The organism is Chryseobacterium sp. Leaf180, assembly GCF_001424585.1.
Taxonomy (GTDB): Bacteria; Bacteroidota; Bacteroidia; order Flavobacteriales; family Weeksellaceae; genus Chryseobacterium.
This window is the reverse complement of record NZ_LMPJ01000001.1, coordinates 1,497,444-1,537,922: the sequence shown is the minus strand read 5'-3', so window position 1 is coordinate 1,537,922 and position 40,479 is coordinate 1,497,444. Positions and strand designations below refer to the sequence as shown.

General features: G+C 39.0%; 31 protein-coding genes (1 of these 31 cut by a window edge). 10 read left to right on the top strand and 21 right to left on the bottom strand.

The window, feature by feature from the left end; translation table 11 throughout:
* Positions 1-528 precede the first annotated feature (528 nt).
* From ASG01_RS07220 to ruvA, 4 genes are all read right to left on the bottom strand, one after another.
* The gene (locus ASG01_RS07220) at positions 529-936 is read right to left on the bottom strand and encodes a VanZ family protein (RefSeq protein ID WP_117613393.1); all 408 of its coding nucleotides are present in this window, start codon (positions 934-936) and stop codon (positions 529-531) included.
* The gene (gene gcvH, locus ASG01_RS07215) at positions 881-1,258 is read right to left on the bottom strand and encodes a glycine cleavage system protein GcvH (RefSeq protein WP_055862243.1); all 378 of its coding nucleotides are present in this window, start codon (positions 1,256-1,258) and stop codon (positions 881-883) included. Before gcvH ends, ASG01_RS07220 begins: the two co-directional genes overlap by 56 nt.
* Positions 1,259-1,425: 167 nt before the next feature.
* Positions 1,426-8,469, bottom strand: a complete 7,044-nt coding sequence (sprA, locus tag ASG01_RS07210) for a cell surface protein SprA (protein WP_055861958.1) — start codon at positions 8,467-8,469, stop codon at positions 1,426-1,428.
* Positions 8,470-8,475: 6 nt separating this feature from the next.
* Positions 8,476-9,060: a Holliday junction branch migration protein RuvA gene (gene ruvA / locus ASG01_RS07205; RefSeq protein ID WP_055861955.1), complete on the bottom strand. Its 585-nt coding sequence runs from the start codon at positions 9,058-9,060 to the stop codon at positions 8,476-8,478.
* Between the two features lie 464 nt (positions 9,061-9,524).
* Here ruvA and ASG01_RS07200 point away from each other — a divergent pair, with 464 nt between their 5' ends.
* Positions 9,525-10,001, top strand: coding sequence for a DNA-binding protein (locus ASG01_RS07200; RefSeq protein WP_157844179.1), 477 nt, complete (start codon positions 9,525-9,527; stop codon positions 9,999-10,001).
* On the opposite strand, the gene ASG01_RS07195 is transcribed toward ASG01_RS07200, so the two are convergent.
* The 3 genes from ASG01_RS07195 to ASG01_RS07185 all read right to left on the bottom strand — a co-directional run bounded on the left by ASG01_RS07195 (position 9,955) and on the right by ASG01_RS07185 (position 13,460).
* Positions 9,955-12,243 (bottom strand): NADP-dependent malic enzyme, encoded by a 2,289-nt coding sequence (locus ASG01_RS07195; protein WP_055861952.1) that lies wholly within the window; start codon positions 12,241-12,243, stop codon positions 9,955-9,957. The genes ASG01_RS07200 and ASG01_RS07195 overlap by 47 nt on opposite strands.
* 15 nt (positions 12,244-12,258) lie before the next feature.
* Complete coding sequence (locus ASG01_RS07190) at positions 12,259-13,110, bottom strand: BadF/BadG/BcrA/BcrD ATPase family protein (RefSeq protein ID WP_055861949.1); 852 nt, start codon at positions 13,108-13,110, stop codon at positions 12,259-12,261.
* Positions 13,111-13,196: 86 nt separating this feature from the next.
* Positions 13,197-13,460 carry a hypothetical protein gene (locus tag ASG01_RS07185; RefSeq protein ID WP_055861947.1) on the bottom strand — a complete coding sequence of 88 codons (264 nt, stop codon included), beginning with the start codon at positions 13,458-13,460 and terminating at the stop codon, positions 13,197-13,199.
* 227 nt (positions 13,461-13,687) lie between these two features.
* Here ASG01_RS07185 and ASG01_RS07180 point away from each other — a divergent pair, with 227 nt between their 5' ends.
* From ASG01_RS07180 to ASG01_RS07145, 7 genes are all read left to right on the top strand, one after another.
* Positions 13,688-14,146 carry a GtrA family protein gene (locus tag ASG01_RS07180; RefSeq protein WP_055861945.1) on the top strand — a complete coding sequence of 153 codons (459 nt, stop codon included), beginning with the start codon at positions 13,688-13,690 and terminating at the stop codon, positions 14,144-14,146.
* A gap of 3 nt (positions 14,147-14,149) precedes the next feature.
* The gene (locus ASG01_RS07175) at positions 14,150-14,875 is read left to right on the top strand and encodes a lysophospholipid acyltransferase family protein (protein WP_082498302.1); all 726 of its coding nucleotides are present in this window, start codon (positions 14,150-14,152) and stop codon (positions 14,873-14,875) included.
* Between the two features lie 39 nt (positions 14,876-14,914).
* On the top strand, positions 14,915-16,678 hold the full coding sequence (locus ASG01_RS16170) for an MFS transporter (protein ID WP_238584508.1): 1,764 nt from the start codon (positions 14,915-14,917) through the stop codon (positions 16,676-16,678).
* Entirely contained in the window at positions 16,653-17,732 is a 1,080-nt protein-coding gene (locus ASG01_RS07160; RefSeq protein ID WP_238584507.1) for a DUF3810 domain-containing protein, read from the top strand. Before ASG01_RS16170 ends, ASG01_RS07160 begins: the two co-directional genes overlap by 26 nt.
* Before the next feature lie 405 nt (positions 17,733-18,137).
* Positions 18,138-19,406: a DUF2851 family protein gene (locus ASG01_RS07155; RefSeq protein WP_055861941.1), complete on the top strand. Its 1,269-nt coding sequence runs from the start codon at positions 18,138-18,140 to the stop codon at positions 19,404-19,406.
* Positions 19,406-19,627: a PspC family transcriptional regulator gene (locus ASG01_RS07150; RefSeq protein ID WP_055861938.1), complete on the top strand. Its 222-nt coding sequence runs from the start codon at positions 19,406-19,408 to the stop codon at positions 19,625-19,627. The genes ASG01_RS07155 and ASG01_RS07150 overlap by 1 nt, the downstream gene beginning before the upstream one ends.
* Before the next feature lie 5 nt (positions 19,628-19,632).
* Positions 19,633-20,145, top strand: a complete 513-nt coding sequence (locus ASG01_RS07145) for a GNAT family N-acetyltransferase (RefSeq protein WP_055861935.1) — start codon at positions 19,633-19,635, stop codon at positions 20,143-20,145.
* A gap of 17 nt (positions 20,146-20,162) precedes the next feature.
* Here ASG01_RS07145 and ASG01_RS07140 read toward each other — a convergent pair whose 3' ends face one another.
* A complete protein-coding gene (locus ASG01_RS07140; protein WP_055861932.1) occupies positions 20,163-20,897 on the bottom strand; it encodes a hypothetical protein in 735 nt (244 codons plus the stop codon).
* 159 nt (positions 20,898-21,056) lie between these two features.
* Here ASG01_RS07140 and ASG01_RS07135 point away from each other — a divergent pair, with 159 nt between their 5' ends.
* Positions 21,057-24,215 carry a UvrD-helicase domain-containing protein gene (locus tag ASG01_RS07135; protein WP_262483856.1) on the top strand — a complete coding sequence of 1,053 codons (3,159 nt, stop codon included), beginning with the start codon at positions 21,057-21,059 and terminating at the stop codon, positions 24,213-24,215.
* Positions 24,216-24,276: 61 nt separating this feature from the next.
* Here ASG01_RS07135 and ASG01_RS07130 read toward each other — a convergent pair whose 3' ends face one another.
* The 8 genes from ASG01_RS07130 to folE form a co-directional block, all read right to left on the bottom strand.
* A complete protein-coding gene (locus ASG01_RS07130) occupies positions 24,277-24,783 on the bottom strand; it encodes a ferritin (protein WP_055861930.1) in 507 nt (168 codons plus the stop codon).
* A gap of 146 nt (positions 24,784-24,929) precedes the next feature.
* Positions 24,930-25,376 carry a hypothetical protein gene (locus tag ASG01_RS07125; protein ID WP_055861928.1) on the bottom strand — a complete coding sequence of 149 codons (447 nt, stop codon included), beginning with the start codon at positions 25,374-25,376 and terminating at the stop codon, positions 24,930-24,932.
* Between the two features lie 181 nt (positions 25,377-25,557).
* Complete coding sequence (locus ASG01_RS07120; protein WP_055861926.1) at positions 25,558-26,517, bottom strand: hypothetical protein; 960 nt, start codon at positions 26,515-26,517, stop codon at positions 25,558-25,560.
* Positions 26,518-26,656: 139 nt separating this feature from the next.
* The gene (locus ASG01_RS07115) at positions 26,657-29,308 is read right to left on the bottom strand and encodes a 4-alpha-glucanotransferase (RefSeq protein WP_055861924.1); all 2,652 of its coding nucleotides are present in this window, start codon (positions 29,306-29,308) and stop codon (positions 26,657-26,659) included.
* Positions 29,309-29,431: 123 nt separating this feature from the next.
* Entirely contained in the window at positions 29,432-30,595 is a 1,164-nt protein-coding gene (locus ASG01_RS07110) for a T9SS type A sorting domain-containing protein (RefSeq protein WP_055861921.1), read from the bottom strand.
* A gap of 306 nt (positions 30,596-30,901) precedes the next feature.
* Positions 30,902-32,368: a cysteine--tRNA ligase gene (cysS, locus tag ASG01_RS07105; RefSeq protein WP_055861918.1), complete on the bottom strand. Its 1,467-nt coding sequence runs from the start codon at positions 32,366-32,368 to the stop codon at positions 30,902-30,904.
* A 132-nt stretch (positions 32,369-32,500) separates the two neighbouring features.
* Positions 32,501-32,908, bottom strand: coding sequence for a hypothetical protein (locus ASG01_RS07100; RefSeq protein ID WP_131725328.1), 408 nt, complete (start codon positions 32,906-32,908; stop codon positions 32,501-32,503).
* 13 nt (positions 32,909-32,921) lie between these two features.
* Positions 32,922-33,587 (bottom strand): GTP cyclohydrolase I FolE, encoded by a 666-nt coding sequence (gene folE / locus ASG01_RS07095; RefSeq protein WP_055861912.1) that lies wholly within the window; start codon positions 33,585-33,587, stop codon positions 32,922-32,924.
* 99 nt (positions 33,588-33,686) lie between these two features.
* On the opposite strand from folE, the gene ASG01_RS07090 reads away from it, so the two are divergent.
* A complete protein-coding gene (locus tag ASG01_RS07090) occupies positions 33,687-34,841 on the top strand; it encodes a hypothetical protein (protein WP_055861910.1) in 1,155 nt (384 codons plus the stop codon).
* Positions 34,842-34,931: 90 nt separating this feature from the next.
* On the opposite strand, the gene metF is transcribed toward ASG01_RS07090, so the two are convergent.
* From metF to tnpA, 5 genes are all read right to left on the bottom strand, one after another.
* Positions 34,932-35,888: a methylenetetrahydrofolate reductase [NAD(P)H] gene (gene metF, locus ASG01_RS07085; RefSeq protein ID WP_055861907.1), complete on the bottom strand. Its 957-nt coding sequence runs from the start codon at positions 35,886-35,888 to the stop codon at positions 34,932-34,934.
* Between the two features lie 81 nt (positions 35,889-35,969).
* Entirely contained in the window at positions 35,970-38,636 is a 2,667-nt protein-coding gene (gene metH, locus ASG01_RS07080; RefSeq protein WP_055861904.1) for a methionine synthase, read from the bottom strand.
* 239 nt (positions 38,637-38,875) lie between these two features.
* Positions 38,876-39,886 carry a homocysteine S-methyltransferase family protein gene (locus ASG01_RS07075; RefSeq protein WP_055861901.1) on the bottom strand — a complete coding sequence of 337 codons (1,011 nt, stop codon included), beginning with the start codon at positions 39,884-39,886 and terminating at the stop codon, positions 38,876-38,878.
* Between the two features lie 30 nt (positions 39,887-39,916).
* The gene (locus ASG01_RS15885; RefSeq protein WP_131725327.1) at positions 39,917-40,108 is read right to left on the bottom strand and encodes a hypothetical protein; all 192 of its coding nucleotides are present in this window, start codon (positions 40,106-40,108) and stop codon (positions 39,917-39,919) included.
* 44 nt (positions 40,109-40,152) lie between these two features.
* On the bottom strand, positions 40,153-40,479 hold the 3' portion of the coding sequence (gene tnpA / locus ASG01_RS07070; RefSeq protein ID WP_202966978.1) for an IS200/IS605 family transposase. It continues 42 nt past the right edge of the window; the window shows 327 of its 369 coding nt (coding positions 43-369); the start codon falls outside the window, past its right edge; it ends in the stop codon at positions 40,153-40,155.

The window sequence follows — 40,479 nt, the reverse complement described above, 5'->3', positions numbered from 1 at the left end:
CCTAAACTACCAAATGTTTTTCTGAAAAAATTTCCCTTCATCAATGAAAGCAAATCCATACCCAAAACATCCAATCCCTAAATAAATCCCTCCTGCGCTTCCCGGTTTTGCCGGACTGCAAAGATAAAAACTTTAACCAACATAATCCAAGAAAAAATATTTTTATTTTTTCTAAAACTACATCCCTAAAATCTCAACCTCAAAAATGTTTAATTAAGTGCTTTTCCTAAAATCTAATCAGCTCCCCCTATCGGAAACCGCTCCTGCGCTTTTACCTAATCAACAAACTCTCATCCGTTTTTCAGTGCGGCAAAAGTAAGAATCTTTAAGCTGCAATTCCAAATAGAATTAACATTAAATTCAATTTAAATTAATATTTAAACCTAAAACTCTGTAAATGAATTAGAAAAGTTTCAAACTTTTGTTTAACTATATGCCTCGAATTTAAAATTGGATCATTTGAAACAAAAAAAAACACTCACCGAAGCAAGCATTCCTATATTTTAAAAACAAAAGATTTAACTTAAATTACGAAAATCTTTTAGAAACCGCTTTATAAAAGAAATATCCGATCAGGCATCCGATGACATCTGCAACTATGTCGAAAGTTTCTGAAGATCTTCCCATCTTCATTGCATCCTGCAAAATTTCTGTAAGAAAAGCATATATCAACATGATTTGGATAAAATAATAAAATCTTACCCGCGGAAATGCGCTCATAAAGATACAACCTAATGCAGCGAAAATACTCAAGTGCAAAACCTTATCGATTCCGCTGAACATAAACCAGTATTCTTTGTTTTCTACGCCGGGACGCAAGAGCATATATGTAAGAAATGCCCAGTAAATGGGCAAAATCTTTATACTGAGGGAAGATATTTTATCCAATGACTTCCTGATATTCTTCTGCTGTAAGCAACTCAGACTGGTCTGCATCTGCGGCAAGCTCAAGTTTGATGATCCAGCCATTTCCGTAAGGATCTGTGTTTAATAATTCCGGCTGATCTTCCAAAGCAGCATTAAACTCTGTAACGGTACCGGCGATAGGCAAGAAAAGATCTGAAACTGTTTTCACCGCTTCTACACTCCCGAAAACATCACCGCCGCCTAGTTCATCATCCAAAGTATCTACGTCTACATAAACGATGTCTCCCAACTCGCCCTGAGCAAAATCGGTAATTCCGATAGTCGCTACGTTACCTTCGATCTTCACCCACTCGTGGTCTTTTGTATACTTTAATTCTGCCGGTGTATTCATTTTAATTTTATTTTTTCTAAGGACAAATTTATTTAAAATAATATTAATGCTCAAATAAAATACTTTATTTTTCGCAGTGCTAAATTCTAGGAAATTATGGATCATAAAATGATTTCAGGCACAAAAAAACCTTCAGCAAGTGAAGGTTTTGTCTAATATTTTAAAATTTAAAATCCGCCGGAATCACCGAAAGTGAATGTTGCTGAAATTCCTGCTCTGATTGTAGAAAGCGGAAATGCCGTAGAGATTTTATATTTCGAACTCATCTGCTCGTAGAAAACTCTCAAATTTAGATTTTCTGAAAGATTGTAATCTGCAGAAAGTTTCACATTCAATAATCTCTGTCCGCCGGTTACCTGAGAATCATCCAGCAAAATATTCATGATGCTTGTACGGCTGTCGCGCAAAGAAATATCTCCACGTATGTTCAGATCTGTACCTTTTGCACGTGCACCGCGGGTGTTTGCCATTCCGAGTCTGAAATTTCTAACGATATAACCTAGTCTCACGACATATTCTGTATTTGAATCTTCGGTTAAAGTATGGTTTACAAGACCTAAAAGAAGCATTCTGTTTCGGTTGTACTGCAGACCAAACTGCATATTGTTCCGCATTGTCACGTCGATTCCTACAAGTGGTGCAAAAGATTCTACATAGCCGACCTGTGCAAATGTGTACGGATTAATCAAATCACCATTCAGATCGCGACCTCCGCCACCAGAATTCCGGTCATTAAAATAATCGATGCTTGACTGGATGCCGGTTGCTGTATAGGTCGCATTGTAGCTGTGAAGAATATCAAATTTGGTAAACTGTCCGCTGATAATCGGAATATTTCTTAAACCAGAATACGTGATTCTCCAGTTTGGTAAAGGAATTCCCGCTTTTTTAGGATTGCCGATTGGCTCCGGATTTCTTCCTTCAACTGCTCCACGGAAAGCCGGAATTAAATTGTACGCATTCGCAATGCTATAGCCACTTCCCAACTGTTGAGAAAGTATCGCTGCATTTCGGCGAATCGCTGCATAAACGGCCATTCCGTCTTGGAACGCGGTGTTTACTAAAATTACAGAATTTGAATACGTGATAAGATCCGTCGCAAAGGTGAAATTCGGGTTTGCATTGCCGGCACCGTCACGATAATTAAATCCGGTTTGGGTAAAGTTTCGGTTATAATTCTGCAAGACATTTACATCTATTCTAAAATCGTTGATCGGCATAATCTGAAGATTTGCCCGAAGCTCGCGCGTCGTCATCTGAATATAAGGATCGATCATATATTCTGAATCGCTCACCCAGTTATTTTCCAAAACCGTACGGCGGATATCAGCCTGAGATCCGAAAAGGAAACCTGCGGTTGGGCCACCATTTGTCTGTCCGATTCCGTACCAGTTTGGCGCAGAAAGTAATCCCGGAAGTACGGTTCCGCTGTATTCGTTATAAGAGAAATCCAACTGTTTGAATGAAGTAAGCAGGAATGCTACATTCTGCATCATCGTCAGACGGTTTTTAAATTTATATCTTTTGTACGCGTATCTTCTTTTCTCCCAGGCTTGCGTGTACGCAGTGTTCAGAGAATCCATTTCAGTTTTTCTTTTCTGAAGTTTGTCAGACATTTTTTTGAAATATCCAAACTGACCAAAAAACTTAGGAATATCTGCAGTTCCTGTAACCTGAACCACATTTGTATTCTGGCCAATTGAACCAAGATTTTCGCGCAGATTGTTATCAGGATTGACAAAGTTTCTCAAAACTGTACTTCGCGCATTCCAGTTATAGGTAAATCCGTAACCCACTTCAAGATCAATAAAATCAACATACGGAAGATACTGGAACGGCAGTTTGTAATTTAACTGAACTCTGTGATTGTATAAAACCGGCCGGCCGGCACGAAGCACATTCCCGAAAATCGAAGAATTATCCATCGTATTCACATCCACCTCATCATTCAGCGTTCGCATCACCGAGTTGATTTCGAGCTTTAAAGATTTGGTAAAATTAAATCCTAAACCGTACTGCCAGCCAAAATAGAAATTTCTGTTTTTGATCGCAGCAAAATCGTTGTTCTGACTTCCTCTGAGGAGCGACTCGATATTTCTAAATTCAAGTTCGTTGTAATTTCTGTCGAGTTCGGTACGGAAAGACAATCTTGTAGGAATCGGATTGATATTAAATTCTTTTACCCAGCGAAGATATTTGTATGATTTTGCTGTATCGCTCACCATATTATTAAACGGACGGATCACCCAAGGTTTAAATTGATAATTGTAATCAAGATAACCGCGCAGATACTGTCTGTAGTTTCTTTTTGTATAAATATCGCGGTAAAAATCATCGTTGTAAACGGCAGTCAATGCTAAATTTTCTACATCGTAAAATCTCGCTTTCCGGGTTTGATTGACCCGTTCTTTCCGTGCGTTGACAACGCCAAGGCTTCGCTGCTGTGTAAATGTTCTGGCAACCTGTTTTAATTCTTCACGGTTTGCCGCTTTAGAAAATTCAACATCGGTATCAAGCGGGTTGTACTTCGGATCTTCAATAGTCTGCGAGTAAGAATAATTTACCGGAATCTTAATACCTGATTTCTCCGGTAAAAATTTATCCAGATTCACTGCTGTATTTACACTGAAAGCCGACTGCGTCGACTGCAGACGCTCGGCCGGTTTAGAATCAATATTTCCAAAACCTACAGAGGTGTACGATGCACTTGTGTTTACGACTGCAAAATCTCCAAGATTGAAATTTAAAGAAGCATTTCCTGCATATCCGCCATCGTTTTCAATCTCAGAAAGACGGATTTCATTTACCCAGAGAATACGGTCGATTGCCGTACCGGCACGGTCACCACCATTTCTGATTCCGACCATAATTGTGGTTACATTTCCAAGACTCGGGCGGCCTTTTATGTATAATTTTCTGAATGTAGAACCTGCATCAAACTCGGTATCCGGTATTCTCTCGATAATGTTATTCGGATTATTTCTGTCTCTTCGAATCTTTGCGTCAACAAAATCCTGAATATTCATGTTGACTTCATTCTCAAAAGGCCAGATTTCTAATGGCGTAGTTGCTGTTCTCGGGGTAATTTTTAATGAAGATTCATATTCATAATAGTTATCGGTCGCATCACTACCAAAACGGATGAAGAATTTTGTCTTCTCATCAATTCGTCCAACGTTTACATCATTGTTGTTAGGATCCTGAGCATGTACAAACAATCTCAGTTTTTTGTAACGTCTCATATCGAGCTGCACATTTTTGAAAACGCCACGCGCCTGAGTTGCAGGAAGCAGTTTTGCTTTCATATAAAGCGAAGCTTCATTCTGACGCTGTGCACCTGCATTTCCACTTAAAACCTGACGGTCAATTCCAGGAGGCAAAACGTAAGGAGGTTGGTTTAATGCATTTTCTTCAATATTAACACTACCTACTTCAAAATCATCATTCGTAACATTTTGCGACCCTTCCAAAACAGGATCAGCTATTGATCTGGCAATATTTTTAGGATAACGTCTCCAGTCTGAGCGAATCAGATCCATTGTGGCAAACCTCAGCGTAGAAGTATTGTCAAAACCTTTCAGGAGCATTCTTGCAAAACGTACATTATTAAGAACTTCAGGTCTGGCATCACCTGCATTCAAAACATATCCGTTCACCGGAATTCTGAATAAATACCATTTTACCTGAGAAGTCTGTCCGTTCTGGAAAGTCGCCTGTACAGTCTTCACATCGACAATATTGTTGTTGCCTAATGTAAGATCTGACTGAGCAAGATTTACTTCGTATTGGTTGTAATTTTCAACCTGATCTAAGTTGTAGTCTTTGTTGATATCTTCCGCATCCGGAGTTTGTGACGACACCTCAAGCGAGTTGCTCTGTGAATTTCCTTCCGGACCCCTGAAGTATTTGTAACGCTGTACCAGTGAAGAAGCCTGCGCCCCGGTAAATTTTTCAGAAAGATAAAATACAAAATCATCCACTGCAGGATCTGCGCGGTTCAAAACAGGATTCACAAAAGTGTTTCCAAATCTTGCCGCTTCCTGATCTGAAGTAAGACCATCATAACCTGCATCCTGAGCAGTTCTTTCTGCGCCTTCAGATGAAAATGCGTATAAAATTGGTGGCTGCTTAGGCTGGATTCCCCAGGTCGAACTGGTGGTTGTAGAAGGTGCGCCCGGCGTTGGCAATCCGTTTTCGTACTGCATTAAACCGTCTTTCAAAACATCTTCAGAAACGTTTCCGAGCTGAAGTAATAGTTTTGGATTTCCACCGGGTAAACTTAATTGGTTTCCATCGGCGTAAGGATCCATCATCCAAAACTCTACATATTCAATATTTGAATTTACAAAATTTGAAATGCTGATTGGTCTCATGATTCCCGCCCAACGCTGCGAAGTAGATTCCGTATTTGGGTTCACGTTATACGGTCCTTTTTCTGCCGGATAATATGAAATATCAAAGGTATTGGTAAACGTCTGCTCACCCGCCACGAAATCTCTGTTGTTAAAAATTTCAGCAAGCTGCACTCTTCTGGAAGCGTGATTGGAAACCGACTGCGCGGTTATTCCGGCCGGTGCTCTTCCACCAATGCCGTAAAAACGCGGGTCGATGTTGTACCACGAAAGCAAACCACGACCATTGCCGTTCACAAGACTGTTATTGGCTCCAGCGCCCTGAAATACAGGATCGGTCTGATTCTTTTCAGGCTTTGAAGCAAGACTCCAGGCGGTGGGTTCTTTCAGTGAAATTCTGGAAGTCGTCTGCTCAAAATCGTCGATGTATGACTGGTCATTTGTGCCTTTATTGATTCCCGGAATTAGATATGCAGCTTCCATTTTAAAATTAAGATTGGAAGGAGCTTCTGTATTAATCCCCGGAATTTTATCGGTTATTCTTGTTAGGAAAGGCAGCTGATTGTTATACAACATATTTACACCCGCCATTGTGTTATTCACGGCTTCCTGCCCGAAATTTACTTTTTGGGTGAGCGGAGATTCAGAATAATTGACCACCGTTCCACCGAAAATAAAATTCTCACTGACTCTTCTTTCTAAATTTAAACCTAAAAATCTTTTTCGCTGCGTATTAAAAGTCAGCTGATTTTCAAGAGCAATATTAATCGCCTGCCCAGATTGTTTTACCTGCTCGTTGATAATCACAACTGTACCAAGCATATAATCTACGGTATAATCGACACCTTCTGTCAGCTGAACACCGTTTGCAGAAACTTTTACCGAACCCTGCGGCACATTCACTGCACCAAGAGAAATCCCCTGCCCCTGCGAACCTTTGTATCGACCTTCAAGCGTGTACCGCTGAGCAAGATTGCTGTTGGTAGCGACCTGTTTTTGCTGCGTGTAAAGATCATTAAAAACATACTGAGGATCATTTGAACCCAAAACCTGCTGCATATAATTACCGAAAGGCTGCACCTTGGTAAACATTACACGGCCAACGTCTGGTCTGATGGTGATTCCGTTGACAAAATCGAAAATCCCGTCACCTAAAGTTCCGTTGCTCGTCTGCAAATCTCCGTTGATATTGAGTCGGTCCCAATTGAGAAGTTTCAGTAAGTTCCTGTCGGCAACTGTCGTGTTTGGCAAATAATTGACGATACCACCGGTTTGCGGATCGCGGTAATTGATATTTAAAATAAATCCGTCCTGATCGATTTGCCCGGCATCAAGAGAATAAAAATTCTTCATCATCAAATCCCACATTGGCGACGTTACATTCACCGTGGTATTTGATTTTAAAAGTTTTGCCACCAAAACCTGACTTTCTTCGGAGAATTCTCCCACTTTGAAAATCTGGTTGCTGCCGTTAACGGTGTATGAATAAGAAACCGCCAAAAGCTGCTGGTCATTCAGTCTCTGATTTAAAGAAACGTATCCAAGCTGCGGATGAAATGTATATTCGTTGGCGTTAAGACGTCTTGCTTTTTTGTTAAAAATAAATTCTTCACCGTTGGTATAAGGCGTCGCCGATCCCGGGAAAGTCTGACCCAAAAGAACATCACCATAATTTACACCAGGATCACGCGCCGGTCCGATTGTGGTGTTGATTGCCTGATAAAGTCCGTTTTGGGTATTGTCCGGAGAGCCGGAAGCTCCTTCTCCCAAATCTCTGACACCGATAATACTTTTCTGATACGCTAAATTTGAATTACCCTGATCGATCACCCAAACTTCGATTCTGCTGATGTTTATTCTTGAATTGATCTGAGGATAATTTTCGAGTGCTCGGTCATAATTATTCAGGAAATACCGCCCGATAAAATAATGCTGGTTGTCTTCGTAATCAATGGCATTAATTTTGAAAGTATTCAGAACGCCACCACCCTGTACGACAATATTTCGGGCCTCACCCTGTTGCTGAGACAACACGACGGTACCGTATGTTTTGCCTAATTTAAATTCTGTTTTCACCCCGAAAAGAGATTCAGAGCCGCGGATAAGACTCGTTGATAACGGCATATTTACGTTACCGAATTCGACGCGTTTAATAATTTTATCTTCACCGCCGGCATTGGGTCTGTTTACTTCACCTAAACCTTTTGTCTGAAGATCCTGCCAGGTTCCTTTGGCCTGCCAGACGAGATTCATACGGTTTTCAAACGCGAAACCGCTCTGTGTATCGTAGTTGGCTTTCAGCTGAAGGTTTTCACCAACTTTACCAATTAATCCAAGCTGGATTCTCTGATCAATATCAAATGTAAAACTGGTACGGTTTTGCGGTAAAATAAGAGGATTATCTATCTTCTGGTACAGCCCGGCAAAATCAAAAGAAGCATAACCAGACGGAATAATTTCAATCTTATTACTCCCGAAAATACTTTCGAAAAGCCTGTTATTAATGGTCAATGAAGGAATAAGACCTTTTCTTGCCGCCCCCGATTTATCTTTCCGGAACATCAGACTGTAGCGGTCAGATTTATCTTTGTAGTACGCCTTTGCCTGCTCTGCCAGCATAAATTCTTTATAATCTTCAGGAGACATCGCCACACCAGGCCCGGTAATTACATTTCCGACTTTTGGATATACATAGTACATCCCGGTTTTGATGTCGTAATACGCCTCGTAGTATGTGGGATCGCTTACGGCGTAGTCTTTTTTGATCGTATAACCCGGCTCTGTCTGCCCAAAAATCTGCACAGAAAAACATAAAAAAGCCAGGTAAAAATATATTTTGAGATACTTTGTATTTGCCACCAAAGGTTACATATTTTTTAAAATTTGTTTCACCAGTTCCTCCACCGAAACTGCCGGATTCTCCTTCATCACACGGTCTGCGAGCTTCTCGCTCATGCGCCGCGATATTCCTAAAACTTCTAATGCAGATAACGCCTCATCCTTCACTTTATTATCAACCGTCGCAGAATAATTTTCTTCTTCTGTAGCAAACTTGGCCACTTTATCTTTCAGATCGACGATGATTCGCTCCGCCGTTTTGGCACCGAGACCTTTCGCTTTCTGTATCACTGCACTGTTTCTTGAAAGTATCGCTGATGCAATATCTGAAAGGCTGAGTGTTGATAATAAAATAAGCGCCGAGACTGCACCCACCCCATTCACGCTGATGAGAAGATTAAACATTTCCTTTTCAGATTTGGTAATAAAACCAAAAAGAAGGTTGGCATCTTCACGGATGATCTGCTGAGTGTACAGCATCGCATCCTGCCCTGCCACCAGATTTTGGGACGTCATGAGGCTTATTCCTACGTAATAGCCTACCCCGCCCACATTCATCACCGCATAGGTCGGTGTAAGTTCCTGCACTTTTCCCTGTAAAGAAAATATCATCCTTGTTTTTTATAACTGCCAAATATAGCAATTTTAAGTAATTTTTAATTTCTGTTTACGAAACGAATGTTATTTAACTTAATTTCAGACATACGGGATAATGAAAAGGAATTTTTAATGAAATTTTTTGAAATGCGGCAGTAAAGGAAAAGGAATTTTCTGTTACAAGATTTTATATTGAGCTTTTAAAAACAACAGTTGCGCTAATACTTTTTCAAAATCAATACCTGCTTCATTTTTAAGCATCATCATCATCATCAAAAAAACTCATGCGCATGACTTTATAAACTTATGCGCATGAGTTACTCAATTCATGCGCATGAGTTCAAAGGTTTATGCGCATGAATTTTTAGGCACCTCCCATAGAACACGATTTTTATCTATTAAGAAATTTTTAGTATTTGCTTTTTTTAGTACATTCGTGGTACAAAATACACATTGTTTAATTTAAATTTTGAAAAAAGATGCCAATTACATTTAAAATTATCTCCAGAAAAAATTTACAGCAGCCTAATGCCCCTGCAAAATTTTATGCCGATATCGTGGGTGATGGCGAGACTACTCTTGATGATCTTGCCAAATATGCCTCTACAGTCTCTACCGTATCAAAAGGTGATATACTGGCTGTTTTGGAAAGCACGTTTTCTAAAATTGCAGAAGATGTAGCAGACGGGAAGATTGTCTATGTAGGAGAATATTTTACGCTTCAGGCAGGTGGCTCAAGTGAAGGCAGAGCTACCCCGGAAGAAGTAAATGCCTCAAGTATTGAAAGCCTGAAAACGATTTTCCGTCCCGGGAAAATGATTAAAAACGCGCTTAAGATTGCTGAATTCAAAAAGACGGGCGGAAATTCTTCGAATTTCCGCCCGCCTTATGTAATGTTTAAAGTAGTATTTACTTTTTCGCCTCTCTTCGCTGCGCATCCAAAACAGCAACGGTAGCGAGATTCACAATTTCATCTACGCTGGAGCGCATCTGCAGAACGTGTACAGGCTGCTTAAGTCCCATCAGGATCGGACCGATTACCTGCGCGACTTTCATCCCGCGGATAATTTTGTACGACAGATTCGCCGATTCAAGATTCGGGAAAATGAAGGTGTTGGCGGGTGTGGTGCCGAGTTTTGAGAAAGGATAATCGCTTAAATGATCTGCATTCATGGCAAAATCTGGCTGTATTTCTCCATCCACGACCATCTTCGGGAATTTCTCGTGGAGAATACTTACAGCTTTCGCCACCTTTTTTGAAGTTTCGGAGATGGCCGCGAAGTTTTCAAAACCCAGCATGGCGATGCGCGGTTCGATCGCAAAAGATTTTACGGTATGCTCTGCCATTTTAGCAATATTCACGAGATCTTCAGCAGTCGGATTTTGGTTGATCGAAGTATCTGCGAAGAAAATCGGTTTCTTTTCAGACAGAATCATCATCATCGCCGCCACTTTGTCTACGCCTTTATCTTTTTCAATCACTTCCAGAACAGGTCTTAAAGTAGAAACATAATTTTTAGAAAAACCAATAATCAACCCGTCGGTATCGCCGTGTTTCAGCATCAATGGGCCGAAATAATCGCGCTGACGTACAAAACGCTTCGCTTTATATTCGTTCATTCCTTTGCGCTGGCGCAGTTTCCAGAGGGTTTCGCGGTATTTTTTGCGGTTCTCTTTCTGATCGTCGGCACTCGGATCGATGATCGGAACATCTATCTCAATCCCGAATTTCACCATCTGCTCTTTCACGTATTTTTTGTCTCCCAAAAGAATAGGATGTGCAATACCCTCCTCGTAAAGAATCTGTGCTGCTTTCAGAACATTATATTCCTCTGCATTGCCCAAAGTAATTCTCTTAGGATTTGCTTTTGCGCGGTTCTGCATCATACGCACCAGTTTCTCATCTCTTCCCATTCTGTCGAGAAGCTGATTTTCGTATTCGTCGAAATCGGCGATGGTTTTTCTGGCAATTCCACTGTCGATGGCTGCTTTCGCAACGGCGCTCGACACTTTTGTAATTAATCTGTTGTCAAAAGGTTTCGGGATAAAATATTCTCTTCCAAACTGCAGGTTTTTTAGATTGTATGCTAAAATTACCGCTTCCGGTACGGGTTCTTTTGCAAGATTGGCGATAGCATAGACCGCGGCCAGCTTCATCTCTTCGTTAATACCTTTTGCCTGCACATCGAGTGCCCCACGGAAAATATACGGGAAACCCAACACATTGTTTACCTGATTGGGATAATCGCTTCTTCCGGTCGCCATAATAACGTCTTTTCGTGTGCTTAAAGCCAGATCATATGCGATTTCAGGATCCGGATTGGCGAGTGCAAAAACGATGGGATTTTCTGCCATGCTGCTCAACATTTCCGGCGTCATCACATTTCCTTTAGACAAACCAACGAAAACATCGGCGCCTATCAGGGCATCTTCAAGCGTTTCAATATCGGTTTGCGCAATAAATCCTATTTTTTCCGGGGTAAGATTTTCTCTTTTGTGATTGATCACGCCTTTGCTGTCACACATCAAAACATTTTCTCTTTTTAAACCTAAAGAAATGTAAAGATTGGTACATGCCACAGCTGCTGCACCGGCACCATTCACCACCATTTTCACCTCAGCGATTTCTTTATTCGCGATCTGCAGAGAATTGATCAGAGCCGCCGCAGAAATAATCGCGGTACCATGCTGATCGTCGTGCATCAAAGGGATATCGAGTTCTTCCTTTAATTTCTGTTCGATATAAAATGCTTCCGGAGCTTTGATGTCTTCAAGGTTGATTCCGCCAAAAGTCGGGGCGATACCTTTTACAATCTGAATAAACTTATCAGGATCTTTTTCGTCGATTTCAATATCAAAAACATTGATGTCGGCAAATATTTTAAACAAAAGTCCTTTCCCTTCCATTACCGGTTTTGAGGCTTCTGCCCCAATATCTCCCAAACCTAAAACCGCAGTACCGTTTGATATAACGGCGACCAGATTTCCTTTTCCGGTATAATCGTAGACCGTTTCGGGGTTTTTCTCAATTTCCAGACACGGAATCGCAACACCCGGCGAATAGGCCAGCGAAAGATCGCGCTGCGACGAGTGCGGTTTTGAAGGAATGACTTCTATTTTGCCTTTCGGCTCTGCTTTATGATAATCTAACGCGGCCTGATTGAAATTTTTCTCGTCGCGGTATGTTTTGTCTGACATAAAATAATTTTTTATTTAAAGTATATATTTAATGTGGTAATCGACCAGGCTTTCGATTGGTTTTTGAACTACATGGCCCACATTTAAATGAAATTCTGAAGCTACATTTCTCAGGATATCTTCGTAGTAATACGCGATAGAACCGATGAAATTGATCTCTGCATTTTGAGATTCCTGATAAGGTACCACCTGATATTCGAAGAAATTTCTCATCTCATCCGAAACCATCTGTATAAAATAAGGGTGATTTTTCCGCTCTGCAACGAAACGGTTGAAGTCTGCCAAAAAGGCATTTGGCCGGGTTTTATGATACATATTCTGCAGTGCATCATCTACTGTAAGCTGATAATTTTCTTCAAACTCATGATGAAGATCAGAAGGAAGCTTCTGCATAAAATAGCGTCGCACTAGCTGTTTGCCGATGGCACTTCCGCTACCTTCGTCGCCAATAAGAAAACCCAGAGAAGGAAGTTTGATCGTCACCTCTTCGCCGTCAAAATAGCATGAATTGGAACCTGTTCCCAGAATGCAGACCATCGCCGGTTTCCCTCTGTAGGCAGCATACGCCGCAGCCATCAGATCTTCTTTCACCATAATTTTGGCATTGGGGAAGACATGTCTGATTTCTTTTGCGATGCGTTCGCGGTTTTTCTCCACGCCGCAACCGGAGCCATAAAAGTAAATTTTGGTGATCGAATTTTTCAGCAGTACCAGGCTGTGATTTTTTTCGATTTCGGGAACAATAAGATCGATGCTGATAAAGTTTGGATTGAAACCTATGGTTTCAGTTTTCATGAAGATATTCTTAAATTCATCAAGAATTACCCAGTCTGATTTTGTAGAACCGCTATCAACTATCGCAACCATAAATTGTCTATTATAAGCGTAAAATTATAAATTAATCTTTAAACGGCCGGAAAAAATACCCGCCGAAACGCTATACATGACATCCCTCAGTTTTTGATTTCCCCGGTATTCTGGCTGAATTTGCCCAACCAGTCTTCTATTTCTTCTTCCAGAAAATGCGACTGCATGGCCATGGCATCAATAAAATCATCAGGCACAGGATTTCCCGGTGCGGTTTCCAGATTCCAAAGTTCATCAGAGATGATTTCGTATTCAGAATAGACTCTTTTAAAACGTGAGTTTTCCTTTTCCAGTGCTTCGATATTTTTTTGCTGCAGCTGAAATTTTCTGTATCTGTTGTTATTTTTCATACAAATAGATTGATAGGTCTGGTTTTTAATGCTGATCTGAGAGGCACCTGCCTGAGGCTCCCGGAGATGTATGATTCTGATACAATTTTTTGGAAATGAATCTATTATCCCCTGTACACTGTCGAATTGAAAATTAAAATTAGAAATTATTTGCTTTCAAAAAAATATTTTAACATCTTTTTTCAACGTTTAACATATAGTTATAAATTTGCGCTTTATCCACAGACATGAAAACACATCTACTGCGGCACAAGCAGATCCTATTTTTCATCATCGCGGGAGGTCTCAGTGCTGTCGTGGAGATAGGCACCTTCAAAATCTTCAGCAGCATGCTGCCAAAATTCATTGCCAATGAGAAAGATTTTCATGGTTTGCACTATCCTCTGAGTAATATTTTCTCTACCAGCTGCGGCATTATTTTCAATTATTTCCTGAGTATTTATTTCGTTTTCGAGCGCGGCAAACATTCCAAAAAAAGAGAATTCACGTATTTTATGGGCGTTTCTTTTATTTCTACAGTGATAAGCCTGGGAATGTTTCAGATTTTTTACAGCTTTATATTTAAAGATAATATCGATCTGAATTTTTATACCTTGAGCCGCGAAATGATGAGCAAAATCTCAGCAATCGTTCTGGTGTCGGTGCTCAATTATTCTGTGAAGAAAAAAGTAATCTTTAATGGCTAAGCTGTGACGAAAATTTTAAATTACCTCTGGAGAGCCTGGTTTCTGATTCTGGCGTTTATCGTGACGATCTTATTCGGAATTCCGGTGTATATACTTTCATTTAATAAAAAAAATTACCGCCACGCATACCGGTTCATCAGGCTTTGGTGCTACGGAATGTTCTTCGGAATGGGCCTTCGCTACGAACTGAAAAACCTCACCGACAAAAAAATCGACCGCAACAGACAGTACGTTTTTATCAGCAATCACACCTCGATTATGGATATTATGCTGCCGTGCATCCTTTTTCCGCATCATCCGCTTTGCTACGTCGGCAAAAAAGAACTGGTAAAAATCCCGATTTTCGGAACCGTTTACAAAAGAATTTGCGTGATGGTGGACCGCAGCAGTCCACGGAGCCGCGCCGACGTGTACCGACGCTGTGCTGAGAAAATGGAAGAAGGCAACAGCATCGTGATTTTCCCTGAAGGCGGCGTTCCGCACGACACGTCGATTGTTTTGGATCAGTTCAAAGACGGCGCATTTCTCCTTTCATCAAAACATCAGTCGCCGATTGCGGTATTTACTTTTATCGGTTTAAAGGATATGTTTCCTTTTGATAATGCCAAAGGCTATCCCGGAAAAGTAAAGGTTTTTTTCAATGATATTCTCGAACCCGACAGTTGCCCGAAAGACCTGAAAGCTACCGCTTTTAAGACCATACAAAAAACGCTCGCTGAGCACAGTTAATTAAAGAATTACTATATATTTGTTTTATAACCTTATTATATGAATGCACAACCGCAACAGACCAAATGGTCGCAGTTTTTATCTCTGATCGTCGTTTTCTTCTTCTGGGGATTCGTCGCTGCCAGCAATGACATCCTGATTCCCGTTTTCAAAAAATGGTTTGTACTTTCTCAGGTTCAGAGTCAGCTTGTGGCCTGGGCATTTTATGCGGCTTACTTTGTCGGGTCCGTAATATTTTTCTTTATTTCTTTAAAAAGCGACATTCTGCAAAAATTCGGTTACAAAAAAACACTCGCAACAGGTCTGGTAATTTCTGCTTTCGGAGCATTTCTTTTTGTTCCGGCAGCTGCAGCAGCCAACTTTTGGTTTTTCCTTTCGGCTCTGTTTATCGTAGGTTTGGGATTTTCGGTACAGCAAATTGTGGCCAATCCTCTGGCAATTAAAATGGGAAGCCCGGAAACCGGTACACACCGTCTGACGCTTGCGGGAGGAATTAATTCATTAGGAACAACCATCGGTCCTATTCTTTTGGGAATTGTTCTTTTCGGAATGGGAAACAAGGAAGATTCTAAACCCAAAGAAGCTAATTTACCTAAAATTGAGATCGTAAAAAGCGAATATATTGCCCACAGAAATGATCTTTCTAAAAATGTAACTGAGCTTAAAAAAGATTCCAGCGACGATCAGAAAGAGGTTCAAACCGTTTTATCAAAAGTTGAAAAAAACATCGCCAACCTTAATTCTCAGATCGCGATGATCGAAAAAAATCCTTCTGCCAGCGATTCTGAAATTGACGCTTACAATAAAAATTTAGGTGAAATCACAAAGAGTTCAACCAACATTTTATATCCAACCGAGTTTGTAAAAGATCATTTGAAAGAAGTAAAAATGCCGTTTATCGTGCTCGGAATTGCATTTATTCTCGTAGCGGTTTTCATGCTTTTCTCAAAAATTGAAGATCCCGCAAAACAGGAAGAAGCACTTATTGAAGAAGGTTCAGCGAAATTCAGCATCTTCGATTATCCTCAGTTATATTTAGGAATGCTGGCAATTTTCATCTACGTTGGCGTCGAGGTTTCCATCATCAGTAATCTGCCGGCTTTGCTTCACACCAAAGAATTTGGCGGCGTTCTGGAGCATAATATTGCACCTTTCGTGTCGCTGTATTGGGGAAGTCTGATGATCGGACGGTGGAACGGCAGCATCAATGTTTTTAATCTTTCTAAAACGGTGCTTACCATCATGAAAATCGTGGTTCCTTTCGTCGCTTTTGCCGTAATTATCTTTGCTAACGAGCTGAGCGGAAAAGATGTTTCCAGCTTTTATATCTATCCTTTCTGGATTTTAGCTTTTATCGTGATGAGTTTTATTGGCGGAAAAGCAGCTGGAAAAACGCTGATGATTTTCGGAATTTCGGGTTTAATTATGATGATTCTTGGTTTGGTGTATCCTGATAAAGAAATTGCCAAATATTTCTTCATCTCCGGCGGACTTTTCTGTTCGATCATGTGGCCTGCGATTTTCGATCTTGCCATTGCCGGACTTGGGAAAAACACCGGGAAAGCTTCATCGTTCCTTGTGATGATGATTTTGGGCGGCGGATTGATTCCTTTGGCGCAGGGTTGGATCTGCGATTTCGACAAAACCAGCCCAGATGGAATTATGGGAATTACGTGGACCCATTTCTCATATGTAGTACCGATTGTCTGCTTCGCTTATCTTGCATTCTACGGTTTTGCAGCTCCGAAAATTCTGAGAAAACAGGGAATTGTTTTAAATGAAACTTCAAACAGTGCGCATTAATTACCACAAACTATATTTAAAAAAGAGATTTTGGGCAGCTGTTTTGGTTGTCCAATTTCTTTTGTTTTTTATCTTTTCTAAAATTCCTGCAGCAGTTTTATTTTTCGAAAATCTATTTGAAATTCAGAAATACATTCATCAAAAAATATTCTCCTGGCTTCCGTTTTCAGTGGGCGACATTTTTTATATTTTACTCGGGATTGCTTTACTCATTTTAATATTTAAATCTTTCAAGGAAAAATCAAAATCAAAAGCTCGACTGCATATTTTGTTTTTGCTGAACATCATCTACTTCATTTATCAGATTTTTTGGGGAATGCTCTACTTTCAGATTCCGCTTTCCAAAAAAATGCCGGAAGCTGAAGTGACCATAGAAATGAGAAAAACGCTTGCTGCAAAGTATTTAGATAAGTGCAAAATATTAAGAATGCAGGTCTCAGAAGATAAAAATGGAGTTTTCAAAATAGAAAATCTCGAGAAAATAAAACAGGAAATTATCTTGCAGCAGAAGTATCTTCCAAAAAATTTGAACAGTAAAAAACCGACACTGATTAATTCTATCAAACCAAGTCTCTACGGCAAAGTGATGAACTTCAGCGGAATCTTAGGCTATTACAATCCGTTTACAGCAGAGGCGCAGTACAACCGCGAAATTCCGTCTTCTTATCTCCCGTTTACCATCGCCCACGAAAGCGCACATCAGCTTGGCTACGCGCGTGAGCAGGAAGCAAATTTTATTGGTTTTCTTTTGGGAAGCAGCTCAGCTGATTTAGAAATTCAGTACAGTACAGCTTATTTTACACTAAAAAGTTTATTGAGTTCTTTGGTTGAAGACGATCCGAAATTTGTCAGAAAAATGCTTGCAGAATATTCTTCAGGAATGAAACGTGACCGCAAAGCCGAAAAAGATTTCGCAGAAAATCATCGCGGCCTGCTCGACGATTTTTTTGGATTTACCAACAACCTTTTCCTGAAAACCAATCAGCAGGAAGGCGCCGTCACTTATTCCTATTTTGTGAATTTGCTGGTGCAGTACGAAATGTCGAAAAAATAAAAAAGAATCGTATCAGGCGATACGATTCTAAAAACACAAATGATGAAAAAAAATTTATTACCTTGACTTGTTCCCTCATTCAAGGCTTGGTAAAAATACAAACTTTTTTATGCCCTGCAAATTAATCTATTGTCTCTTAATGAATTTTAAGATAATTTTAAGATAACAGCGGCAACTATGAGGTTTTGATCTCCCAAATTTTTAAAGTTTCCATTTGAGAAAAGCTAACAAATATCTATTTAATAGTTTTTATTCAGAATATTATGTAATGTTTAGTGGTAAAACCTCTTTTATGCCTGAAATGAAAGTTTATAATTATTTATGATTGTATAATGAGCAACTAAATTCAAATTATCAAAAAATCATCACAAAATACTAACTTAGTTTAAACACAAATTTTTGGCGATGAAAGAAAATCTGTTACAGTATCTCTGGAATTATAAGCTTTTCTCAAATATTGATTTTAAAGATGCGGAGGGAAATTCCATAGAAATCCTTGATTTTGGAACCTGGAACACCGATTCCGGACCTGATTTTTTGATGGCAAAAATTAAAATCAATAATGTGATTTTTGCAGGAAACATCGAACTTCACGTTCGTTCATCCGACTGGATTTTTCACCAACATTCCGCAGATCCAAACTATGAAAACATCATTCTGCACGCCGTTTACATCAATGATGCAGAAATCGAAGAATTAAATCAAAAGAAAATTCCGACACTCGAACTGCAGTATTATATTGATCAAAGCGTAATTTCAAAGTATGAGAAAATGCTTTCAGAAACGGTTTTTATACCGTGTGAAAAAGTTTTTGATATAGAAAAAATTCCGTTCCATTTTTATGAAGAAACTTTGATTCAAAAACTTGAAAATAAATCTTCTGAACTTGAAATCAGTCTGAAAAATTATAAAAACAATTACGAAGCGCTACTTTTTCACAGCATTTCCTACGCATTTGGTCTAAAAGTAAACGCCGAAATTTTCCGTCAGATTGCACAGAGTATTGATTTTGGAACCGTACAAAAAGTACGGCAAAACAGAATGCAGCTTGAAGCCCTGTTTTTTGGAATTGCAGGCTGGCTCGAAAATCCTGAAGATGCCGAAATGCTTCGCTGGAAAACCGAATTTGAATTTCTGAAAGTAAAATATAAAATTCCAGAAATTTTTATCCGGCCGAAATTTTTAAGGCTTCGTCCGCCGAATTTTCCTACAATTCGACTTTCGCAACTTGCGCATCTGTATCATCAGCACGCCAATCTTTTTTCAAAAGTGATTTCCGCGAAAAAGGCTGAATTTTTTTACACTTTGTTTAATGATATTTCTGCTTCTGAATATTGGGACAGTCATTTTAATTTCGGAAAAGTGTCACCGGTTTTGCAGCCAAAAGTTTTAACAAAAGAATTTCAGGATTTAATAATTATCAATGCGTTTCTGCCGATAAAATATTTGTACGAAAGAAATCAAAATGAAAATACAGCCGATGAAATTCTGCATTTGTACAGCCAGATTTCTCCTGAGAAAAACTCGATAATCGCTTCCTGGAAAAATTTAGGTTTGAAAACAGATAATGCACTTCAAACACAGAGTTTGGTTTATCACTACAGGCATAACTGCTCTGCAAAAAAATGCTTACATTGCAGTATCGGATTTAAAATTTTAAAAGAAAACGGATAATGCTACGGAATTTACGGTACAAAGCGGAGAAAGAATGGTTTGGCGTCCTCACGAGAATGGGCACAAAATTCGGAATTCCCGTGTCGAAACTCCGCGTATTTTTTATCTACTCCACGTATGCAACGGCAGGAATTTTCTTTCTCATTTACCTTACACTGGCATTCAGCCTCTGGGTAAAAGACATTTTTATCACGCGCCGGCCGAGCGTTTTTGATTTATAGAATTTATGGAATGGATACAGATAACTTCACCGGATGATTTTCGGGTGAAGAAGATTTACGACTCTTACAGCACGAGTTTCCCGGAAGACGAAAGACGCGACTGGTACCAGTTTGTAGCGCTTTTTTGCCATCCGAAGGTAAAGATTTTTTCGGTAATTGAGGAAGCTAACGATGTCGGCTATCTTATTTTATGGGAACTAAAAAACCATGTTTTTGTTGAGCATTTTGAGGTTTTTACCGATTTCAGAAATAGAAATCTGGGTTCGCAGATTGTTTCTCATCTTTTGGCCAGTCATCCAAGGATTATTCTGGAAATTGAGCCCAGCGATTTAAACGAAAATTCGAAACGCAGGTTTTCTTTTTATCAGAAAAATAACTTTCACCTCATCGATGAAATGTATGTGCAGCCAAGCTACGGAAAGATGAAAAACCCTGTCAGTCTCTGGCTTCTCTCCAATTATCATCCTGAAAATCTAAATGATGTAAAAGACGAAATTCACGACGTTGTTTATCATTAAAATTTTTACCGAAATAATTATCTCTGACTTTTATACTTTTCAATTTTGGTTAAAATAGCCTGCTGAAACCGCTGCATATCAGGCCCGTCTACGTATGCATATTTCAATATTTTCTGCCGTTCAAAACCCTGCAAAACAAAGAAGATAAAATGCTGAATCTGTGATTTTTCTATTTTTAAATCATAAAAATATTCGTCGCCCAAAGCTTTCTGCAGATAAATACTCAGGTCGACATCATCCCATTGATTTCTGACTTTCCCGATGGGAAAACCAGGCCCGAGCGGTTGTACAAACTCGCCGGCTTTCGCTGCCATCACGCCAGCAGTAGATTTTTTGCTCATATAGCCACCAAGATCCATCATCAGCTGCTCAACTTTCTTTGGTCTGTTCAGCAGTTTTGAATCTGATTTAAAATTTCCGGTAAATGATTTCTTCAGCTCCACTTCTTCGATTAGCTGTGTATTTCTGATAAGAATGATATTTACTGCCGAAGCAATATTCTGCGCGTTCACCGTAAATTCTGCGCGTTCATAACCATTTTTAAAAATTCGGAATTTGTCACCATCTTTTCCTGCAATCATAAAATGACCTTCGCGGTTGGTTTGTACCCACTCGTCGGTGCGAAGGTTGATTACACCTACATCTTCCAGTTCGGCATTCTCTTCAGACCGCACATTTCCGAAAATATATTCCTGCGCATTGAGATGAAAAACGGTAAAAATAAAAAAAATAAAAAGTAGTTTTTTGCCCACAGATTCTGGTTAAGACTCACAAAACTAATTTAATTTTCATGCAAAAATTTCATTTTAACCCGACTTAACGATTTTAATATTTATTTAGGAAAAAGCAGAGTGAAAACTGTTAATTCAAACCGTGATTTAGTTAAAATTCAAGTTTAAAATTATAGTAAATTGCAGTCTAAAATCATTTCAGCAATGCAGAATTCTTACACGGTAATCAATGCTTCAGCGGGCAGCGGCAAAACGTATGCACTTGTACAAAGGCTTTTGATGATCTGTCTGCGTTATCCGAATCAGCAGAATAGCATCCGGAATATTCTTGCGCTAACCTTTACGAATACGGCTGCAAACGAAATGAAAGAAAGAATTCTTTCGTGGCTCGGGAATTTCACCGCGGAAGATTATTCAGAAAACGGAGATCTTAAAAACATTCAGAAAGCGCTTGCTGAGGAAAATATTAAAATCACGATCGACGAACTTCATCACCGTTCAAAAAAGCTGCTCGATTATGTTCTGCACAATTATTCCACCTTAAATATCGGGACGATTGATAAGTTTAATTCACGGTTGGTGCGGAGTTTTTCCTACGAACTGGGTTTGGCGAAGAACTTTAATCTGGAGATTGATCCTGAGCCGTTTCTCATTGAAGCCGTTGATAAAATGCTCGATAAAATCGGGGAAAACGAAGACATTTCGCAGTCTTTTATGGATTATGTGGATTACAGTCTGGAAAATAATGAGCGAATTAATCTCAATAAAAACCTTTACGATTCTGCGAAAGAATTTGTAAAAGACATTCACCATGAGCATCTGAAAAACAACCAGCATTTTGATCATCAGAAATACGATGAGCTGAAAAACAAGCTTCGGAAAGAGATTCAGCAGGCAAAAAAAGAATCGCGGGAGTTGGCAGCAGCTTCTGTGGAGATTTTTAAAGCTAAAAATATTGAAGTCGAAGATTTTTCTCAGGGCAAAAATGGGTTGGGCGGATTTTTTCTGAAAGTAATTGAATTTTACGATAGAAAAAGGGCTTTTCCTTTTCCGGGAAATGAAGAATCTGCGATTATCAACATCCGGAAAGGTGCCGCAACAAAATCTAAACATAAAGAAAATGAGATTCTCGAAATTCTTGAAAATCTCCTGGAAAACCGACTGAAACTGATCCTCTGGCACATTGATATTCAGAAAAAAGAAAAAATTCTTTCAGCACTTTTGCCTTTAAAAGTAAATAAAGATATACAGGACGAGCTGAAAAAAATTGAGGATGAAAACGATTTGGTTTTGCTTTCAAAATTTAATGTTTTGATCAATGAAAATCTTCGCAACGAGCCATCTGCATTCATATATGAAAAGGTAGGATCGCAGTTTCAACATTATTTTTTTGATGAATTTCAAGATACTTCAGTGTTGCAGTGGCAGAATTTTCTTCCGCTGAGAAACCACAGTATTTCGACAGAAAACACTTCTTTTACGCTTGTCGGGGATCCGAAACAAAGTATCTACCGTTTCCGTGGCGGCGAAAGTCAACTGATGCTCGACATTATTAATAAGAAAGAAAATTCGCCAAAAAATGCTGAACTTCTTGTTTTGAAAGACAACTGGCGGAGTGCGCGTAATATCGTTGAATTTAATAATGAACTGTACCATTATCATTCGCTGGAGCTACAGGAAGAGCATCAGAATATTTTTGGAACTGATGCCGAACAGACGGCAAAATCTCCTATTGCTGGCCGCGTGAAAGTAAATTTAATTGAAAACAAAAGCAAGGAAGAATTTTACGAAGATGTTTCGCTGAAGATGCAAAGTGATATTCAGCATTGTCTGGATCATGGTTTTTCGTTCTCCGACATTACGATTCTTTGTCGGGGAAATTTTGATATTTTCAGTTATTCTCAGAAACTTGGGAACCTCAAGGTGCAGTACAAAGGTGACATTACAAATATCAAAACGATCTCTGACAAAGGTCTGACGCTCGAACTTTCGAATACTCTGCAGGCTGTCATCGAGTTTTTGCGATGGGAAACCAACCCTAGAAACAAAAATCATCTCATTATGATGATGTATTTTCTGAATAAACTGGGCAGAATTTCAATGGAAGATTTTACGCTGCACATGAAAGAAATTCTCGCGATTGAAAGTCATGAAGGAACCGTGGTTTTTATCGAAAATAAATATCAGATTAAAATAAAGCAGGATCATTTCCCAAAATTTAATTTGTACAATTTTGTTGAGTTTTATATCAATGAATTTGCTGTTGAAAACCGCGAAACCGATTTCCTCCTGAATTTTCTCGAAATGCTTTTTAATTTTACCCAAAATGCCGGTGCGAGCATCAAAGAATTTTTGAAATATTGGGATGAAGAGGCGTCGACCTATACCATACAGGCTTCTGAAAATATTGATGCGATTCAGATTATGACCATTCATAAAGCAAAAGGGCTTGAGTTTCCCGTAGTTTTTCTTCCTTTTGAAAATAAAAATAATGACAGCCAGTTTAATAACTGGTTTGAAACCGATCATGATGAAACGCTGCGCTCGGTGAACATTAATCAGTTTAATAAAAGTCTGGAAGCGTATGATCCGCAAATAGAAGAATTTAACAGCATTAATTCTTATAAAAATTATGTCGATAGGCTTTGTCTGCAATATGTAGCTACCACTCGGCCAGTGGAACAGCTATATTTTTATCTTCAGAAAGCCAATAAAACTTCGAATAATCTTGAGATTTTAGAATTTATTCAGCAAAAAAACACTGAAAATCTTGATGAATTTGATCTTTACGAAAATCTTGATGATGGCTGGAAAAAGCAGATCAGGAAAAAAGAAACTGAAAGAAAAACGAAGTCGATCGAGACGCTGCATAATGAAGATGAGACAGCAACTACGATAAAAATTGCGACACCTTCACGGAATTATCAGCAAAGAAACGAAAGTGTGCGCCGCGGAATTTTTGTGCATGAATTTCTATCTAAAATCAACACCGAAAAAGACATTCTTAAAGTTATTGAGAAATATGTTCTGGATGGTGAAATTACCACTGAAGAAGCGGAACAGATTGATACAGAACTTAGAAAAATCATTGCCAAGCACTCTGAATTTTTTGCCGAACATTGGGAAGTGATCAATGAAAAAGATATTATGATTTCAGATAACAATGAAACTCAGGTGTATCGACCGGACCGTATTTTAAAAGGGAAAGACGGTTATATTATTGTGGACTTTAAAACCGGACTGCATACCGAGAAAAACGAACAGCAGATTGAAAATTACAGAACGATCTTGGAAAAACTGGGAATGAAGGTATTGAAAACGCAGCTTATCTACGTGTAACTTTTGGGTATTTTATCGGCGGCACCTTCGGTGCCGCCGATAAAATGAATCCCTAAAAAAATTATTTTCCTTCAGCTACAAAAACGCGCTGAGCCAATTCCTGATCAAACAGATATAAAGCAGAAGGATTGTCGCAAACCATCTTTATTTTGGTCACATACTGCGATGCGCTCGCTTCCTCTTCCACCTGCTCGGTAATGAACCACTGCAGAAAAGCAGTCGTGGCGAAGTCACCTTCTTCGTTTGCCGATTTCACGATATTAAAAATACTTTTGGTTACTTTTCTCTCGTGTTCTAAAGCTTTGGTGAAAATATCAACCGGATTTTCGAACAAATGCGGAGGTTTCGGAATATCGCTGATGATAATTTCGCCGCCTACATCATTGAGATAATCAAACATTTTGTCGGCGTGCATCAATTCTTCTTTGCTCTGAACGCGGAAATAATTAGCGATTCCATCCAAATCTTTTGCCGAAAACCATGCAGACATCGACAGATAATACTGTGCAGCATATTGCTCGTGGCCAATCTGTTCGTTGATGAGCTGTGCGATTCTTTCACTTACCATAATAAAAAATTTAAGTTCAAAATTAAGGTTTTGCCGAGAGAATTAAAAACTTAGGGCAGAAAATTAAGATAAATGTAAAAAGAGCAGAATTACTCCTGCTCTCAAACATCAAAAATCAAAACTATAAACTATATATTCGAAACCGGTTACGGCATCTGTTGCTTATCCCGTGGCATCATTTTTTTGCCTTTCATGCCTCTGTCTTTCATCATCGCTCTTCTTTCGTCCATTTTGGCTTTTTTCTGACCTTCCCATTTTGAGTACTGTTCTGGCGTCAGAATACTTTTCATTTCATCATTTCTGCGCTGATTTTTCTCTTTCATTTCAGCCATTTTTGCCTGGCGGTCAGCTTTTTTATCCTGCATATTGCGTTGCATTTCGGCCCTGTTCTTTTCATGTAAAGCTTTTATCTGCGCGACCTGCGATGCATTCAGATTAAGATCTTTCTGCATTTGCGTCAGACGCTCCTGCTCTTTCTGCATCATTTTCTGCTGCATCTCTTCTTTATTCATTCTCGGTCTATCCTGCGTTTGCTGCGCCATAGCGAAAGATCCAAATCCTATGAAAGCTATTGATAATACTAATTTTTTCATTACGTTAAATATATTGTTTGTTATATCTTTTTGATGTCTGATTCTTAGCTTAGTTAAATTTAAAATTCACAAATAATGTTAAATTTTAATTATTATTTTTTACCATTTGAGGTAAATAAAAAAGAGATCAGATAATAAAACATCTGATCTCTCACACCACTCAAATATATATATATGAAAACTAACTTCTCGTAAATCCACTGCGGAATCCTCCGCCGTTTCTTTCGCCACCACCACTGTTTTCTCTTGGAGCAGGCGCTTGTTTAGGTACGGGCGCACTTTCCGTTCGCGGTTCAGATCTGAAACCCCCACTTCTCGTACCGCCCGCTTCCGGTCTCGGTGAAACTTCAGGTCGGATATCATTCTGAGACCGGATGTTATTATTTCTAAATCCACCACTGTTTCCTCTTACTCCAGAATTCGAATCTTCCCTTAAACCGTTTCCATTTCCATTTCTGAATCCGCCATTAGACCTTGGGTTTTGATTTGGTTCTCTGAAACCACCACCATTTTGTGTACTTCCATTTCCGTTTCTAAAACCTTGTCCGCGCACTACATTTAAAGTAGGATTGTCGTTTCTAAAACTTACACGATCCACTCTATACACGTTTACATTTACATTCCGGTATCTCGGCGTCACACGAAAACGCGGACTGTAATACGATCTTCTGTAATTCTGGAAGTACGTAATCGGCGGTCTTCCGTTAAAATAATTGTTTTGATAAACCACAAAAACTCTCGGACCCAAAATCCTTTCCATTGCATAAAAACGGTCATAGTACCAGCGATCCGGGTTGTAACGGTAGAAATTATTCCAGGCAGAAAAACTTGAGTACAGATTATTCAGATATAAAATCTGCTCTACCTGCCAACGCTGCAATCTGTTTTGGCGGAAAAAAGAATTCCAGTTTACATTCACGATGCTGTTGCGGTAGTCATTGTAATAACTCTGGTAATAATCCTGCGGATAATAATCTTGCGGGTAATCGTAATAATAATCATCCGGGAAATAATAATCATCGTCCTGATCTCCGTAATAGACGCTACTGTCACCGCTATTTCCCCAGTTGCCTTGCGGATATTGCTGCGCAAACGACAAAGTCGCTACTGTCAGAGCAAATCCCAAAAATATTTTTTTCATTATAATTTTTCTGTTTAAAAGTTAATAATCAACTTCTTAATTCTGACTTTTTGATGTAAACAAAAAAAAGAAGTTAAACCGCTGGCTTAACTTCTTTTACAAATATTTTTAAAACGTTGATTATCAAATCAAATATTTTTTAAGCGCGTCCGCTGTCCTCAATCCAGTTTGCGATTTTTTCATTAAACGGGGCGTTTTCGATAAGTTCTTCGACATTCAGGTGCATTCTGTATTTCCAGAAATGCGGAAATTTTGAAGGATCATTAATACGTTCAGAATCTATATCCGGATTTGTCAAACTCCTATCGGTGGCAAAAAATTCCTGTATTGGGAAAATCGCCAGCATAGCATTATTATACAGATGCTGTTTCATAATCATCTCTGCAAGCCAGGGCTCTAGTTCTTCAGGTGCTCTTCCATTTTGCATAAGCTGTTGATTATAGTATTTCTGCGAAAGTTCCCGATCTTCCTTCCACCACTGCCGAAGCGTCGAACTGTCGTGCGACGAAGCCGTTACTACATTGAGATAACCCGCCTTTTTAGGATCATAAAAAGGAATATTTTCGGAAGGCATTCGCTGCACTTTTAATGCAATTATCGCCAGATCATCCATCACTTCATGAACGCATTTCGGCACCAGCCCAAGATCTTCACCACAAATTAACATATCGGTGGCGCTCAATATTGGAGGAAGTTTTTCCATCGCACTTTCCTTCCACAGAAAATCCTGTCGGCTGTAGAAATAATCCTGATAAAGATCGTACAGTGCTTTCTTTTCCCAGTCTGAAAGGTGTTGGTAAGATTCTGTTTTGAAGAAATTGAAACGCGGATGATAAACGGTTTCACCGGATTTAATTTCGGTAAGGAAAAGAACATTTGCGCACAGTTCGACCATTTTTTCCTCAAAATTTCCAAAATCATAACCTTCAAAATGATCGGTAATTTTTCTTTGAGAATCAAATTCTTCTTTTAGATAATAAGTTCCATTTTCGTTTGGAACTAAAAATTCTTTGGCGCGATTGGCTTCTTCACCGAAAAATCTCTGCAGAATTTCATCATTAATGAAAGGTAGGCAGTAACGGTCAAAATCAAACGGAATATGTCTCGCTTTAAATTCCTGCTCCACCACCGGAATCGCCGGATAAAAATATCCCAAAATTCCTTGTGTTGCAGAAACCGGCATCCGCCAAATCCTGAAAAACCCTAGAATATGATCAATTCTCAATGCATCAAAATACTGCTCAAGCGCTTTGAATCTGTTTTTCCACCACTGGTAGCCGTCTTTCTTCATCGCATCCCAATTGTACGTCGGGAAACCCCAGTTTTGACCGAGTTCTGTAAACTGATCCGGCGGTGCGCCAGCCTGAAAATCTATGCCGAAAAGCTCAGGCTCTGTCCAGGCTTCGACCGAAAAACGGTAAATTCCGATCGGCAAATCTCCTTTAAGCGAAATTCCCAAACTGTGAGTATAATTTACTGCATCACAAAGCTGATTGTGCAGCTCAAACTGAACCCACGCATGAAGCATTGCTGCGTCGTACTCTTTATTTTCACTATTAAAAAACGGTAAAACTTTTCCGGCAATATATTTTTTATGTGTTTTCCATTTACTGAAATCGGGAGTTTTATATTTGTCCCTCAAAACACAAAAAGCGGTGTATGGCAGAAGCCAACTTTCCTGTTCTTTGATGAATTTTTTAAAATGCCGGTCTCTGTAAATTTTATTTTTTGAAGCGGAAAATATCTGTTTTAAATATTTCCATTTCCCCGACATCACTTTCTCATAATCGATAAACTGATTTTCGTTGAGCTTTATTTTTTCCTTATCATAATCGGCTTTCATTGCATCCGATAAACCAAAACCGAGTTTTTCTAAAGACAGATATTGCGGATGCAGCGCGTAAACAGAAACTGCAGAATACGGATAAGAATCCATCCAAGAATGGTGCGCCGTTGTGTCATTTATCGGCAAAACCTGAATCATCCCAAGCGACGTTCTGTGCGCCCAGTCTGCTAGTTTTTTTAAATCCTGAAATTCACCGACGCCAAAACCGTCTTCCGTACGCAGCGAAAAAACAGGAACTGCAACGCCGGCATCGTGGTACATTTGATACGCTTTAAATTTAAAATAATGATCTGCCTGAATCTGCAGAACTTCGCGGTTCGTATTCGGTAAAGCAATGCGGTGAATTCCTGTTTCAAAATCGGTAACCATATCTGCTTTACGGTCGTAGATCGCGTATTTATAATGAATTTCCTTATTTTCCTGAATATTCACCGAAGTTTCCCAAACGCCGAAATCGGTCTGCTGCATCGGAACCGCTTTTTCAGCATTCCAATCGCCGAGCGAATCTACATTTCCGCAAATTACGATCTGCCAGTCGGGATTGTAAACCGGTGCTTCAATTCTGAAGAGATACGTATGTTTTTTAAGAACAGAAAGTTTTGTAAGATTTTCTCTACTTATTCTCTGCTCAAGAATTTTATTCTGAAGATAATTTTCGGGAAAGTTTTTATTGTTCCACTGATCGAAAATCAAAAACTCTTTATAATTGTGCGGGAACGTAAGATGATGCGGCGAAAATTCGCTGCGGATGCAGTTTTTCTTTGAATCTGAAAGCCTGTAAGTGTAAGAAATGCTTTTGGAAAAATAATCAATTTCGCAAATCCACACGCCGTTTGCCGTGTAAAACATTGGGTGCACCCGCGGAGAATTTCCGGTCTCGGTGACCACCAATTCCAACTGCTCACCCGGATTTGTTTTATATTCTATTTTGAAATATAATCTCATCTTTTTATTTTGCCTAAAAATACGGTTAAAAATTTAAAAATCAGAATTGCGGGCATTCAAATCATCATTAAAAAAAGCCTTAATTCCGGGGAATAAAGGCCTTTTAATAATGATATTCACAGTTTATTTTGTTACTAAAATTTTCTTGGTAAGCAAACTGTTTCCAGATTCATCCGCGATCGTTACAAGATATGCACCTGCTACCACGTTTGAAAGCGTAATCTGCTGACGGAGGCTTCCCTTTTTCACCGGTAAAACCATCGCAGAAACCGATCTTCCTGCGGCATCAAAAACAGAAAGTTTCAGATTTCCGTTAATTTTTTTATCGTTGATATTCACTGTAATTGTGCGGTCATCAACTTTTGTAGGATAGATTTCAATATTCGCAGAAACTGCTGCAACCGCTTTCCTGTCATTCGCAAAATACTTACTTGCGAGATCGTAAATGTGATGATTTTCGTCTCTGTTTAAAGCCGAAGCTTCAAGATCTACCAGATCAAATTCGTACATCGGTGCACCTTTGGCGCTCGCCACAACGATTTTTCCGCGACTGTTTACCGCAGCGCCGTTTACCGAATACGTTTCCGGCAAGCCTTTTATTTTACCGATAAATTTTGCACGCAATAATTTCGGAGAAACTCTAAATACATTTCCGGAACCTGAGAAAACATAAAAATTATTGTCGGCATCAGCAATCATATCACCGCCAAAACCGGTCTCCATTGCGGTAAACGAGTTTTTCCCGTTTGAAGGATCATCCTGAATAATCCCAAGATCGCTTACAGAATATTGTCCGTTCTGCTTTTTGATCTGCAGAAACTGCGTCCCACTGTTGTTTATTACATAGATATTTCCGTCGTGGCCGGCCGTCATTCTCGTGATGTGAGAATTGATATCGCAAGCCGTCACTCTCGCTGCTTCGTTTTCAACTAAAGTGATTTCTTTTGTTTTCTGATTTAAAACATAAATATTTGATGAAAACATTGGCATATAAACCAGATTATCACCGGAAGCATCGTAAGCCAAAGCTGCAAGATTCATAGCCTGAGCGTTTCCGTAAGCGTTTTTATCTTCGGTAACGGGAGATTTTCTCTGCTGAGATTTCACATTTGCCTGAGCATTCACATCGAAAATTGATGTGGCAGAAGATCCGTCGTTATTTAAAGATTTAAAATCATTGAACTCAATTCGTGGAACATTTTTCCCGGAAATTGCAAAGATATCCTGTTGTGCATTGGCGGAAACTGCTGCGAAAAGGAAAAGAAGAGGAAGTAATTGTTTTTTCATAATATTTTTATTTGTAAATGTTTTAGTCTTACTAAGTTAAACATTTATTGATCTTTTTTAATAAAATATTTGTGTTTAAAAGATGAAAGTCAACGTTAAAAAAATTATACGAATAAACTTGAAAAATCATCTGGATAACTTCAACAGTTTATCTAGATAATTTGGAAGATTTATCTAGATAACTTCCGCGTTTTATCTATATAACTTGAAAGATTTATATAGATAAACTGAAAACCTATAGAATAACCTTTTTTTGCCTGATATAAAAATAAAAAAACGCTCACCGGAAAAGTGAGCGTTTGGTTGTTAATTTAAAACATAAGTTGTTCCGTCGCGGGAATCTTTGAGCTCGATTCCCTCCGCCAGAAGTTTGTCCCTAATCTGGTCTGAAAGTTCGAAATTTTTCGATTTTCTTGCCTGATTTCTGAGTTCGATCAAAACTTTTAATGTCTGATCAAGCTTGTCATTATTGCTTTCTTCTACATTTTGCAGCCCGAGAACATCAAAAACCAAAGCATTCAACGTTGATTTTAAATCCTCCAGATCAGCAGTTGAGATCGTTTCTTTGCCATCATTTAAAGCAAAAATATATTTTACGGCTTCAAAAAGGTGCGCGATCAAAACCGGAGAATTGAAGTCGTCGGTAAGTGCTGCATAGGCTTTGTTTTTCCAGTCTTCCAGACTGAAAACAGATTTTTTCTGATCATCCGACTGAATATTCTGCAGAATTTTTACCGCATCCATGAGTCGGTTAAACCCTTTTTCGCTGGCCAGCATCGCATCATTGGAAATATCTAAAACACTTCTGTAATGTGCCTGAAGAAAGGAAAAACGAACAATCGACGGATGAAACGGCTTTTCAAAGAAATCATTTTCTCCTGAAACGAGCTGCATCGGAAGAATATAATTCCCGGTTGATTTACTCATTCGCTGCGCATTCATCGTCAGCATATTCGCGTGCATCCAGTAATTTACCGGCTCAACTTCATTGCAGGCTTTTCCCTGAGCGATTTCGCATTCGTGATGCGGGAATTTAAGATCCATTCCACCACCGTGAATGTCAAATTTATCACCAAGATATTTGGTACTCATTGCAGTACACTCGAGATGCCAACCCGGGAAACCTTCACCCCAAGGCGAGTTCCAGCGCATGATGTGCGCCGGTGAAGCTTTTTTCCAAAGCGCAAAATCCTGCGGATTTTTCTTTTCGCCTTGTCCGTCAAGATCTCTGGTGTTTGCGAAAAGTTCTTCGATATTTCGTTTAGAAAGCTCGCCGTAGTTCAAGCCTCTTTTATTGTATTCTAAAACATCAAAATATACCGAACCATTGCTTTCGTAGGCAAAACCTTTCTCAATTAATTTCTCCGTCAATTCAATTTGCTCAACGATGTGACCGGTTGCTGTAGGTTCAATATTCGGTGGAAGAAGATTAAACATTTCCAGAACTTTATGAAAATCAACAGTATATTTTTGTACGATTTCCATAGGTTCCAGTTTTTCAAGACGGGTCTGCTTTACGAAACGGTCGTTGTTCACGTCTCCATCGTCGGTAAGATGCCCTGCATCGGTAATATTTCTTACATATCTTACTTTATAACCCAAATGCATTAAGCTTCGGTAAATAAAATCAAAAGAAAGAAAAGTCCGTACATTTCCCAAATGCACGTTGCTGTAAACTGTAGGTCCGCAGACATACATCCCGACATTTTTATCGTGAATGGGTGTGAAAACTTCTTTTTCGCCGGAAAGCGAGTTGTATATTTTTAGCTGCATGTATTTTTAATTGAAAGATTTAATGATTTAAAATTTAAAGACCAGGTGCTGATAATCAACAACAGATAATTGTTGCGATAAAAATTTTACTGGACTGTTTTTTAAATTTTATCATTGCCTGAACTTATTATATCATTTAGATTTCCCGTGTAATTTCTTCGCCTCACTTCTCGCACTGTCTAAAAACTTGTGCCCAAACTTCGATTCTATGCCTAGATTCATTTGCAGACGATAACAATTTTTACTTTTTTCAAGTTCATTTGAATCATCAGGAATACAGGATGCAGGATGTTTTGTTTTAAATAAAACTTTTATATTTTTCTGTTTTAAAGTATTCTTAAACGCTTCGTTTCCCGATTTGTCCTGATTTAAATACTGATACTCGTAATAGATATATTTTCCCTGATCAAAATCTGATTTTGCTAATTTATAAGCTTCCTCACAGTCTGGAATATTATCCTTTTTTTCACATGAAGTAAAAAGAAAAAGACTTCCTGTTAAAACAAATTTTAATAATATCATATTCGGAAGTTTCTTCATGTGAAACAAAATATTAATCCAGCTTTGCATGGCTTCCCACATAATGCAGAAACTCCTGTCTGGTGATAGGATTGGTTCTAAAAATCCCGCTTAATTCAGCCGTTATGGTCGAACTTGCGGTGTCTTTTATGCCGCGACAGTTTACGCAAAGATGTTTTGCATCAATAATACAAGCGACATCTTTTGTGCCGAGCGCTTCCTTCAAGGCATCGACAATCTGCATCGTAAGACGTTCCTGAACCTGTGGTCTTTTGGCGTAATGATCTACCAGACGGTTTATTTTTGAAAGTCCGATCACTTCGCCATTCGAGATATAAGCCACATGTGCCCTTCCGATGATCGGTAAAAAATGATGTTCACAGAAAGAATACACCGTAATGTCTTTCTCTACCAGCATCTGGCGGTATTTATATTTATTTGAAAAGGTGGAAATTCCGGGTTTGTTTTCCGGAAGAAGTCCGCCAAAAATTTCATTCACATACATTTTCGCAACACGCTTTGGAGAATCTTTCAGCGAATCGTCGGTCATATCCATTCCCAAAGTATGCATGATTTCACCAAAAAGCTGCGTTATTTTTTCTACTTTTTCTGCGGGTGAAAGTACGAATGCATCTTCGCGAATCGGCGTATGCTCTTTCCCTGTAAAAATATCGTCGTCATTGTCGGTAAAATCTACCATTTTTAAAAATATTTACCACAAAAATACGGATAAATAAATTCTATATTTTATTTTAGCTCAAATTTGAACTACCTTTTCCATCTATTAGTCTGAAAAATTATGATCAACGCAGAAGAAGTATTGAGTGCCTCACAGAAAAAGGAATTTCTGGAGTTTCCGGCCAGACTTTACAGAGAAGATTCTGCATACATTCGGCCTTTAGATAAAGACATTGAATTTGTTTTTGATCCTCAGCAGAATAAGTTTTTTGATAACGGAACCTGCGCACGTTTTTTATTTTTAAATGCAAGCGGCGAAACGGTGGGAAAAGTCGCTGTTTTTAATCACAAAATGTATCTGCAGGATCAGCCTACAGGCGGAATCGGTTTTTTCGACTGCATCAACGATCAGGAAACTGCTGATTTTATTTTTGAGCACTGCAAAAACTGGCTGAAGAATCTGGGAATGGAAGCGATGGACGGACCGATTAATTTTGGTGAAAGAGATAAATTCTGGGGCGTTTTGACTGACGGTTTTACGCCGCCACTGTACGGAATGAATTATAATTTTCCGTATTATAAAGATTTATTTGAAAATTATGGTTTTCAGACGTATTATGATATGTTATGCTTCAGCAGAAAGGCACACGCTCCGACTTCGAGAATTTTCAATATCATGCACGCTAAGCATTCTAAAAATGAACATATCACTGCAAAAGCTGTTAAGAAAAATAAAATAAACGACTTTGCTAAAGATTTTTTTGAGCTTTACAACAAAACCTGGGAAAGCCATGGCGGCGGCAAACAGATGAGCCTGAAAGAAGTGAAAAAGATGTTTAACAACATGAAACCGGTAATAAATGAACACATTGCCTGGTTTGCATACGAAAATAATAAACCGATCGCGATGTGGATTAATATTCCGGATCTTAACCAATGGTTTAAATATTTAAACGGGAAGTTTGGTTTTTTGGACAAACTGAAATTTCTCTATTATAAGGCAACAAAAACCAACACAAAATTTGTCGGATTGATTTTCGGTGTCGCTCCGGAATGGCAAAATAAAGGCGTGGAAGGTTATCTCATCGTAGAATCCGCCAAACATTTTCAGGTAGAAACCGATTTTCTGGATTTTGAAATGCAGTGGATCGGCGACTTTAATCCGAAAATGCTGGGTCTGGCAAAACATCTGGAAACTGAAGTTACAAGAAAACTGGCGACATACCGGTACTTATTTGACCGTGAAAAAGAGTTTTTGCGCCATCCTGCGATTTAAGATTCTGTTAATTGGGGCGGCGGCGTAGCCGCCGCCCCAATAAACAGAATCAATCATTCAAAAAAAATTTCATTAACCTTTCAGCAAAATTTAAAACAGCTCTGCGGCCACTTTTTTAATATTGTCACTCTTTCCCATTGAGTAAAAATGCAGCACCGGAACACCAAAATCCATCAGTTCACGGCACTGACTGATCGCCCATTCTACACCGATTTGTTTTACGGCTTCATTATTTTTTGCGCTTTCTACAGCATTGATTAAATCTTCAGGCAAATCTATTTTAAAAACCTGAGGCAGTAATTTCAAATGTTTCTTAGTCGCGATCGGTTTAATTCCCGGAATTATAGGAACTGTAATGCCCAGTTCTCTTGCTTTGGTAACAAATTCAATAAATTTTTTATTATCAAAAAACATTTGGGTTACGATGTAATCTGCGCCTGCATCTACTTTTTGCTTCAGCCATTTCAGATCATTATTAAGCGATGGGGCTTCCATGTGTTTTTCCGGATAACCGGCAACTCCGATGCAGAATTTATTATGATCATCACAAATTTGCTCATCATGAAGATATTTTCCTCTTCCCAAATTATTGATCTGATTAACCAAATCCATGGCACTTGAATGTCCACCTGGCGTGGGCTCAAAATACTGATGACCTTTCATCGCATCGCCGCGAAGCGCCATTACATTATCGATTCCCAGATACATACAGTCGACCAAAAGATACTCAGTTTCTTCCTTTGTGTATCCTCCGCAAAGTAGATGAGGAACGGTATCAACATTATATTTATGCTGAATGGCCGCACAAATCCCCAAAGTTCCGGGACGCATTCTTGTGATTCGACGCTCCATCAAACCGTTTCCTTTATCGATATAAATATATTCTTCTCTTGAAGTCGTCACATCAATGAATGGAGGTTTAAATTCCATCAAAGGATCGATGTTGGTATATAAATCTTCAATCCCGATTCCTTTTTGAGGCGGAACAACCTCTAAAGAAAACAAGGCTTTGCCGTTGGCGTTTTTTATATGATCTGTGATTTTCATTTAATAAATAGAAGTTTAATTTTTTGAATAATTTTTTATGATTCGGCGGCGGCTTTGCCGCCGCCGAATCATAAACCAAATCTAAATTCCATCTGCCAGATTAGGATTCAGCCATTTTCTCGCTTCCTGCAGGGAAATTCCTTTTCTGACAGCATATTCTTTCAACTGGTCTTCCGAAATTTTTCCTAAACCGAAATACTTGGCGTGCGGACTTCCAAAATAATATCCGGAAACAGCTGCCGTTGGGAACATTGCTAAACTTTCAGTAAGATAAACGCCGATATTTTCTTCGACTTTCAACAAATCCCAAATTGCGTGTTTTTCCAGATGATCCGGACAGGCAGGATAACCCGGCGCAGGACGAATTCCCTTGTATTTTTCAGCAATTAAATCTTCGTTGCTTAAGTTTTCCTGATTGGCGTAGCCCCAATATTCTGTACGCACTTTTTTATGTAAAAATTCAGCGTAAGCTTCTGCAAAACGGTCAGCAATTGCTTTTACCATGATGGCGTTGTAATCGTCGTTGTCTTTTTCATACTGATCCGACAGTTCATCTGTTCCGAAACCTGTACAAACGCAGAAAGCACCCATGTAATCAGTCTTTCCTGAACTTTTTGGAGCAATAAAATCACTTAATGCAATGTAATCTTTGCCTTTCGATTTCTGAACCTGTTGTCGTAAAGTCAAAAATTTAACCTTTTCCTGATCATTTTCATCATAAATCAAAATATCATCAGTTTCGTTCGAATTGGCTTTAAAGATTCCAAAAACTGCTTTGGCAACTAATCGTTTTTCTTCAACAATTTTCTTTAAAATTTTCTGACCGTCTGCAAATAATTCTTTTGCCTGCTCGCCCACCACTTTATCATCAAAAATATTAGGATATTTCCCATGCAGATCCCAGCTTCTGAAGAATGGCGACCAGTCAATGAACGGAATCAATTCTTCAAGATCCTGATTTTCGAAAACCTGAATCCCCAAATTGTTTGGAGTGAAAATTTCTTCGTTTTCCCAATCGATTTTAAATTTGTCTTTTCGGGCATCTTCAATGGAAACATAGTTTTTATCAATCTGCCTGTTCAAAAACTTTTCACGGAAATCTGAATAGTCATTTTTCAAATCATCAACATATTCTTTATTTCGGTCTCCCAGCAATGAACTTACAACGTTAACCGCTCGGGAAGCGTCATTCACGTGAACCACTGCATTTTTATATTTTAAATCAATTTTTACGGCAGTATGTGCTTTAGAAGTCGTCGCACCACCGATCAATAAAGGAAAATTTAAATTCTGTCTTTCCAGTTCTGAGGCGATATACACCATTTCATCTAAACTCGGAGTAATCAATCCACTTAATCCAATCACATCTACGTTATGATCAATAGCTGCCTGAATAATTTTTTCAGCAGGAACCATTACTCCCAAATCGACAATATCGTAATTATTACAGCCCAACACTACACTCACAATATTTTTTCCGATATCGTGAACATCACCTTTTACGGTTGCCATCAAAATTTTTCCGTTAGGTTTCTGAGCTACATCTTTTTCAGCTTCGATAAACGGTTGCAGATATGCAACTGCCCTTTTCATCACACGGGCAGATTTCACCACCTGCGGAAGAAACATTTTTCCTGCACCAAATAAATCACCGACAACGCCCATTCCTGTCATCAGATTGACTTCGATAACGTGAAGCGGTCTTGCCGACTGCAGTCTGGCTTCTTCTACATCTTCCTCAATAAAACGGTCGATTCCTTTCACCAAAGAATGGGTAATTCTTTCCTGCAAAGGATAGGTTCGCCATTCAAGCTCCTCAACTTTTTCTTTTTTAACCGATTTATTCCGTTCAGAATAATCTAAAAGCCTCTCGGTAGCATCCTCTCGTTTGTCAAGAATTACATCTTCTACAAGCTCGAGAAGTTCTTTATTAATCTGATCATAAACCTCAAGCAACGCAGGATTCACAATTCCGATATTCATCCCAGCCTGAATTGCATGATATAGGAACACGGAGTGCATCGCCTCACGCACCGTATCATTTCCACGGAACGAGAACGAAACATTGGAAACCCCTCCACTTACCGAAGCGTAAGGAAGATTTTGCCTTACCCAGCGTGTGGCTTCGATGAAATCGATTGCGTTGCGACGGTGTTCGTCCATTCCGGTGGCAACGGGAAATATATTTAAGTCGAAAATAATATCTTCAGCAGGAAATTTAACCTCATTTACCAAAATATCATAAGAACGTTGAGTGATTTCAAGTCTTCTTTCATAGTTATCGGCCTGTCCGACCTCATCAAAAGCCATAACAATCACCGCCGCTCCGTATCTTTTGATCGCTTTGGCGTGTTTTACGAACTCTTCTTTTCCTTCCTTTAAACTGATGGAATTCACCACACATTTTCCCTGAACAACTTGTAAACCCGCTTCCAGAATTTCCCATTTGGAAGAATCGACCATGATCGGGATTTTGGAAATATCAGGTTCGGAACCGATAAGGTTCAGAAATTTAATCATGGAAGCTTTTCCGTCGATCAAACCGTCGTCAAAATTGACGTCAAGAATCTGAGCACCGCCATCCACCTGATCTCTTGCGATATCTAAAGCTTCGGAAAATTTCTCTTCTTTTATTAATCTTAAAAACTTTTTAGATCCGGCAACGTTTGTTCTTTCACCAACGTTAATAAAATTACTTTCCGGAGTTATAATCAACGGTTCTAAGCCGGATAATTTTAAATATTTCATGCTTTATAATGTAACAAAGTATCAGTTTAACAGTTTACCTATCGTAGTATGCACTAAAGTGATTCTTGTTTAATTTTTAATTCTTCTAAAATTCTGCATCACTGTACAGTATTTTCTAATATTGTTCTTCATTTATTACCGCTGAATCTCTAGCAGCCCGACCTGAGTGGAGCTCTTTTTATGAGGAGGCACGACGAGCAAAAAAGCGGGAACGGAGGGCGGAAACATCTGCCCAAATATTAAATCTCCCCAACTACTTTTCTTGGCTCATACTTTTCAACCATATCGGCGATTGCTTTGATGTGTTCCGGCGTGGTACCACAGCATCCGCCGATAATATTGATCAATCCTTTCTCTACATATTCCCTGATCTGTGCAGCCATTTGGTCTGGTGATTCATCATACTGTCCGAAAGCATTCGGAAGACCCGCATTCGGATAAGCCGAAACATGGAATTCTGAATTGTGAGCCAGCGTTTCTAAATATGGCGTTAACTGATTCGCTCCCAAAGCACAGTTGAACCCAACACTCAATAAATTTAAATGTGAAACGGAAATTAGAAATGCTTCTGCGGTTTGTCCGCTCAGTGTTCTTCCTGACGCATCGGTAATCGTCCCCGAAACCATGATCGGGATTTCGATTCCTCTTTCTTCCTGAATTTCGTCGATGGCAAACAATGCCGCTTTTGCATTTAATGTATCGAAAATTGTTTCTACCAAAAGAATATCTGAACCTCCATCTAGCAAAGCTTCTGACTGCTGTTTGTAAGCCAGTCTTAAATCCTCAAAAGTAATCGCACGATAACCGGGATCGTTGACATCCGGGCTTAAACTTGCCGTTCTGTTGGTTGGTCCGATAGAACCTGCAACAAATCTAGGCTTGTCAGGATTTTTGGCAGTGAACTCATCACAAACTTTTCTGGCAATTTTAGCTGATTCGTAGTTGAGTTCGTAGACCAAATCTTCCATGTGGTAATCTACCATTGCAATGGTAGTTCCCGAAAAAGTATTGGTTTCAAGAATATCAGCGCCGGCCTCAAGGTACTTTCTATGAACTTCTTCAATTGCATGAGGCTGCGTGAGAGAAAGTAAATCATTATTTCCTTTCACGGGATGTTCCCAGTCTTTGAAACGCTCACCACGGTAATCTTCTTCTTCGAATTTGTATCTCTGAAGCATGGTTCCCATCGCTCCGTCAAGAATTAAAATTCTTCTGGAAAGGGCTTTATATAGCTGTTCTGAATTTTTCATTTTTATATTCTTTATATATTGTAAAACCATTTACGGCTTTGTTATCAGCATTGGATGTTCACCAATGATTATATTTTTTTCAGCAGCGCAGAGCCCCGAAAGGGCTTTATCATCAGCATTGGGTGAAGCCCAATGAATAAAATTTGTAGCTGTAGCTGCATTAAGCCCTGAAAGGGCGAGATCACTAATCCCAAACATAATCTTCATTAAACTGTACATCATATTTTTTTAAGAATGCCCGGTATTCGTCCTGGAAACTTTTCACTTTATGCTGTTCTTCCTGATTTCTTATAATTCGTCACTACCTCAATTTCAGTTGGGTTAACAGAAAATGCACCGTAACCGCTTTGCCAGTAAAAATCAGAAAATTTTTCACCTTTAGTTTTAATCCATTTTGATGAAGCTGATTTCACTTCTTCTAAAAGTTTCACCAACGTTATTTTTTTTGAAAGCAAGCACAAAATATGGATATGATCCCGATAACCTCCAACCTGAATTGGATTACACTCTAAATTTTTACAGACACCTCCTAGATAATTAAAAAGTTCTTCTTTGATTTCATCGGATATCATTTGTTCTCTATTTTTTGTACT

Excerpts from the sequence above, each read along its gene's own strand:
- ASG01_RS07220 (WP_117613393.1), bottom strand. The coding sequence starts at position 936 with ATGCAGACCAGTCTGAGTTGCTTACAGCAGAAGAATATCAGGAAGTCA.
- gcvH (WP_055862243.1), bottom strand. The coding sequence starts at position 1,258 with ATGAATACACCGGCAGAATTAAAGTATACAAAAGACCACGAGTGGGTG.
- ruvA (WP_055861955.1), bottom strand. The coding sequence starts at position 9,060 with ATGATATTTTCTTTACAGGGAAAAGTGCAGGAACTTACACCGACCTAT.
- ASG01_RS07200 (WP_157844179.1), top strand. The coding sequence starts at position 9,525 with ATGCCAATTACATTTAAAATTATCTCCAGAAAAAATTTACAGCAGCCT.
- ASG01_RS07195 (WP_055861952.1), bottom strand. The coding sequence starts at position 12,243 with ATGTCAGACAAAACATACCGCGACGAGAAAAATTTCAATCAGGCCGCG.
- ASG01_RS07190 (WP_055861949.1), bottom strand. The coding sequence starts at position 13,110 with ATGGTTGCGATAGTTGATAGCGGTTCTACAAAATCAGACTGGGTAATT.
- ASG01_RS07185 (WP_055861947.1), bottom strand. The coding sequence starts at position 13,460 with ATGAAAAATAACAACAGATACAGAAAATTTCAGCTGCAGCAAAAAAAT.
- ASG01_RS07180 (WP_055861945.1), top strand. The coding sequence starts at position 13,688 with ATGAAAACACATCTACTGCGGCACAAGCAGATCCTATTTTTCATCATC.
- ASG01_RS16170 (WP_238584508.1), top strand. The coding sequence starts at position 14,915 with ATGAATGCACAACCGCAACAGACCAAATGGTCGCAGTTTTTATCTCTG.
- ASG01_RS07160 (WP_238584507.1), top strand. The coding sequence starts at position 16,653 with ATGAAACTTCAAACAGTGCGCATTAATTACCACAAACTATATTTAAAA.
- ASG01_RS07155 (WP_055861941.1), top strand. The coding sequence starts at position 18,138 with ATGAAAGAAAATCTGTTACAGTATCTCTGGAATTATAAGCTTTTCTCA.
- ASG01_RS07150 (WP_055861938.1), top strand. The coding sequence starts at position 19,406 with ATGCTACGGAATTTACGGTACAAAGCGGAGAAAGAATGGTTTGGCGTC.
- ASG01_RS07145 (WP_055861935.1), top strand. The coding sequence starts at position 19,633 with ATGGAATGGATACAGATAACTTCACCGGATGATTTTCGGGTGAAGAAG.
- ASG01_RS07130 (WP_055861930.1), bottom strand. The coding sequence starts at position 24,783 with ATGGTAAGTGAAAGAATCGCACAGCTCATCAACGAACAGATTGGCCAC.
- ASG01_RS07125 (WP_055861928.1), bottom strand. The coding sequence starts at position 25,376 with ATGAAAAAATTAGTATTATCAATAGCTTTCATAGGATTTGGATCTTTC.
- ASG01_RS07120 (WP_055861926.1), bottom strand. The coding sequence starts at position 26,517 with ATGAAAAAAATATTTTTGGGATTTGCTCTGACAGTAGCGACTTTGTCG.
- ASG01_RS07115 (WP_055861924.1), bottom strand. The coding sequence starts at position 29,308 with ATGAGATTATATTTCAAAATAGAATATAAAACAAATCCGGGTGAGCAG.
- ASG01_RS07110 (WP_055861921.1), bottom strand. The coding sequence starts at position 30,595 with ATGAAAAAACAATTACTTCCTCTTCTTTTCCTTTTCGCAGCAGTTTCC.
- cysS (WP_055861918.1), bottom strand. The coding sequence starts at position 32,368 with ATGCAGCTAAAAATATACAACTCGCTTTCCGGCGAAAAAGAAGTTTTC.
- ASG01_RS07100 (WP_131725328.1), bottom strand. The coding sequence starts at position 32,908 with ATGAAGAAACTTCCGAATATGATATTATTAAAATTTGTTTTAACAGGA.
- folE (WP_055861912.1), bottom strand. The coding sequence starts at position 33,587 with ATGGTAGATTTTACCGACAATGACGACGATATTTTTACAGGGAAAGAG.
- ASG01_RS07090 (WP_055861910.1), top strand. The coding sequence starts at position 33,687 with ATGATCAACGCAGAAGAAGTATTGAGTGCCTCACAGAAAAAGGAATTT.
- metF (WP_055861907.1), bottom strand. The coding sequence starts at position 35,888 with ATGAAAATCACAGATCATATAAAAAACGCCAACGGCAAAGCCTTGTTT.
- metH (WP_055861904.1), bottom strand. The coding sequence starts at position 38,636 with ATGAAATATTTAAAATTATCCGGCTTAGAACCGTTGATTATAACTCCG.
- ASG01_RS07075 (WP_055861901.1), bottom strand. The coding sequence starts at position 39,886 with ATGAAAAATTCAGAACAGCTATATAAAGCCCTTTCCAGAAGAATTTTA.
- ASG01_RS15885 (WP_131725327.1), bottom strand. The coding sequence starts at position 40,108 with ATGATGTACAGTTTAATGAAGATTATGTTTGGGATTAGTGATCTCGCC.